A 56,604-nucleotide genomic window follows, 5' to 3' on the forward strand; every position below is an offset into this window, starting at 1 on the left:
CCCTCACCATCCACAACTCCTCAACCAGAGTTGCTTCCACCCCTTGACCCCGCCGTCGATTTCAGGGGCTTTTCGTCAGGGACTATCTGTGGATAAGTCAGGAGAAGAGGGTGTGGCCGACGAACTGGCCGGGGCCGACGCCGGGCGGGACGGCGAAGAGGGCGGAGCCGTTGACCTTCAGGTACTCCATCATCGCGTCGTTCTTCGACATCGCCGTCTGGATCGGGATGAAGCCGGTCCGCGGATCGCGGACGTAGGCGATGAAGAAGAGGCCGGCGTTGAGATGGCCGAGGTCGGTACTGCCGTCGACGAAGTTGTAGCCGCGGCGCAACATCCGGGCGCCGGAGTGGAAGTCGGGATGGACCACCCGGACATGGGAGTCGACCGGGATCGTCGGTGTCGCGCCGCCCGCTTGGAAGTCGAAGTCGGTGAACTCGCCGCCACCGCTCAGCGGCGCGCCGGACCCCTTGGTCCGGCCGATGATCTGCTCCTGGTCGTAGAGCGACTGCCGGTCCCAGGTCTCGATGACCATGCTCATCCGACGCGCGACCAGGTAGCTGCCACCGGCGAGCCAGTCGGCCCGCGGATCGTCGCCGGCCCCCACCCACAGGTGTTCGCGGGTGGCTGCCTTCTCCTCGGCCTTGAGGTTGGCGGTGCCGTCCTTGAAGCCGAACAGGTTCCGCGGGGTGGACTGCGCCGTCGAGGTGGTCGAGGTGCGGCCGAAGCCGAGCTGCGACCAGCGCACCGCTACCGTGCCCATCCCGATCCGGACCAGGTTGCGGACCGCGTGGACCGCCACCTGGGGGTTGTTCGCGCAGGCCTGGATGCAGAGGTCTCCGCCGGTCAGTTCGGGCTTGAGCATGTCGCCGGGGAAGTGCGGCAACGGTTGCAGTGCCTCGGGTTGGCGTGCCGCCAGGCCGAACCGGTCCTTGCCAGTGGCGTCACGGAAGAGCCCAGGACCGAATCCGAAGGTGATGGTCAGGCCTGAGGCCTCCAACTCGAGCGCCTCGCCGGTGTCCTCCGGCGGCAGCATCGGCGAACCGCCGAGCGCGCCGGCCGGGGTGGCGTCCTGGCCCTGGGTCATCCGCGCGGCGGCGGAGGTCCAGCGCATCAGCAGCGAGACCAGGTCGTCGCGCGACTCGGTGGTGATGTCGAAGGCGACGAAGTGCAGCCGATCCTGGGCCGGAGTCACGATGCCGGCCTGATGCGCCCCCTGGAACGGGTAGCGCAGCGGGCCGGACGCCGTCGAGCTGTTGTCACCGCCGCGTGCGGTGGCTGCCCCGACGACGCCGAGCGCGGCCACCCCGCCGCCGACGCTGCCGAGCAGCGCGCGGCGGGAGAGCCGGTTCTCGTGCGTGCTCAGGGTGCAACCACCCCAGCCAGGCGGGACAACGGCTCCGAGAGCGCGTTGACGGCGTCCGCGAGCTGCTTGACCGTGGCCTTGTCGAGCTCGCCGTACTGCTTGAAGCCCTCGCCGTCGCGCTGGGCGTCGAGCAGTTCCTGCAGCGCGTCGAACCGTGTGCTCAGAGTGCTGGCCAGCGCGGGGTCCTTGGTCTCCACGATCGGCTGAACGCCGGCGAAGGCGACCTTGGCGCCGTCGACGTTGGCCTGGAAGTCCCACAGGTCGGTCTCGGACCAGATCTCCTCCTCGCCGGTGACCTTGCCGGTGGCGACCTCTTCGAGCAGGCCGCTGGAACCGCGGGCGATGGCGTCGACCGGGTAGGTGAGCCCGGCGATCTTGCCGTCCAGGGTTGTGGTGTTGGCCAGCAGGTCGTCGGCGAAGGTGGCCCGCTCGGCGTCCGTCAACGCGGTGTACTTCTCCGCCTTCTGCGGCCAGAGGTCCTTCTCGATCCGGTGCCAGCCGGTCCACTTCTCGCCGGGCTGGAGGTCCGCCTCGCGAGCGTCCATCTTGGGATCGAGGGTGCCGAACGACTCGGCCACGGTCTCGATCCGCTCCCAGTGGGTGCGCGCCACCGGGTACAGCGCCCGGGCCTCGTCGTCCTTGCCGTCCTTGTAGAGCTGGACGAACTCGGTGGTCTTCTCCAACAGTTGGGCCGACTGGTCCTGCACATAGGCGGCGTAGTTCTTCTGGGCGGTGGAGATCAGCTCCTTCTCGTCAGCGGAGATCTCCACCTTCTCGTCGGACTCGGTCACCGTGAAGTCGCCGCGCAGGCCGGTGCCGACCATGCCGGGCTTGCAGGCCGTGAAGTAGCTGCCGGCAGGTGCGTTGACGACGAGTTGGCTGTTGGCGCCGGGGCCGATGTTCTCGACCTCGGCGACGATCTGCAGACCGTCCTCGCCGAGCAGGTAGAACTCGTTGACCTTGTTCCCGGCGTTGTGCACGTTGAAGCGCAGGGTCCCGGCCGGGGCCTCGACCTTGGAGACCTCGCACTTGTCGTCGCGGGCGGTCACGGTGAGGGTGCGCGCGTCGCCGTCGTCGCCGGACGCGACCTCGGTGCTCTCGGTGCCGCAGGCAGTGAGCGGCAGGGCGATGGCGAGGACTGCGAGCAGGCCGGCCGGGTGGATTCGCTTCACGACGTTCCTTTGCTTCAACGGTGGTTCCTGCTCAGACCGGTGTGGTCTGAGCGGGGGGAGCGGACGGCGTGCGGTGCTGGGCCCGCAGTCGCCGGATGAACAGGGGGAGGACGGTGACGACGTAGACCGCCCAGACGCCGGCTTCGGCCCAGGTGGTCTGCGGGGAGAAGTTGAAGACGCCCTTGAGCACGGTGCCGATCCACGAGGACGGATCGATGATGTGGGTTACGTCGAAGGCGAGGTTGTGCAGGCCGGGCAGGAAGTCGGCCTCCTGGAGATCGTGGACGCCGTAGGCGAGGACGCCGGCGGCCACGAAGATCAGGAAGATCCCGGTCCAGGTGAAGAACTTCGTCAGGTTGAGCTGGATCGCGCCCCGGTAGATGAGGTAGCCCAGGGCGACGGCGGTGGCCAGCCCGAGCAGGGCGCCGATCAGCGGCTCGTGCGACGTCGGGACCCCGTCGGGGAGGTCGCGTCCGGTCGCGGTGCGGGTGTTGGACCACAGGATCAGGGCGGTCTCCATTCCTTCCCGCCCGACGGCGAGGAAGGCGATCAGCGTCAGCGACCACCAGCGCCCGGCTGCGGCGTCGACCCGGCCGCGGAGGTCTCCGGCGATGTGCTTGGCGGCGGAGGCCATCCAGAAGATCATCCAGGTCACGAAACCGGCCGCGATGATGGAGAGGGTTCCGCCGAGAAGCTCTTGGGAGCGGAAGGTCAGTTGTCGTGACTGAAGGCCGAGGAAGAGGGTGAAGCCGATGCTGAGGCCGATGGCGGCAGCGACGCCGAGCCAGATCCAGGGCAGTTGGGAACGACGGTCCGACTTCACGAGGTAGGCGATCAGGATGCTGACGACCAGGGCTGCTTCCAGCCCTTCGCGAAGTCCGATCAGAAAGTTCCCTAGCACGTCCTGAGACGATACGCCTGGTTCTTAGGCTTGCCTACCCTGTCCTCCATATTGGGCTCTCTCACCCATGGTGATCTACGTCGCGCTATGCGTGATGTCCGTCTGGAATGGATCTGGACGCAGGCTGGTTCTAGACGGCGTGCGTATTGATGTGTGGTCTGACGTTGTCTGTCCCTGGTGCTACATCGGCAAGCGCCGCCTCGAGAAGGCCCTTGCCGAGTTCCCTCATGCCGATCAGGTCGAGGTTGTCTGGCACTCCTATCAGCTCGACCCCGGGGCCCCGGCCGAGGCGACCGAGCGGACCCGTGACGCGCTGGCGCGCCGGTACGGCGGTCCGGCGGCGGTCCAGCAGATGCTCGACCGGGTCGAGGCGACCGCTGCCGAGGAGGGACTGCTGTTCAAGCTGAGCGAGACCTTCCACGTCGGCACCCTGAACGCGCACCGGTTGCTGCACCTTGCCGCCGAGGTCGGTGGCCACGAGCTGCAGGCCCAGCTCAAGGAGGCCATGCTGGACGCCTACTTCGTGCAGGCCCGCAACATCGGCGACCAAGCCGTGTTGAGCGAGCTCGCCCTCGCCGTCGGCCTCGACGCCGACCGGGTGGCGGAGGTGCTCGCCGGCAACGAGTTCACCAACGAGGTGCACGCCGACATCGCGCAGGCCCAGGCCTTCGGTGCGACGGGTGTGCCGTTCTTCGTCGTCGACAACAAGTACGGCATCTCCGGTGCACAGCCGACCGAGCTCTTCTCCCAGGCCCTTGCTCAGGCCTGGAACGAGTCGCGTCCGCAGCTGACCACGCTGGGGGACGGCGAAGCCGCCGAGGCCTGTGGCCCCGACGGCTGCGCGATCTGACTTACCTGCTGACTGACGCTCCGGGGTGAAGCGCCCTACTTCACCTCGGAGCGCATCAGGAGACGCAGGCCGATCAGGGTGGGCAGCACCATCCAGATCAGCGTGGTGACGCCGAGCTGGGCCCACTCCTCACCGGTGAGAGACCCCTCGAAGAGGGCACTCTGGGCGTAGGAGAAGTCGACCCATCCCCAGATGTCGCGGAACCAGTCCTGAAGATTGGCCAGCGTCATCATCAAGGTCGGCAGCATGAAGTTGAAGACGAAGTAGCCCACGATCGCGCCGGCCGAGTTGCGGATCAGCACACCGAGCATGAAACCGATCAGCATGCCCAGTACGTTGGCGAGCACGATGAACGCGAACTCGGTGACGCTGACGTTCCAGATCGTCTCGGTGCCGGTGATCGCGGTACCGACCAGATTGCCGACGGCGCCGATCGCCAGCGCGACGAACATCGAGGCGGCACCGACCGCGATCGACAGGACGAACTTCGCGGCGATCACCCGCCGACGATCCGGGATCAGGGTGAAGGTGGTCAGGCCGGTGCGTTGACTCCACTCACCGGTCACCGAGAGCACCGAGACCATCGGCAGGATCACCGCGATCGGGAACCCGACGGCGGTCGCGAAGGTCTCGAAGGTGAGCGCGGAGTCGGGCGCGAAGATGATCGTCGCGCCGGTGGCGATCAGGGCGGTGATGCCGATGCTCGCCATCAGCCAGAAGCCGGAGCGCGTGTCGAACATCTTGCGGAGCTCGGTGGCGAGGATGCGGCCCATCGGGACCGGGCGGATCGGCGGCTTGGTGCGGCGCACGCCCGCCGGGGCTGTACTCACGGCTGTGGTGCTCATGCTGCTGCTCCTTCGGTGGCGTTGCCCTCCCGCTGCGAGGAGGCGGTGAGCTCGAGGAACATCTCCTCGAGACCGGCGCCCTCGGCGGGCCGTAGCTCGCTCAGGGCGATCTGAGCGGCGAGCGCGACCTCGCCGACGACGGCAGGGGCGGCGTCGGTGCGGACCGTGCCGTCGGAGTGCAAGGTGGCGTCGATCGAGGCCGCAGCCAGCGCGTCGCGCAGACCGTTGGGGGAGGCGCAGCGGACCAGGGTGCCGGCCGCGGCGAGTAGCTCGTCCTTGCTGCCCTGGGCCACGATCCGGCCGTTGCCGATCACCACGAGGTCGTCGGCGATCACCTCGATCTCATGCAGCAGGTGGCTGGAGAGCAGCACGGTGCCGCCGTCGTCGGCGAAGCCGCGCAGGAGGTCCCGCATCCAGCGGATCCCGGCAGGGTCGAGGCCGTTGGCGGGTTCGTCGAGGATCAACACTTCGGGGTCGCCGATCAGGGCGGTGGCGATGCCGAGTCGCTGGCGCATGCCGAGGGAGTAGTTCCGGACCCGACGGTCGGCCTCCTCGTCGGTCAGTGACACCTGGGCGAGCGTCTCGGCGACGCGGCTCTTGGGGAGCCCCATCGTGCACTGCGCGATGGTCAGGATCTCGCGGCCGGTGCGCCCGGCGTGCTGAGCGGAGGCGTCGAGCAGGACACCGACCTCGCGGCCGGGGTTGGGCAGATCGGCGAAGGCGCGCCCCAAGATGGTGGCGCTTCCGGAGGTGGCCGGGGTGAGGCCGACCATGATCCGCATGGTGGTGGACTTTCCGGCGCCGTTGGGGCCGAGAAATCCCGTCACCCGACCGGCACGAGCCGTGAAGGTGACGTCGTCAACGGCGGTGAAGCCGCCGTAGTTCCGGGTGAGGGAGTCGATAACGATCATGGCCCCGACTCTTCTCCGTCGGGGCCATGATCACATCGGGGAACCTGCTGGAGGCGACCCTGAGTTCGACCCTGAGGTCGCTCAGGGTCGAGGTGGGGGACTACTCCACGCTGGGCAGGTCGGAGAGCATCGACTCGAGCTCCTCCAAGCTGGACTCCCAGTCGCTGGGGTCGAAGCTGGGCAGGCGGCTCGGGTCGAGGCTCGGCAGGTCGCTCGGGTCGAACGAGGGCAGGTCGCTGGGGTCGATGCTCGGCAGGTCGCTGGGGTCGAAGCTGGGCGCCGTGGCCGACGGCATGTCGGAGGGGAGGTCGAGGTCGTAGCAGGCCTTGACCGCCCAGGTGACGAACGCTTCGAACGACTTCTTCTCGTCCTCGCTGAACTTCTCGTCGGCGTCATCGAGCTCCTCGGCGCTCGAGGCGTTCTTGAAGGTCCTGATCATCAGTTCGAGACCGTCGCGGGCGTCGTCGGAGATGTCCTCGGGGACGCCGGTCTCCTGCATGTCGTTGGCCCAGCCCCGAGCGGTGTCGATGTCGGTGTCGTCACCGAACTCCTCGGCCTTCTTGTAGACCTTGCAGAACTCCTCGGTGCTGACGGTCTTGTCGACCGAGCCGTCCTTGTCGTCGTCGCCGCTGACGACCAGTGCCACCGCGGTACCGATGCCGGCCAGCAGGATGATGACCAGGCCGACGATCAGCGCGATCTTGCCCTTGTTCCCGCCACCACCCGACGGGGGCTGCGCACCCCAGGGCTGACCGGGGCCACCGGGCGGCGGCGGGCCCCAGTTGCCGCCGGGCTGGACCGGCATCTGCTGGGTCGGCGTCGGGCCCTGGTTCCAGCCCGGCTGCTGAGCGGGCTGCTGCGGCGGCTGGCCGTACGGGCCGGGCGGCTGCTGACCCCAGGCGGGCTGCTGCGGTTGACCGGCGGGCGGTCCGGCCGGCTGACCTGTGGGCGGTGCCATCTGCGTCGGTGCGGCGTCGGGCGGGAAGGGAGTGCCGCAGCGGGTGCAGAACGCGGTACCGGCGGGATCGCGTGGGGCGCCGCAGTTTGCGCAGGTCTCAGTCATGGGAACACCCTGACATGTTTGGACTCTCGCGTGAACTCACCGCGGATTGCATGAGTATGCAGAGGCCTGTATATAGTTGTGGCGTGTCCAAGGTACTTACGTCTCTTCCGGTCGGCGAGCGCGTCGGCATCGCCTTCTCTGGTGGTCTCGACACCTCCGTGGCTGTCGCCTGGATGCGCCACAAGGGCGCCATCCCGTGCACCTACACCGCTGACATCGGTCAGTACGACGAGCCGGACATCTCCGGTGTGCCGGACCGCGCCAAGCTCTACGGTGCCGAGATCGCCCGCGCCGTCGACATCAAGCCCCAGCTGGTCGAGGAGGGCCTGGCCGCGCTCGCCTGCGGCGCCTTCCACATCCGCTCCGGCGGCCGCGCCTACTTCAACACCACGCCCCTGGGTCGCGCGGTCACCGGCACCCAGCTGGTCCGCGCGATGCTGGAGGACGGCGTCAACATCTGGGGCGACGGCTCCACCTACAAGGGCAACGACATCGAGCGGTTCTACCGCTACGGCCTGATGGCCAACCCGGCGCTGCAGATCTACAAGCCGTGGCTGGACGCCGACTTCGTCACCGAGCTCGGTGGTCGCGCCGAGATGAGCCAGTTCCTCGTCGAGCACAAGCTGCCCTACCGCGACTCGGTCGAGAAGGCCTACTCCACCGACGCCAACATCTGGGGTGCGACCCACGAGGCGAAGACCCTGGAGCACCTCGACGTCTCGCTGGAGACCGTCGAGCCGATCATGGGCGTGAAGTTCTGGGACCCGTCGGTCGTCATCGAGACCGAGGACGTCACCATCCGCTACGAGGCTGGTCGCCCGGTCGCGATCAACGGCCAGCGTTTCGACGACGCCGTCGCCCTGGTGCACGAGGCGAACACCATCGGTGGCCGTCACGGTCTGGGCATGAGCGACCAGATCGAGAACCGGATCATCGAGGCGAAGTCGCGTGGCATCTACGAGGCGCCGGGCATGGCGCTGCTCTGGATCGCCTACGAGCGCCTGATCAACGCGATCCACAACGAGGACACCGTCGCGCAGTACCACAACGAGGGTCGCAAGCTGGGCCGTCTCCTCTATGAGGGCCGCTGGCTCGACCCGCAGGCGCTGATGATCCGTGAGTCGATCCAGCGTTGGATCGCCTCGCTCGTCACCGGTGAGGTCACCCTGCGCCTGCGTCGTGGCGAGGACTACACGGTTCTGCGTACCGCCGGCGACAACTTCTCCTACCACCCGGAGAAGCTCTCGATGGAGCGCACCGAGAACGCTGCCTTCGGTCCGCTCGACCGGATCGGCCAGCTGACCATGCGCAACCTCGACATCGCCGACTCCCGCGCCAAGCTGGAGGCCTACGCCAACCAGCCGCTCGACCAGGGCCAGGTGCTCGTCGAGCACGGCACCCTCTTCGGTGAGCTGCCCGCAGGCGGTGCCGACGTGATCACCGCCAACCCCGAGGCAGAGGCCGAGGCCGACGTCGAGCTCTCCGGCGACTCCGTCGCGATGGAGTTCGGCGCCGACTGATCTCCACCGCTCAATGTGACCTGAGCGCGCGAAATCAGCGCTGGAATGAACTCTCAGGTCACATTGGGCTGCGAGTCTGCATCATGGATGCGGGGCATGGGGAAGTGAACCCACCCGATAGTCTGACCCCGAAACCGGGCACGTTTGTGCGCGACCCTGCCCAGAGCCCGTGTGCTCGCGGCAGCAAGATCCCACTTCGATCAAGGAATCAGCTGTGAGCAAGCCTGTCGTCCTGATTGCCGAAGAACTGAGCCCTGCCACCGTTGAGGCGCTCGGTCCCGACTTCGAGATCCGTAACTGCAACGGCGCCGACCGTGCCGAACTCCTGCCGGCGATCGCCGACGTCGACGCCATCCTGGTGCGTTCGGCGACGAAGGTCGACGCCGAGGCGCTGGCTGCGGCCCGCAACCTCAAGGTGATCGCCCGCGCCGGCGTCGGCCTCGACAACGTCGACGTCAAGGCCGCCACCCAGAGCGGTGTGATGGTCGTCAACGCGCCGACCTCCAACATCGTCTCGGCGGCCGAGTTGGCCGTCGCGCTGATGCTGTCGGCCGCGCGCCACGTGAGCCCCGCCCACGCGGCGCTCCGCAACGGCGAGTGGAAGCGCTCGAAGTACACCGGCATCGAGCTCTACGAGAAGACCGTCGGCATCGTCGGCCTGGGCCGGATCGGTGTCCTGGTCGCCCAGCGCCTCTCCGCCTTCGGCATGAAGGTCATCGCCTACGACCCCTACGTGCAGGCCGGCCGTGCCGCGCAGATGGGCGTCCGCCTGGTCGACCTCGACACCCTGATGGCTGAGGCTGACTTCATCAGCGTGCACCTGCCGAAGACCCCGGAGACGGTGGGCCTGATCGGTACCGAGCAGCTCGCCAAGGCCAAGTCCAGCCTGATCGTGGTGAACGCCGCTCGCGGTGGCATCGTCGACGAGGACGCGCTCTACGCCGCACTCAAGGAGGGCCGCATCGCCGGTGCCGGCCTGGACGTGTTCGCCAAGGAGCCCTGCACCGACAGCCCGCTCTTCGAGCTGGAGAACGTCGTCGCCACCCCGCACCTCGGTGCCTCGACCGACGAGGCCCAGGAGAAGGCCGGCATCGCCGTCGCCAAGTCCGTGCGCCTCGCCCTCTCGGGTGAGCTCGTGCCGGACGCCGTCAACGTTCAGGGCGGCGTGATCGCCGAGGACGTGCGTCCCGGTATCCCGCTGACCGAGAAGCTCGGCCGGGTCTTCACCGCGCTGGCCGGCGAGGTCGCGCAGAGCGTCGACGTCGAGGTCCGTGGCGAGATCACCGAGTACGACGTCAAGGTGCTCGAGCTGGCCGCTCTCAAGGGCGTCTTCTCCGACGTCGTCGAGGACCAGGTCTCCTACGTGAACGCTCCGCTGCTCGCCGCCGAGCGCGGCACCGCAGTGCGTCTGGTGGTGGCGGGCGAGAGCGCTGACCACCGCAACCTGATCACGCTGCGTGGCACGCTGGCCGACGGCACCCAGGTGTCGGTCTCCGGCACCCTTGTGGGCCTGAACCAGAAGGAGCGTCTGGTCGAGGTGAACGGCTTCGACGTGGACGTCGAGCTGACCGAGCACCTGGCCTTCCTGCGCTACGAGGACCGTCCCGGCATCGTCGGTGCGCTCGGTGGCATCCTCGGTGCCGCCGAGGTCAACATCGCCGGCATGCAGGTCGCGCGGGACGCCAAGGGTGGCCAGGCTCTGGTCGCGCTTGCCGTCGACTCGCCGATCCCGGCGGCGACGCTGGCCGAGATCCAGACCCAGATCAACGCAGAGAGCGTGGCTGCGGTCAACCTCGACTGACCCGTTCGTGTGAGGAGCACCCCGTTCGCACCTGCGAACGGGGTGCTTCGCAATTACCACGGCTACTGGCCGTTCGGCTGAATTGCCATAGTCCAGACGGGTCAAATCAGTCCTGAGTTGCGGCTTTCCCGCCCGCCGCTCGTACTCTGTTGGGGGAGGAGCCGCGGGGGGAGTCTGCGGCACGGGGGCCTCTCCTTGGTGGAGGAGAAAAATGGGAGCACGACGGAGTTACTGTGCTGCGCTGATCGCGGTGCTGGCTGCCTCGGCGGCCTGGTTGGGCGCAGGAGTGGGGGCAGCGTCGGCCGAGAGCCGCGTCGCCGGAGAGAAGACGGTCGCTGAGCGGACCGCCTCGGTGCAGGCCGTGGTCAAGGGGCGCAGCGTCAAGTTGCGTGGCACCACCCGGCAGCGCCGGGCGAAGGTGACGATCCACCGCTGGTCGAGCAACGCCAACCGATGGAAACGGGTCGCCCAGGTCCGGAGTCGCAACCACCGCTACCAGGCGACCGTGCGGCAGACGGACGCCGCCGCGCGCTACCGGTTCATCGCCCCGAAGCAGAGCACCCAGGTCAAGCAGGTCCGGCTGCCGAAGGTGAGTGACGCCTGCGGCCTCCGCCCGGCGAAGTCGGACGGCACCCTATGGGCCTGCAGTTTCGTCGACGAATTCAACGGCACCTCGTTGGACACCTCGAAGTGGATTCCGCAGGTTTACGGCTACGCGACCGGGTCGGAGCAGGCCTTCGCCTGCTACTCGGGGTCGCCGGAGAACGTTGCGGTCCGCAACGGCGCACTGCAGCTCACCCTGGTCAAGCGCGACGCTCCCGCACTCTGCTCGAACGGCGAGAGCGAGACCCGGTACTGGTCCGGCATGGTCTCCACCTATGAGCGGTTCTCCCAGACCTACGGTCGGTTCGAAGCGCGGATCAAGAGCCAGGCCAGCAAGGTGCCGGGCCTGCACGAGGCCTTCTGGCTCTACGTCGACCCGCGTTACACCAACGGCCTCGGTGGCGAGATCGACATCATGGAGACCTACTCCTCACACCCGAACCTGGCCATCCCGTACCTGCACTACGACAGCAACCCGGAGCAGGTGACCTCGGGCCCGAACCAGACCACCTCGTTCGGCTGTACCGCCTCGCGGGGCACCTTCCACACCTATCGGCTGGAGTGGACCGCGACGAAGATCCAGATCTTCGTCGACGACAGACTCTGCTTGACCAACACTTCGGGTGACGCCGCGTTCCGGCAGAACTTCATGGTCGCCTTCACCCAAGCGCTGGGCGGTCCTGGTAACGAGCCGACCTCCCAGACCCCGCTGCCGGCGACCATGTCGGTCGACTGGGTACGGGTCTGGAAGTAGCCGATCGGTCAGATCTGCTGGTCCACCGGGATCAATCTCTGGTCCAAGGCTCGCCAAGGCGCCCGTCGGCCCGATATCAATAGAGCCGACTTGGGAGGGTCGAAAGCGTTTCGGGAGCCTGGTCGAGTCGTGATGGAATCGGTCCTGCGGAGGGAGCAGGGCCGCATCCCGCGGCTCGCCAGGCTCCTGGAACTCTGAGAAGGCGGCGACCGTGTTGGTGGATCTCGGCCCGATCGCGCAGCTGCGCGCGGGGCGACTGGGACGTCGGCTGACCCAGCTCTTCGTCGGACTGGTCCTCTACGGTGCCTCGTTGGCGCTGATGGTGCGCAGCATGCTCGGCCTGGCGCCGTGGGACGTGCTGCACTCCGGACTGATCGAGCACATCGACATCACGCTGGGCCAGATGGTCGTCGCGATGAGCCTGGTCGTGCTGGTGCTCTGGATCCCGTTGCGGGAGAAGCCCGGCCTGGGCACGATCGCCAACGCCATCGTCGTCGGCTTCGCCGCGGACGCCGTGCTGGCGTTGCTCGACGAGCCGGACGCCTGGTGGCTGCGGGGCCTGTTGTTGGTCGCCGGCGTCTTCCTCAACGGACTGGCCACCGCCCTCTACATCGGCTCCCAGTTCGGTCGTGGGCCGCGCGACGGCCTGATGACAGGTCTGGCGCGCCGCACCGGCCGCTCCCTGGCGTTGGTGCGCACCGGGATCGAGATCACCGTGGTGGTGATCGGTCTGGTGCTCGGGGGAGTGGCCGGTGCGGGAACCGTGCTCTATGCGTTGGCGATCGGGCCGTTGGCCCAGCTGATGTTGCCCGGGTTGATCGTTCAACTCCCCGAGATGCCGACCGGCACGTCGCCGACCACCGAGATCCGCTCCATCACCCGTCGCGCCGGGAAGTAGTCGGACGACGCGTAGTGCTGGCAGGCGCGGTTGTCCCACATCGCCACCGTGTCCGGAGCCCAGTTCAGCCGGACCTGGAACTCGGGGCGCTGGACGTGCCGGAAGAGCAGCCCGAGCAGCTCGTCGGACTCCTCCTGGCTGACGCCCAGGATCCGGGTGGTGAAGACGAAGTTCACGAACAACACCCGACGTCCGGACTCGGGCAGCACCCGGACCACCGGGTGGGTGACCGGGCCGAACGCCTCGCGAAGTGAGTCGCGGGTGGCCTCGTCCATACCGGCGCCGAAGGCCTGGATCCAGTCGTGCTCGGCCTCGAGCCCGTCGATCCGCTCCTTGATCTCGTCGGGCAGTACGTCGTAGGCCAGGGCGGTGTCGCTCCAGAGGGTGTCGCCGCCGAGCTCGGGGATCTCGACGGCGCGGAGCACGGCGGCGTAGGACGGCGTCTCGTGCCAGGTGACGTCGTTGTGCCAGGTGTTCTCGACGCCGGTGGTCATCGCGTCCTTGGCCAAGGTGGCGACGTCGACGTCGCTCTGTCCGCCGAAGGTGTGCTTGAAGAAGGGGTGCTGTTCGAGCTCGCCCCACTGTGCGGCGAACGCCTTGTGCTGCTCGCGGGTGATCGCCTGGTCGCGGAAGAAGAGCACCTTGAACTCGGTCAGCGCGCGGCGCAGTTCGGCGAGCAGTTCCGGGCTCATCCCGCCGTCGAGGTGGATGCCGCTGACGAAGGCGCCGATGGTGGGGGAGGCCGGGCGGACCTCGAAGAGCTGGTAGGGCTGCTCCTCGACCCCTTCGGGGAGACGGCGCCCCACCAGGGGGCCGAAGTAGGCCAACGGGTCGGTGGCGGTGCGGCGGATCGTGGCGGTCATTGGGGTGCTCCGTTCGTCGGGGTGGCGTTGGTCGGGTGGTGTCGTCCGGCCTGGTTCGGCTAGGCGACGTCGGGGCCGGGCGTGGTGAGGATGGCGATGCAGACGGCGATCAGGTCGGCCCTCAAAGTCGCGGGATCCTGGAGGGGGCCGGAGTCGGCCTCCCAGCGGGCGAGGCTGTCGATCATCAGGCCCGCGGCGGCGGTGAACCGGAGCCGCAGCAGTTCGGGGGAGGCCGGGACGGCGGCGGTGATCCGCTGCTGGACCTCGCGCAGGCTGCTCGCCTCGCTGAGGTTCATCGTGGTCGGTCCGTAGATCGGGTGGAGTTGGATCTGGGCCAGGAAGCGGGCGTAGCGGCTTCCCGGCGTGGCCAGGGTGGCGTCGGCGAAGGGCTGGACCAGGGCCGCCACGAGGTCGGGCAGCGGGGCATCGGGCGGCAGTTCGTCGAGGAGCGCGGCACGGGCGGCGTTGATCGGCTCCATCCGGCGCGCGACGACGGCCGCAAGCAGTCCGTCCAGGGAGCCGAAGTGGTAGGCCGCGGCGCTCTTGTTGGACTGACCGGCGCGGCGCTGAACCGCAGTCAGGGTGATGGCGCCGAGGCCGACCTCGACGGCGATCTCCTCGGCCGCGTCGAGCATGCTCGTGCGGGCATCGGAAGGGGCACGCGTCATGACAGCATTTAAGGACTAGTCCTTAAATGCTGTCAAGGGTGCTTTCCGGTGGTGCCGGTTCGGATGCTGGCTCAGCGGCGGGTGGCCACCACGACCGAGGCGTCGGGCGCGATCATCACCTCGACGGCGGTGAACCGCTCGTCGCTCAACCAACCTTCGCGCAGGGTGTCGACCCGACCGGCGGTGATCGGCGGCCACATCTCGCACGGGACGAAATCGTCGAGGACCACGATGCCGCCGGGCTCGACCAGGTCGACGATCCTGTCCACCGTCACCTCCGACGGGATTCCGGAGTCGAGGAAGAGCAGCGAGAACGGACCGTGCTCGGCGAGGGTCGACCAGTCGGCGGCGAGAACCTCGACCTGCGGGTCGTCGGCGAAGATCTCGGCGGCGGCGCCGGCCAGCTTCGCGTTCAGTTCGGCGGTGAGGATCCGGGCGCCGTTGCGGATGCCGGAGCGGAGCCAGGCGGTGCCGACCCCACAGCCGGTGCCGAACTCGGCCAGGGTCCCGCCGCGAGTGGCGGCCAGTGCTGCCAACAGCCGGCCGGTCTCGTTGCGGCAGAAGGAGACGTACCCGGCTCGACGGGAGACGTCGAAGGCGCGGGAGACGATCTCGGGCAGCTCTGGCGGGGCACTCATGAAGGGAGTCTTTCATCCTCGATCCAGCGTTCCGCCATCTGGACAGATCGCGGAGGGGGTCTTACCGGCGCTGGCTACCGAGGAGTACAGTGACCGGACCATGCGGAGCCAGCTCGTATTCGACTGCCGCGGCGGGGCCTGATACGGAAGGCCACCTCGCCGCGGTGTTCGGCGTTGAGCGGCCTTCCTTTCCCTTCGATCATCGATCGGTTTCAGGAGTCAGCATGTACAGCAACTACCCCGACTGGGGTCCGGCCATCCACCACCCGGAGAACCCGCGCAGCCGTGAGGCGATTCAGCAGGTCATCGCCGCGCGCGACACCGAGGGCTTCGAGCCCGACGACAACTGACCACTCGGTGAGACACCGGTGTTCACCTGCTGGAGCCAGGCGCTCGCTCCCCGTCGCGATCCCATAATCTTGGCGCCATGAGCAACTCCATCAACTCCAGTCAGATCAAGCTTGCGGTCATCCCTGGTGACGGGATCGGGCAGGAGGTGACGGTTGAGGCGCTCAAGGTGCTCGACGTCGTCGCTGGCCAGGTCGGCGTGAAGTTCGACCAGACCCAGTACGACCTCGGTGCCGAGAACTACCTCCGGACCAAGGACGTGCTGCCCGCTTCGGTGCTCGCCGAGCTCAAGCAGCAGGACGCGATCCTGCTCGGTGCCGTCGGCGGCAAGCCCAACGACCCGAACCTGCCCCCCGGCATCCTGGAGCGCGGGCTGCTGCTCAAGATCCGCTTCGAGCTCGACCACTACGTGAACCTGCGCCCGTCGCGGATCTACCCCGGTTCGGTCTCGCCGCTGGCGAACCCGGGAGAGGTCGACTTCGTCGTCGTGCGTGAGGGCACCGAGGGTCCCTACACCGGCAACGGCGGTGCGCTCCGCGTCGGCACCCCGGCCGAGGTCGCCACCGAGGTCAGCGTCAACACCGCCTTCGGTGTCGAGCGCGTGATCCGCGACGCCTTCGCCCGCGCCCAGCGTCGTACCCGCAAGCACCTCACCCTGGTCCACAAGACCAACGTGCTGGTCAACGCCGGCTCCGTGTGGTGGCGTCTTTTCGAGACCGTCGCCGCCGAGTACCCGGAGGTGACCACCGACTACATGCACATCGACGCCGCGATGATCCACATGACCGTGAACCCCTCGCGCTTCGACGTGATCGTCACCGACAACCTGTTCGGCGACATCATCACCGACCTCGCCGCCGCCATCAGCGGTGGTATCGGCCTGGCGGCCTCGGGCAACATCAACCCCGACCGCACCGCGCCGTCCATGTTCGAGCCGGTCCACGGTTCGGCTCCGGACATCGCCGGTCAGCAGATCGCTGACCCCACCGCCGCGATCCTCTCCGTCGCCCTGATGCTCGACCACCTCGGTCACAGCGACGCCGCTGCTGCGGTCGACGCTGCCGTGTTGGCCGACCTCGAGGACCGCACTCCTGACACCAAGCGCAGCACCGCTCAGGTCGGCGACGCCATCGCCGCCCGCCTGGCTGGCTGAGGCGCGACCACGTCCTGTCGAAAGGTCGGATAGTTTTATGTCCATGGAAATCAGCACCACCCTGAGCGAGAACCCCACCGCTGACGCCGCCCTCGCCGAGGTGCTGGCCGACCCGGGGTTCGGAGTGCACTTCACCGACCACATGTTCACCGTGGAGTGGACGCCGGCGAAGGGGTGGCACGCGGCCCGGATCACGCCGTACGGCCCGCTGATGCTGGACCCTGCGACGGCAGTTCTGCACTACGCGCAGGAGACCTTCGAGGGGATGAAGGCCTACCGGCATGAGGACGGTTCGATCTGGACCTTCCGGCCGGAGGCGAACGCCGAGCGGATGGCGCGTTCCAGCGAGCGCCTCGCCCTGCCGGTGCTGCCGATCGAGGACTTCGTCGACGCCGTCGACGCGTTGATCAAGGTCGACAGCCGGTGGGTGCCGGACAGTGAGGGCGAGAAGAGCCTCTATGTCCGGCCGTTCATGATCGCCACCGAGAGCTTCCTCGGCGTGCGGCCCAGCCAACACGTCACCTTCATGGTGATCGCCTCGCCGGCCGGTTCGTACTTCAAGGGCGGCGTCAAGCCGGTCAGCCTGTGGCTGACCGAGGAGTACACCCGGGCAGGTCGAGGTGGCATGGGTGCCGCCAAGACCGGTGGCAACTACGCCAGCTCCCTGGTCGCGCAGCAGGAGGCGACCGCCAACGGCTGCGACCAGGTCGTCTTCCTCGACGCCCAGGAGGGCACCTACGTCGAGGAGCTCGGCGGGATGAACATGTACTTCGTCTACGAGGACGGTCGGATCGCCACGCCGGCGACCGGCACCATCCTGGAGGGCATCACCCGCGCAAGCATCATCAAGATCGCCGAGCAGCTCGGCTACACCGTCGAGGAGCGTCAGCTCTCGATCGACGAGTGGCGCGACGGTGTCACCAGCGGTGCGATCAAGGAGATCTTCGCCTGCGGTACCGCAGCGGTGGTCACCCCGGTCGGTGCGCTCAAGTGGGACGGCGGCGAGGTCCCGCAGGCCGGTGACGGCAGCAGTGAGCTGACCAACAAGATCCGCAGTGCGCTGGTCGACATCCAGTTCGGCCGGGCCGAGGACACCTTCGGCTGGATGCACAAGGTCTGCTGAGGCCTTCACAGCAAGGAGTACGCGATGGCGCACCCGATCATGTTCGACGACGACGATCCTGATCTGGTGCGCCTTCGTGCTGTCGCCCTGGCGTTCCCCGGAGCCGAGGAGTACGTCTCGCACGGGCGTCCGAACTTCAAGGTCGGCAAGAACTTCGCCATCTTCGGTGGCTCCGAGCGGCTCGGCCCCGGCGACCACCGGCAGATCCCCGCAGCCTTGATGGTCAAGATCGACCCCGCGGAGCTGCCGGGCGTCGACGAGGACCCGCGCTTCTTCCTACCGGCCTACGTGGGCCCGTACGGATGGCGCGGCGTCGACCTGGCTGCGGGCGAGATGGAGTGGGACGAGGTCGTCGAACTGATCGACGCCTCCTATCGGCTGGTGGCCCCGAAGCGGCGGATCGCCGAGCTGGAGGCTCGCTGATGCGCCGATCGGCTCCGGGCGCCCGGTAGATTTGCTGGGTGCCTGAAGCAACCAGCGTGAACTCACCTCCCGGAGAACTGCATGTCGGTCCCTACCGACTGCTCGCCCGGATCGGTGAGGGCGGAATGGGCGTGGTCCACCTCGGCCAGAAGCCGGGTGGCCAGCGGCTGGCGATCAAGGTGCTGCGTCCGCATGTGGTCAGTGACGACGAAGCGCGCGCCCGGTTGGCCCGTGAGGTCAACTCGCTGAGCCTGGTCCGTTCGCCTCGCGTCGCCGAGATCGTGGACGCCGATCCCTGGGGTCCGATCCCGTACGTCGCGACCCGGTATGTGCCCGGCCTCTCGCTACATGACCACGTCCGTGAAGAGGGCGCGATCACCGGCGTCGATCTGCGCCACTTCGCCTTCGGGCTCGCCGAAGCGCTGACCGCCGTCCACGCGGTCGGCGTGCTGCACCGCGACATCAAGCCCTCCAACGTCTTGATGGAGGGCCGGAACCCGGTCCTGATCGACTTCGGCCTGGCCCGACTGGACGACGACGCGCAGGTGACCCGGACCGGGTACCTGCTCGGCACCCCTGGTTACATCGCGCCCGAGGTCTTGGCCGGTGAACAGCCGACGATGGCCAGCGACGTGCACTCGTGGGCGGCCACGGTCGCCTTCGCCGGGCTCGGTCGACCGCCATTCGGGAGCGGTCACACGATGGCGGTGATGGACCGGGTACGCCGCGGTGACCACGACCTGGCCGGGCTGGATGCCGAGATCGGGCCGCTGCTGCTGGCCGCCTTGGACCCGGAGCCGATGCGGCGCCCGACCTTGAAGCAGGTCCGGGACGCGTTGAGTGGCGCACCTCGTGGTGGCGCCAGCGCTGCCCCGACGCCGACCACCGTCGCCGAACCGTTGATGACGATGCCGTTCGCGGCGTCACCCGACTTCGTGCCGACCGATGTCCAGCGTCCCGTCGCGGCGGCTGCTGCGGCCCAGGCGGAGCCGGTCACCACGCCGTTGACCGATCGGCTCCAGGACCAGTCTCCGACGCGGGCGCAGCCGGAGCCGGCGTTGCCGCCGACGCTGGTCCAGCCGCAACCGGCGCGCCCCTACCCAGGACAGTTCACCCCGCAGAACAGTCAGCCGTACCAGACCCCGCCCCAACCGCGACGGGCTACGGCACCGTGGCCGGAGCGGCTGAGGCGATGGACGATCGGTGGCGGTGCGGTCGGTCTGCTCGCCGGCGCGACCGCTCTGGCACCGTGGGTCACCGCTGCGCTGGTGGTTGTCGGGGTGACGCTGATCCGCTCCGGCTCGTTGACCAACTCGACGCTCCTCGCCAAGCGGACCGCCCGCGGACGTAAGTGGCACGACGTCCCGACCGCGGTCATCGCTGCGCCCTGGCACCTGATCGTCTCGTCGTTCGCTTCGCTGGCACTGTTGGCCTGGGCGGCGATGCTGGGCGCCTGCATGCTGTTGGTCGCGCTGGTGGCCGGTGCCGGCGACGACGTGGCGCTCGCGTTGACCGGCGTGGTCAGCGCAGCCGCGTTGTGGACCGGCCCGGGCGCGTCCCGGCTCCGGTCTCCGCTGACCAGCACCGCAACCTCGCTGGCGGCGCGGCAGGTGCCCTGGTTGGTCGCCTCCTTGGCGATCTGGGCCGGTGCGCTCCTGCTGCTGCTCACCGCGAGCGTGGAGGGCCCGGTCTGGGACCCGGCGTTGGGCGCCCCATGGCGTGATGGCACCTGGCTCGGCCGGATCCTGTAACTCCGGTCAGGCCGGGCTCCCGATCAGGACCGGCTCTCGGTGAACCACCCGTCGACGGCGTCAGCGAACGCCGAGGCCGTCAACTCTCCGGCGCCGTCGGGGATCCGCGCCAGCACCGGCACCCCGGTGCCTCGGGGCAGGTCGAGCAGGTTGCACTTCTCGGCGAGTCCGGGGTCGCTCGGCCAGGCGCCGATCAGCAGGCCCCGTGGCTCGAGTCCGCGGGTGCGGAGCGCATTGACGGTCAACTCGGTGTGGTTGAGGGTGCCGAGCCCGGGGGAGACCACGACCAGCACGTCGACCTCGTGGGTGGCGGAGAGTTCGGCGCTCAGGTCGAGCAGGGTTCCGCCATCGTGGTCGAGCCGGACCAGCAGTCCGCCCGAACCTTCGACGATCACCTGCTGCTCGAACTCTGCCAGCACCCGGATCCGGTCTGCGTACTCGCTCACAGGTGGCAGGTCGAGGCCGAGCAGGCGGGCGGCGGTGTCGGGTGCCAACGGGTCCGGCAGGCAGGTGTACTCCTGGGTGGCGCACTCGGCCAGGGCATGGACGACGTCGACGTCGGCGCGCTCGTCGGGATGCCCGGGTCCGATCCCGGTCTGCACGGGTTTCACCACGGTGACACTGCCGTGACGGCGGGCGCGGACGGCGAGCGCTGCGGTCGCGATGGTCTTGCCCACCCCGGTGCCGGTTCCGGTAACCACCGTGATCCGGGCGGTCATCGGAACCGCCCGGCGATCTCGGCGAGCGCGGTGACGGCGTGCTCCCACGTCGCGTCATCGAGGCCGGCGTTCACGGTGATCCGGAGCCTGCTGACGCCGTCCGGTACCGAGGGCGGGCGGAAGCAGGCCACCCGGATCCCCTCGGCGCCGATCGCCGCCTGGGCGGCCAGGGCGGCCTGCGGCGACGGCATCGGCACGCTGAGTACAGCACCGTCCGGGGCCGCGACGTCGAGACGCCGGGCCAGTTCACGGGTTCGGCGACGGATGGTCGCTGGGCGCTCCGGCTCGGCGCGCAGCAGGCGGAGCGCGGCCTGGGCTCCCGCGCAGGCGGCGGGTGCCAGGCCGGTGTCGAAGATGAAGGGGCGGGCCACGTTGACCAGATGGTCGAGGATCGGGAGTGGGGCCAGCACGGCGCCGCCCTGGGCGGCGAAGGATTTGCTGAGGGTGGCGGTGAGCACCAGATTCGGATGGCCGTTCAGGCCGAGTTCGTGGACCAAGCCGCGGCCCCCGGGCCCGCGGACGCCGATCGCGTGCGCCTCGTCGACGACGAGCAGGGCGTCGTGCTCGACGGCCAGCGTGGCGAGTTCGCGCAACGGGGCGGCGTCGCCGAGGACCGAGTAGATCGACTCGACGAGGATCAGGGTCCGTTCGTCAGTGCTGGCGGCCAGGGCGTCGGCCACCGCGTCTACGTCGTTGTGGGCGGTCACCTGCACGGTGGCGCGGGCGAGTCGGCAGCCGTCGATCAGTGAGGCGTGGACGTGGGCGTCCGAGATCACCCGGCCGCGTGATGCCAGCGCGGTGACGACGGCGAGGTTGGCGTGGTACCCGGTGGAGAGGACCAGCGCGGCGGGCTGGTCGAGGAATACGGCGAGTTCGTCCTCCAACTCCTGGTGGAGTGCCAGGGTGCCGGTGACCAGTCGGGAGGCACGAGCGCCGGCGCCCCAGCGCCGGGCGGCGTCGGCTGCCGCCTCGGTGACGGCAGGGTGTCGGGAGAGGCCGAGGTAGTCGTTCCCGGCGAGGTCGATGTCGGAGTCCTCGGCACCCAGCGGACGCAGAGCACGTTGCAGACCGGCCAGCTCGCGGCGGCGGCGTTCCTCAAGGAGCCAGTCGTGCCAGGTAGCGGTGAGGGTGGTCATCGGGCAACCTCCGTTGCGGCGCCGATCGCGGCGCAGATCTGGTCGAGCTCCGGCGTGCCGGTGATGTACGGCGGCATCGTGTAGATCAGGTCCCGGAAGGGGCGGATCCAGACTCCCTCGGCGAGTGCCGCGTCGGTGGCCGCGGCGATGTCGACCGGGTGGTCGAGTTGGACGACGCCGACCGCGCCGAGGGTCCGCACGTCGACAACGCCGGGCAGGGTCCGGAGCGGCTCCAGGCCGCTACGCAGCCCGTGGTTGATCCGGGCGACGTCGAGCCGCCAGTCGCGTTCGATGAGGAGGTCGATCGAGGCGATCGCAACGGCGCAGGCAAGGGGGTTCGCCATGAAGGTGGGGCCGTGCATCAGCACCCCGGATTCGCTGGCGGCGAGGCCGTGCGCGACCTCGCTGGTACAGAGCACGGCGGCCAGGGTGAGGTACCCGCCCGACAACGCCTTGCCGACACACATCAGGTCGGGCTCGACGTGGGCGGCGTCCGCGGCGAAGAGCGTGCCGGTGCGGCCGAAGCCGGTCGCGATCTCGTCGAAGATCAGCAGCAGTCCGAGGTCGTCGGCCACCTCTCGCATCACCCTCAAGCAGGCGGCGGGGTAGGTGTGCATCCCGCCGGCTCCCTGGAGCAGCGGTTCCACGACGATCGCGGCGAGCTCGTCGCGGTGCTCTCCGGCGAGGCGACGGAAGCCTTCGCTCCAACCCTCGACCTGCTCGGCGGAGGCGTCGGCGGGCGGTGGCCGGTCGGCGAAGAGTTGCGCCGCCAGGACGTCGCTGAACATCGCGTGCATCCCGGCGACCGGGTCGCAGACGCTCATCGCACCGAAGGTGTCGCCGTGGTAGCCGCCCCGGAGAGCGAGGATCCGTGTGCGTCGGGGGCGCCCGCGCCCGCGCTGGTACTGCAGGGCCATCTTGAGAGCTACCTCGATGCTGACCGAGCCGGAGTCGGCGAGGAAGACGTGGTCCAGGCCGTCGGGGGAGAGCGCCACCAGCCGTTCGGCCAACTCGATCGCCGGGGCGTGGGTGAGGCCGCCGAACATGGTGTGCGCGTCGCGGCCGAGTTGGTCGGTGATCGCTTGGTTGAGCCGTGGATGGTTGTGCCCGTGAACGGTCGCCCACCACGACGACATCGCGTCGATCGCCCGGCCGCCGTCGGCCAACTCCAGGTGGACGCCGTCGGCCCCGGTGACCAGACGGACCTCACCGGGTTCGGTCAGTGACGCGTAGGGATGCCAGAGGAGTTCGCGGTCGCGGAGCAGGAGGCGGGCGGAGTCGCTGTGCATGATGAAGGGAGCCTAGGCCGCAAACGCCGATCACCTGAACGATGTTCAGTTTTTCTCGAAATGCGGATACTGTGCCGCCCGTGACTGACATTCTTGAGCGCGCCCGCCAGCAGGTCCTCCGTGACGGGATCGGGTTGGAACTGCCTGATCTGATCGCGGTGCTCCGCCTCGACGACGATCGGATCGGAGACCTTCTGCAGCTGGCCCACGAGGTGCGGATGGCGCACTGCGGCCCCGAGGTCGAGGTCGAGGGGATCATCTCGCTGAAGACCGGCGGCTGCCCCGAGGACTGTCACTTCTGCTCGCAGTCGGGACAGTTCACCTCGCCGGTCCGGGCGGTCTGGCTCGACATCGACCAGCTGGTCAAGGCGGCCCAGGAGACGGCCGCCACCGGGGCGACCGAGTTCTGCATCGTGGCCGCCGTGCGTGGCCCCGACGAGCGGTTGATGGCCCAGGTGCGCGACGGCGTCAAGGCGATCCAGGAGGCCGTGGAGATCAACGTCGCCTGCTCGCTCGGCATGCTCACCCCGGAGCAGGTCGCCGAGCTCCGGGCGATCGGGGTGCACCGGTACAACCACAACCTGGAGGCGGCCCGCTCCTACTTCCCGAAGGTGGTCACCACGCACAGTTGGCAGGAGCGGTGGGACACCTGCCAGATGGTCCGCGACTCCGGGATGGAGCTCTGCTGCGGCGGCCTGGTCGGGATGGGTGAGAGTCTGGAGCAGCGCGCCGAGCTCGCCTCGGAACTCGCTGCACTGGACCCGCACGAGGTGCCGTTGAACTTCCTCAACCCGCGACCCGGGACGCCGTTCGGTGACCAGCCGTTGATGTCGTCGCAGGATGCGCTGCGGACGATCGCGGCGTTCCGGTTGGCGATGCCGCGCACGATCCTGCGTTACGCCGGTGGCCGCGAGCTGACGCTCGGAGACCTGGGTACCCGCGAGGGTCTACTCGGCGGGGTCAACGCCGTCATCGTCGGCAACTACCTGACCACGCTGGGCCGGAAGCCGGACGCCGACCTCGATCTGTTGGCCGAGCTGAGGATGCCGATCAAGGAACTGGCGAAGACGCTATGAACCAGTCGGCCGACCGCTTCTGCGCACACTGCGGTGAAGCGGTCGGTGGCCCCGCCGCCGTTGGGGGTGCAGCCCACCGAGCGTGTGAGCGAGCCTTGGAGTTGGAGCCCCCGCGGTACTGCCGACACTGTGCCCGGCGGATGAAAGTGCAGGTCACCCCGCGCGATTGGACCGCGATCTGTGTCGAACACGGGGCGAGTTGAGACGGATCTGACCAGGCTTTGAACCAGCCCGCGGCAGACAGCGCCGCCGTCACGTGGCAGACTCGCCCTGTGGCCAGCATCGAAATCATTATCGGCTAGCGCATCCGGCACCCGCCTGATGCGCAGACCTCTCGTACCCCGAGAGGTTTTTTTGTTGGCTGACGTGAGCACCCGAGAGCGAAACGAGACCCATCGATGGATCTGCAAGGTTCCTTCCACGTCTACGACACCACCCTGCGTGACGGCGCGCAGCAGGAGGGCCTGAACCTCTCCGTCGCCGACAAGTTGAACATCGCGCGGCACCTGGACGGTCTCGGTGTCGGGTTCATCGAGGGTGGCTGGCCGGGCGCGAACCCGAAGGACACCGAGTTCTTCCGCCGTGCCGCGCTCGAACTCGACCTCAAGCACGCCAGGCTGACCGCCTTCGGTGCGACCCGCAAGGCCGGTCTGCTGGCCGCGGACGACCCGCAGGTCGCCGGGCTGCGCGACAGCGGGGCCAGCGTGGTCACCCTCGTCGCCAAGTCACACGTCGGCCACGTGGAGAAGGCGCTGCGGACCACGCTCGCGGAGAACCTCGCGATGATCCGCGACACCGTCAGCCACCTCCGCGGCGAGGGGCAGCAGGTCTTCCTGGACGCCGAGCACTTCTTCGACGGCTACCGGACGGACCGCGCCTACGCGCTCGAGGTGCTGCGCACCGCCTACGACGCCGGGGCCGAGGTGATCGCACTCTGTGACACCAACGGCGGCATGCTGCCGGGTTGGGTCGCCGACGTCGTCCACGACGTGATCGACAGCACCGGGGTCCGGATCGGTATCCACTGCCACAACGACACCGGCCTCGCCGTGGCCAACACCTTGGCGGCCGTCGACGCCGGCGCGACCCACGTCCAGGGCTGCGTCAACGGCTATGGCGAGCGCACCGGCAACGCGGACCTGGTCAACGTGGTCGCCAACCTGGAGCTCAAGCTCGACCGGCAGGTGCTGCCGCAGGGCCTGCTGCGTGAGGCGACCCGGATCGCGCACGCCGTCGCCGAGGTGACCAACGTGCCGCCGTCGGCCCGCCAGCCCTACGTCGGCACCTCGGCCTTCGCGCACAAGGCCGGGCTGCACGCCAGCGCGATCAAGGTGGACCCCGACCTCTATCAGCACATGGACCCGGCCGACGTCGGCAACGGCATGCGGCTGCTGGTCTCGGACATGGCCGGCCGTGCCACCATCGAGCTCAAGGGCAAGGAGCTCGGCTTCGACCTCTCGGACGCTCCCGAGTTGGTCACCACGATCACCAACCGGGTCAAGGAGTTGGAGTCGCAGGGCTACACCTTCGAGGCCGCGGACGCCTCCTTCGAGCTGCTCCTCGCCGAAGAGGTCGAGGGGGCCCGCCCGAGCTACTTCGAGATCGAGTCGTGGCGGGTGATCACCGAGACGGTCAAGGGTGCCCAGGCGGGGACCGAGGCGCTCTCGGAGGCGACCGTGAAGCTGCGCGCCGGCGACGCCCGGGTGGTCAGCACCGGTGAGGGCAACGGCCCGGTCAACGCGCTCGACCACGCGCTCCGTCAGGCGATCGGTCAGGCGTACCCGGAGGTGGCGCGGTTCGAGCTGATCGACTACAAGGTGCGGATCCTGGACCAGGGCCACGGCACGGACGCGATCACCCGGGTACTGATCGAGACCAGCGACGGCGTCACCTCATGGGTCACCGTCGGGGTCGGGCACAACGTGATCGAGGCGTCGTGGGGCGCATTGATCGACGGCGTCACCTTCGGGCTGCGTCGCCACCACGCAGGCTGAGCGGGTCACGCGCCGACGACGCGTCGCGCCAGGTCCTGCCAGGCTGCGACGATCCGGGGCAGTGGCAGCTTCTCGATCCGGACCTGCTGACTGAGGATCGGCATCTCCATCGGGGCCAGCAGGGCTGCCGCGAGTAGCGGGATGTCGCCGGTCACGTCCAGTTCGCGGAGTAGGTGCTGGACGTGCAGCGAGGTGAACGACCAGACCGGGTAGGAACGGGTATGCCCGGTACTGGCCGCCCCGAAGAGCTCGGCGTGGCTCAGGGTGCGCGAGATCCGGGAGTCGCCGAAGGCGAGGAGCCGGTCCAGTGCTAGAGCGCCGGGGCCGAGCGGCGGCTCCCCGGTCATCACCGACTCCTGCCAGCGCGCCTCGGAGTGGTCGAGGACCGCGGCGAAGAGGCCGCTGCGGTTCTCGAACCGGCGGAAGACGGTGCCCTTGCCGACACCGGCGGCTTCGGCCACCGACTCCATCGTCACGGCGGCGACCCCGTGCTCGTCGACGAGTCGCAGTGCCGCGGCCAGGACGGCGTCGCGGTTGCGCGCGGCGTCGCTGCGTTCGCGCGGCGCGGCGTCGGCGAGGGGGAGGAGCGGGCGATCGGTCATCGGCGCCCACCTTAGTGGGCCGAGGTTGTGGGGAGCGTCACGGAATGAATCCGGACCGCGGTCCGTTTGAACTCTCCGAAGCGTCAATTCCGCCCCACGAGGAGAACTCATGTCCGACATTCGTGTCGCCGCTATCGTCGGCAGCCTGCGCGCCGACTCCCTGAACCGCAAGATCGCGGAGGCCCTGCGCGAGCAGGCGCCCGCCGGCGTCACCGTTGACATCGTCGAGGGTCTGGCCGACGTTCCGTTCTACAACGAGGACCTCGACAACGAAGCCGGCGCCCCGGCTGCCGCCGCCGCGCTGCGCGCCCAGGTCGCCGACGCCGACCGCGTGCTCGTGGTCACCCCCGAGTACAACGGCACCATGCCGGCCGTGCTCAACAACGCCATCGACTGGCTGTCGCGGCCCTACGGTGCCGGTGCCCTGGTGGGCAAGCCGTTCGCCGTGATCGGTGCCACCCCGACCCCGTACGGCGGCAAGTGGGCCCACGACGACACCCGTCGCTCGGCGGGCATCGCCGGTGCGAACGTCGTCGCCGACATCGAGCTTTCGCAGTCCGCCCTGGAGGCCGACATCCTGGCCGACGAGCAGGTGCTCGGCCGGCTCAAGGGTGCAGTCGAGGCGCTGGTCGCGCACAACGAGGCCTGAGCAACTCGGTAACAAGAGAGCAGGGCCGCGGTGTGATCCACCGCGGCCCTGCTGCTTCCCTGCCTGGGCTCAGAACTGGGTGAAGAGCAACGCGTTCGAGTAGTCGGTGTTCGCCCAGCGCATGTAGCGGCTGATCAGGTCTTCCTTGACGCCCGCGGGGGCGCTGGCCACCGTGAAGACGACCGCGGACCGGGACTGGTCGGCGATCCACGCGCCCGTCTTGTAGTCGTCGTACAGGGCGTCCGCGGCGAAGTTGAACATCTTGTCGCTGAGCACCTTCTCCTTGGCGGCTGCCTTCGCCTTCTGCTCACTGGGGAAGACCAGGAAGTAGTGGGTGATCTTCACCTTGTCGCGGGTGTTGATGAAGGTGGCGCTGACCGCGTACTCGCAGCCCAGCTTGGTGAGCGCGCCGTCCTTCTCGACGCCGGCGCAGGTGTCGTAGTCGCGGGAGACGACCTGGCTCGCCTTGTAGACGTGCTCCTGGTACCGGAAGTCCCAGTCGTCCTCGTAGTCCGACGCCCGGATCGCGCGAGGTGCCTCGACCGGGTTGTCGGGGTCGACGGTGGTCTCGGTGGCGCCGGGCACCTGCGGGGCGTTGGGGCTCGGTGACGTGCTCGTCGACGGCGATGCGCCCTCGGTGGGCGACGGGTTCTGCGACGACGGGCTCTGCGACGACGAGGTGGTGGCGTTCGGTTCGGTGGCCGTGCTGCCCTTGTCGTCGTCGCTGCGGACCGCGAAGGCGATCGCGGCACCGCCGCCACCGACCAGGAGCAGCACTGCCAGCACGGTCAGGATGACCGGCATCTTCGACTTCTGTGGCGGGGGAGGGCCGGGGTACTGCGGCGCCCCGTAGGGTCCCGGGGGCTGCGGGTGCGTCGTGTACGGGTTCGTGCCGCTCGGTGCCGGTGTCGCCCAGGGCTGCTGGTACGGCGGCTGGCCGGGCTGCGCCGGCGGGCCCCACTGGGGTGGCTGCTGGGGCGGCGGTCCCCACTGCTGAGGGGGCTGGTTCGGCGGGCCGGCGGGCGGCTCGTTGTGCGACATCGTGTCTCCCTGGTGCGAACGGACAGTGGGCTCCTACCCAGGAAGTGGACGGCTCAACCCTGACCGTGGGCGCAGCATGTGGCGCGATGGCCTAGGCTCATGAACGCCGGTGAGCCTACCGGCGTCGCCTGTTCGAGGAGGTCCGATGGCTTACCGCGCCCACGATGTCGTGACGCGAGCGCTCGACGTCCTCGACGCGCACGGTCTGGCCGACCTCACCATGCGGCGGCTGGGCAAGGAGCTCGGCGTCCAGCCCAGCGCGCTCTACCACCACTTCGCCAACAAGCAGTCGTTGTTGGCCGCCGTCGCCGACGAGATCCTGACGCGTGGCGCGCGCCCGGTCACGGCTGAGCGGTGGCAGGAGCAGGTGTTCGCGATCTGCACCACCTTGCGAGACTCGCTCCTCGCGTATCGCGACGGCGCCGAAGTCGTCGCCACCGTGCATGCCTTCGGGCTGGGGGCCACCCAGCCGCGGGACGCGCTCAGTGCTGCGCTCGGCCAGGCGAACCTGAAGGCTGACGACGTCTCGATCGCCACGCGGACGCTGCTGCACTTCGTCTACGGGCACACCATCGACGAGCAGACCCACCTTCAGGCCGACAGCGCGGGTGCGCTCGGCGATGAGGCAACGGTTGGTGGCACCGACCGCGACTTCGCGAGCGGTCTGGAGCTGATCCTCGACGGCATCACCCAGCGCAGTGCGAGCGAACTTCACGCCTGAGCGGCAGCGCCCTGCTGGGCTCGGGTGAGCCGGTTCCGTGAGCTCCACGAGACGACCACGGCGAGGAACGTCGCGGCGACGGTGACGGCGTAGGCCCAGGTGTGGCCGCCGCGGTCGGCGAGCTGGCCTGCGACCGCCGCACCGAGTGCGTAGCCGAGCACGGTGGCAGCGGCGAGCTGGGTCATCACGGTGCCGAGCCGCCACGGTGGCGTGATCCGTTCGCCCATCGTGAAGGTGGTGATCATGTAGGGGGCGATGCTGATGCCGAAGATCAGCAGGACCGGGATCAGCGCGGCCAACGAGTCGACCAGGAGCAGCGGGAGCGCGAATACGGCGAGTCCGACCGCGAACCAGCGCAGTCGGTCGGGGAGCCCGAACCGGTCGGGGAGTCCGGCGACCGCCAGTCCGGCGATCACGCTGCCGACGCCGAGCAGCGCGTGCAGGTAGCCCGCCCAGCCGGGGTGTCCGGCGTCGGTGGCGAGGACGGTAGTGCCGGTCTGGATGGAGCCGAAGGTGGTGCCGATGATCAGTTGGCTGGCGCAGAGTGCGATGAGCTCGGGGGAGAAGCGGCTACCGGTGGTGGCGGCGTCCGCGGTCCGCGGGTGGGCCGGGACGGCGAACGGGTGCAACGCGAACCAGGTGCCGAAGGTCGCCAGCAGGACGGCCGCACCGATGATCGCCGCGGTCGGGCTGGCGATCGAGACGGCGACACCGACCAGGGCCGGGCCGATCACGAAGGCGCCTTCGTCCGCGGCACCTTCGAAGGAGAACGCCGTCTGGACGAGCCGTTCCTGGCTGGGCTGTTTCTTGGTGAGCGGGCGCCAGCGGACCCGGGACATCGGGCCGACCTGGGGCAACATCACACCGGTAAGGGCGGCCACCACCGCGATCCAGCCCCAGTGCAGATCGGTCTGGGCGATGGCCAGGATGCCGAGGAAGCCGATAGCGCCACCGATCGATTGCGCGGCGAGGACCGGCCGTTGGCCGATCCGGTCGGCGAGGGCTCCCCAGCTCGGGGCGAGCAGACCGTTGGAGACCGCGATCGCGCCGGCGCTGGCGCCGCCTGCGCCGTAGCTGCCGGTCAGGTCGCTGACCAGAAGCAGGACGCCGAGTTGGCTCATCGCCAACGGGAGGCGGGCCAGGAAGGAGCCGACGACGTAGCCGCCGCCGCTCAAGCTGAACAGGGTGCGATAACTCGAGACAGGTGACACAGATCCTCCGGGTAGCGCGGCGCGGTGCGTGCCTACCCACCCATCAGACAGCGCAACAATCCCTGTGCTCCTGCCAATCTACCGACGCCCGTGTGGTTCGGGCGATTCGCCGGCGCCGTTCTGCCAGCGGAAAGACCTGGCACCGGGTGATGGGCCCGTCGTCGGTACGGGAATTGGGAACCGGGGGCCGGCGCGTCGAAGGGGCCGGTTAAGGTTTCGTTTTAAACTGCAACCATTTTTGGCCCCACCCCAAGTTGACTATCGCAGCTCCGCTTCGGCCCCATCTGACGCGGAACTGCACGACGCGCGCCCGGGATTCTCGGCCCATTGCGGCCGCCGCCACGTCAACGGCAATGCTTGAGAGGACCCCTGCGCATCATGACTGCCGGTATCCCCGGACGATGCGGCGCGCCCGCACGGACCAGAACCCTGGCCCGTGCACTGACGCTGCTACTGATCTCTGCCCTTACCTTCATCGGACTGACGGGCGCGGCAACGCCGGCGTCAGCCGAGCTGGCCGCTCCGGGCGTCACCGCCTCGGTCAGTTTCCCCGGGTCGTACGACGGCACCGGCATGTTGACCGAGGACGGTGCGGAGGGGGAGCTCTCCCTTTCCTACAAGGGATCTGAGGTCGTCCCCGGGTCGACCATCGAGATCAAGCTGCCGAGTCGGGTGCTGCCGACCAACCTGGTGGTGCCGCCGGGCAACACGGCCGTCACCTCGATCACCCACGTCGACGGGGTGATCCGAGTGACGTTCGCGGATCCGTTCCCGGGCAACGTCAATCAGGGCCAGCTGGACCTGAAGTTCAAGCTCGACTCGATCGAGAACTCCGAGAAGACCACCTTCGAATGGTCCCTCAACGGCGCCACTGAGACCGTGCCGGTGATCTACCGGGAGAAGAACGACACGTTCCAGGACTGGACGCAGAACAGCGCCGGCAAGCAGGGTGGCGGCAACTTGCCGGGTGTTTCGATCAACGGCGACCAGGTCGTGATCGCCCCGGCCGCGGCCAACCACATGTTCGACTTCACCCTGGTCGGTACCACCAAGACCGCGGTGGCGAACTACGCGATCACCGACCAGCTTCCTGCAGGCATGGTCTACAGCTCCAGCAGTTTCAGCGCGGTCGTCGAGACGTGGGACGCCGACGGCCTCAACAAGACCACGACCACGGTGACGCCGTTCGCTCCGACCGTCTCCGGATCGGCTGCGGCCGGCCAGTCCTTCGCCACCTCGCTCAACGTGCCTGCCAACTCGCGAGTCACGGTGAAGTACCAGGCCTCCTTCGACGCCAGCGTCCTGGCTGGGCTCCGCGACGGCCTGCAGGACCTGTTCCCGGAGGACCCCGACGGTCAGTGGATCTCGCTGGCTTTCCAGAACACGGCCACGCTCAACGGCAGCGCGGACCAGACCGCTGACGTCGTTGTCGGTGTCAACGTGCCCACGATCCGCAAGCCCGGCGTCGGTACCGGCACGTTCAACAAGACCCGCGACTGGAACCGACAGAACATCGAGCCCCAGGCCGATGGCAGCTTGGTGCCGCCGATCCCCGTCACCTGGACGATCAAGGCTGATCTGACGAGCTTCGTCCCGCCGGCCGGCGCCACGGCAACGGAGGTCAAGTACGCCACCCTGACCGAGAACGTGGTCATCAAGGACGCGCTGCCCGCGCAAGCGCGCTGGGTCGACGTGGCTGCAGTGTTCGCCGCTCAAGGGTTCAACCAGGTGGGAACGTGCTCTGCGGCAACGACCCCCGCCAGCTTCGCGACAACCGCTGCTAAGTCTTACTGCCTCAGCGGCAACACCCTGTGGATCAACGTCGGCAAGGACAACACCAAGAGCTACACGTTCGCGCTGAACGCAGAGATCACCACGGTCACCGGGCTCACGAAGACCGCCAGCGGTACCGTTCAGGGCGCGTTCAACTACCCGCTGACGAACCGCGCTGAGTTCACCGCCGTCACCGAGGGCAAGACCTACACCCCGGGTGTCAACGCCACGGTCACCATGGTCGACCGCCCCGACGACACCGGCGACAGCTTCAACGACACCGACACCTTCAAGAAGGAGGGCCCGAGCCAGCGGATCACGCTGGAGCCCGGGACCACCACGAAGGTGGGCTATACCTTCACGGTCAACGGCAACAACAGCGCCGACCTGCACCCCGAGGTCGACGCCAAGGACGTCAAGATCGTCGACGTCGTCGACCACGAGGTCTTCGACATCTCCGACCTGGCCGGGATCAAGGCCGACCTGACCGGCTCCTACAACGGTACCTCGCTCACGCCCGCCGACTTCGTGGTGAGCACCAACGTCGACAACGAACTCGTCATCGAGCTCAGCGCCGCGGGCAAGTTGAAGGCCGTTCCGGCGAACAAGACCTGGACGGTGCTGCTCAAGCTGCCGACCAAGAAGGTCACCGGACAGCAGACGATCGACATCTCCAACACGGCAGAGCTCACCGGTCAGAACGACAAGGTGCTCTTCTGGTCCGAGGACGTCTCGACCATGACCAGCTTCGGCAGCGAGGCGGAGGTCCGCAAGTTCGTTCGCGATCCCGCGGCCAAGGAGTGGACCAAGAGCCTGCGTGCAGCGGTCGACGGCAGTGGGAACCTGATCCAGGATACGTACGTGTTCCAGGTCGAGTTCATCGCCCACGGCACGTTCAAGGGCAAGATCTTCGACGTCGACGACCTTATGCCGGCAGGCACCACCTTCCTCGGCTTCGTGGATGCGGCCAACGTCGACACCGGTAGCGGGGCCTCGACCGCGTCGCGCAACATCGGAGCCAACATCACCGCGTCGTACAACGCGGCGAGCCGCACGATGACGCTGAGTTCGGCCAATGTGCCGACGGCTGCTCGCGCGAGCGCCTACTTCGCGGTGCGGATCGACTCGGCCATCGAAGACGTCCCGGTGATGAACCGGATCGGCACGGTCAGCGCGACGATCACGCCTACCAACGACTACCCGCTCTCGGTGGCGAAGAGCAATGCCACCAACGCCAACGCCGCGATCAACGACGACAACGCGCGTTTCGAGCTGTGGAACGCCGATGGCGACGTCGTGGTGCGGGACATCTTCGTCCGCGACAACCAGCTGCGGGTCAAGGAGAACGACATCGTGAAGGCCGTCGTGGTCAGCGACCCCGGCACCTACACGTTGCACGAGATCGTGCCGCCTACCGGCTACGTACGCTCCACCGAGCCGTTGACGATCGAGGTCGTCGCCGGCAAGACGCCCAAGGCCGCCACCTTCTACAACACGCCGAACCCGGCGAGCGTCACCGTCGGCGACTATGTGTGGATCGACCGGAACCACGACGGTCTGCAGGACGCCTCCGACCGGCCGGTGCCTACCGACCGCCCGGTGCCCGGCGTGGAGCTCAAGATCCAGAAGATCGCCGCCGACGGCACCACCAAGACCGACGTCACCGGCGTCAACAACATGCCGGTGCAGAACGTCACCACCGCCGCCAACGGTAAGTACCTCTTCGAGTTGCTTCCGGTGCTCGCCGCGGGGGAGAAGTACGAGGTCACCATCGTCTCCAAGCCGGCCACGCTGGACGGCTACCTGCCGACCACGCCGGGCACGAGCAACGGCACGGGCGCGAACGACTCGTCCACCGCATCCGCAGTCACGGTCCTTGACCTGACTTCTGGTGGCAAGCAGGATCTGACCCTCGACTTCGGCTTCGCGAAGCCCTACGTCTCCGTTGGTGACTACGTGTGGATCGACGTCGACCGCGACGGCATCCAGGATGCCGGTGAACCTGGTATCGAGGATGTCCTGCTCGAGGTCTACGGTCCGGACGGTCAGAAGGTCACCACGGACGTCTACGGCGACCCCCTTCCGGTGGTGCGCACGAACGCCTCCGGCAAATACCTGTTCGACAACCTGCCGCCGCTGACGGGCAACGAGACGTACACGGTGAAGATCGTCAAGACTGACGCCGACACCATCGCCGCGCTGGCCGGTCTGAAGCCGACGGACCCCGAAGAGGGCATCGACCCGGCCGTTGACTCGTCGACGTGGGAGGCGACGTCCACCCCCGGTCTGCTGGTCACGCACGAGGCCCACGACCCGAAGCTGGACTTCGGCTTCATCCGTGAGGCGGTCAGCGTCGGTGACTACGTCTGGGAGGACGTCGACCGCGACGGCATCCAGGATGCTGGCGAACCCGGCATCGAGGGAGTGCTGCTCGAGCTCTTCCGGTCCGACGGCAACGGCGGCCTGGTCAAGGTGACCCGCGACGTCAACGGCGCCCTGCTGCCCGTGGTGCGTACCGACGAAGACGGTGCCTACCTCTTCACCGGCCTGCCGATCCTTCCGGTCGGTGAGTCCTACACGGTGCGGATCAACAAGACCGACGCCGACACGGTGACGGCGCTCGCGCCGTTCGTGCCGACGACCGAGGGCGACAACGGTGGCGACGGCGCTGACGACTCGTCGACCGACTCGTCGGCGTCCACCGCGGACCTGTCGGTGGACGGTTCTACCGACCGCACGCTGGACTTCGGCTTCGTCAAGACTTACGTCACCGTCGGTGACTACGTCTGGATCGACCTTGACCGTGACGGTGTCCAGGACGCCGGGGAGCAGGCCGTTGAAGGTGTGGTGCTGAGCCTGGTCAAGGTGCTGGCGGACGACACGACCCAGGCCGTTGTCGACGTCAAGGGCCAGCCGGTGGGCAACGCCACCACGAACGCGTCGGGTCTCTACGAGTTCGATCTGCTCCCGGTGCTGGGCGCGGGCGAGCAGTACCGCGTCGAGATTGACGCTGACCAGCTGCCGAGCAGCCTGGACAACTTCATCCCGACCCTGCCGAAGGAAGGTGCCGACACCGACGTCGACTCCGAGACCTGGACCGCGGACAGCGTGAAGACGCTGGACGGTTCGGTCGTCCCGGCGCAGCCGAAGGACTCCGCGCACGTCGGCATCGACCCCAGCCTCGACTTCGGTTTCGTGCAGAAGGCTGTCTCGGTCGGCAACAAGGTCTGGTTCGACGCCGACGAGAACGGCCAGCGGGACCCGTCCGAGGACCCGATCGAGGGCGTCACGCTCGTCCTCACCGGTCCGGATGGCAACCCGGTCACCGACGTGTACGGCGACCCCGTGCTGCCGACCGTGACAGGCCCGAACGGCGAGTACACCTTCAACAACCTGCCGGCTCTGCCCTCGGGCGAGCACTACATGGTGACGATCGACTACCCGAACTCGCCGATCCTGGAGCAGATGGACCTGGTGCCGACCAACCCGGGCGACCGTGGCGGCGACACCGATCCGAACAACGACTACTCGCACACCGACTCCGCCACCAGCGGTGACCTCACCGACGACGGCGACCGCGATCCGACCCTGGACTTCGGTTTCCGCAAGGCCAAGGTCAGCGTCGGCGACTACGTCTGGATCGACACGAACCTGGACGGTCTGCAGGACCGCACCGACGTCGCGATCCCCGGTGTCGTTCTGGTGCTGACCGACCCCGACGGCAACCCGGTCGTCGACGTCTTCGGTAACCCGGTCGGGCCGCAGACCACCGACGCCAAGGGGTTCTACGAGTTCCTCGACCTGCCGACGCTTCCGGCGGGCAAGTCCTACACGGTGACCATCGACATGGGCGCTTCGGAGCAGGCGCTCAAGGGCCTGCTCCCGACGGCGGCCGGCGTGGGTAGTGACCGTGCGAAGGACTCGTCGACGAGCAGCGCAGCCAGCATCGCGGTCCTGTCGACCGATGGTGTCCACGACCCGACGCTCGACTTCGGGTTCATCCCGGCGACGCTCAGCGTGATCACCACCGCGCCGAAGTCGGTGTCGGCAAAGGTCCGTGCCGACGGCGAGATGCGTCCGGTCACGTTGCGCGACAGCGTCACCATCGAGGGGATGGCTGGTCGAGGCACGGGCGAGGCCATGCTGTACGGCCCGGCCCCGAAGCGGACCACCACGATGTGCCAGCCGGGCAACCTGGTCGGCACGGTGAAGTTCACCGCGCGTGAAGGGAAGATCACGACCCCGGGAATCAAGGTGACGGAGCCGGGTATCTACACCTGGGTCGTCAGCGTCAAGGGTGACAACGGTCAGACCGGTTCGCATGGTTGTGGCCTCGCTGCTGAGACCACGAAGGTGCAGCGTGCGGCCTATGGGCCGATCGCGATCGAGACCGGCAAGCGGAAGGACCCCGGTGTGGCGGCCCGCAAGGCTCGCCGGACCACCCTCGCGGCGCCGTCGATCGGCCTGAAGGGCGCACCGGTTCGCACGGTGGGCATCCGCAAGGGCGAGATGGTGATTCCGGAAGGTGCCGCAGACATCGGCTGGTTGAACCGTTCGGCGAAGTTCGGCGATCTGATCGGCACCTCCGTGGTCGCCGCCCACGTCTCCGACACCCGCGACCAGCCGATGGCCTTCAGCAAGCTCACCAAGCTGCGCAAGGGCAAGATCGTCACCGTCACCCAGGGCGGTAAGACCTACCGCTACAAGGTCACCACCCACAAGCGGTACTCGCGTGACCGTGGTCCGGGCATCCCGAAGCGGTTCTTCCGGACGGACGGCGCGCACCGCCTGGTGCTGGTCACCTGCACGGACAAGGTGCGGACCCCGACCGGCGGCTTCCACTACAGCAACAACCTCGTAGTGATCGCCGAGCAGATCAAGTAGTTCAGCTCGAGTGACAGAGCCCGCGGGCGGAGACGGCGTATCAGCCGCTCCGCCCGCGGTTCTCATTTCGGGGGCTGTGGGTCGGGTTCGACGCCTTGCGCAGTTGTGTCGGACCTCACTCGTAGCGTGTTTCGTACCCGAGGAAGCCGCTTCGGGGCACCGCCCGCTCGGAGGCATCCATGCCACGCATCACTCCACCACCTGATCCGCCCGCCCCTCCCGGTCCGTTCAGAACGACCACGAATGCGATCTGCCAAGCCACGTTGGCGATTGAGGCAGCGCTCGACTCGTGTTGCGACGCCAACGCGATCTATCTGTCCACTGCAGAGAAGCGCGATCTCCTGTTGCGAATGCCTCTGCTGCAGGCCCGCTTCGCGGAGCTGAACTACCGCGTGCTGGCGTGCGCTGAGGACGTCGCAGACGCGCATGGTGCCCGGGATGTCGGTGACTACGTCGCCCACGAAACCCGGCAGGCGCACGGCACGTTGGCCCGGGAGCTGAGGGCCGCGCGTGAACTCGACACCCGATGGCGTGTCCTTCAGGAGGCGCTGCGCGGCGGCAGGGTCAACCTTGCCCAATCCGTTGAGATCACGCGGGCGTTGAATGCGCTCCCGGCGGATCTGGACGCCAAGGTGTTGGCCGATGCCGAGCGGGTGTTGGTCGAGCACGCGGAACGGTTCACTCCACACGAGCTGCGCCGATTGGGCAAGCGGATCGTCGACGTCGTAGCGCCTGAGATCGCCGAAGCCCTTGAAGGTGAGCGGCTGGCCGACGAGGAGCGCTCCGCTCGGGAACGCCAGCAGTTGTCGTTGAAGCCCCAGGGTGACGGCACGACCCGGATCACCGGGCTACTCACCGATGGGTGCGCGAACCGGCTCGCCACCGCGTTGAACGCGATCACCAACCCCAGACGTGACCACCTCAGCGGCGGCCACTTTGATCCCGCGCCGTGTGGCTGCCAGCCGGACGGGGCTGGCAAGTACGGCGAATCGTGTGGCGACCTGGACTGCCCCGGCCACGATCCGCACGAACCGCTTGCCGGGAAGGCCAAACCGCTGCGGAAGCTTTCGACGCCGCACCGTAACGCGAGAGCCCTCAACACGCTGTTGGAGTCGTTGGATCCGAAGCGGCTCCCGCTGCATGGCGGTGATGCGACCACCGTGGTCGTGACGATCAGCCTCGACGCCCTGCGAACCGAGATAGGTACCGCCAGTATCTCCAGCCAGCGCGATGCCTGGGACGACCGCATCTCCGCCGGCGAAGCCAGGCGTTTGGCCTGCAACGCCGGGATCATCCCCGTCGTCCTGGGCGGCAAGTCCCAACCGCTCGATCTCGGCCGCACCCGACGCCTCTACAGCCCCGCCCAACACAAGGCGCTGGCGATCAAGCATCCGTACTGCCAGGCCGAGGGCTGTCGGATCCCCGCGACCTGGTGCGAGGCCCACCACCGAAATCCGTGGCAGTTCGGCGGCAACACCGACCTCGACGACGGCGAACTGCTCTGCGGCCGACATCACCATTACATCCACGACCCTGGCTACACGGTGGAACGCATGCCCTATGGCGGAATCCGCTTCACCCGCCGCATATAGGAGAAGGCTTCGCGAATGTGGGCCATGATGACCTCGTGGACCCTCGCCAGAAGAGCGCCTAGGGACGTCTGTTCCGCAAGATCGGTCTCTTCTTCCTCATCGGAGTCGCCCTCGGCATCGGGTGGATGCTGGTGGCGTTGGCCGCGCTCCTTCATCGGCTGATGACCGGCCCAACGAAGCCGGGCAAGCGGGCCAGCTTCTAGCCTCAGTCAGTGGTGCGGCCGAAGATGCCGAAGGGCCCGCGGGGGCGGGTTCGGTCAGGTACGTAGGTGAACCCCAGTCGCTGAAGTATCCGGAGGAACGGACCGGGATTCTCGATGCGCTTCCAATCTTCCTCGGAGATGTACGGCGCCCGGCCGAATACGAGTCGTCCGTCCCGGCGGTATGCGCCCATGTGGTCGGCGAAGCTGCGGCGACGATGGGTCATGGGGTGAGTCTAGAAGGCGTCGACCTGCCCGAGGAGGGTTTCGCACCGCTGAAGCAGCTCAGCGCGGATCGGCGCTGCCCGTTCCGCGAACTCACGCTGCGCCACGGCGTACGCCCGCTTGCCCTCAGGGGTCTCGATCTTCACGGGTGCCCAGTTCTCACCTTCGGACTCCACCAGCCCGGAGAGGTCGTAGGGCGAAGCACGCATGTCCAGGGCACGGATGTCCCAGGCCAGTTCGAAGGCCTGCACCAACAAGGACGACGGCAGCAGCGGCATCAGCCGGAAGGTGTGCTTGTAGAGGTCCATTCCGGCGTGCAGGCAGGCCGGCTGTTCGAACTCGGGGCGATCGAGCGGCCCTGGGGAGAGCGTGTTCAGTCCGACCGCCGGGGGAGTGAAGAACCGGTAGGCGTCGAAGTGGGAGCAGGCGATCCGGTGCGAGTCGACGACCTCGTCGGTGCCGGCTCCGCCGAGGCGCAGCGGCCAGGCCGCGTGTCGGGTCTCCTCCTCCGACTGCTGATAGACCATCGCCCACTCATGCAGGCCGAAGCAGCCGAAGTTGGGTGCCCGGTCCGCCGTCGCGCGCAACAGGTTCCGTAGACCCCGCAGGTTCCGTGCCTGCTTCTCGACGAACGCCGGTGAGACCGAGGCGACGCCGTCGACCACCCCATAGCCCTTGAAGTCGCCGTATGAGGAAGCGTCCGCCAGCCCGACGCCGAAGCCGGGATGCCAGCGGCGCAACTGCGCCGGTCGATACGAGTAATAGGTGAAGAGGAAGTCATGCACCGGGTGCTTCACGCCGCTCTGGCGCCGATCCAGGTGCGGCTCCAGCCAGGTGTCCACCCGCTGCGCGTGCGCCTGAGCAAGGGCACGCCACTTGCTCGCGGGCAGGACGTCGTTCACCCGCCAAGGGTAGTTGCAGGTGTCGGAAGTCGTTGGACGGCCTGCGCACTCGGTGCATCTGCCTACCGGGAGAAGGACCGCGGCTTCGTGGCTGCGCTGCTCCACGCCCACCGGTAGCGAGCACCGTGCTCGGAGACCGGCTGAACGCGGTGCCGGCGAGGTACGCGCCCCCCGGTGGAGCGCGCCCTCGCCTGGCGGTCGGGTGTCAGCGGCCCAGGGTGACCTGGTCGCCCTCCAGCGCCGTCACCGGCTTCGCGGCGAGTTCGGTGCTGCCGTCGGTGGCGACCCGGACCACGTACCAGGTGACGTCCAGGGTGCCGGCCCGCTGCTCGGAGACGAGGACCAAGGCATGCTCGTCGTCCTCCCAGACGGAGTTGCGGAAGAGCGGTGCCGGTCCGGCGGCGGAGCCCGGGTTGCTGAAAGCGGCCAGCGGTTGGGACCAGTCGGCCCCGAGGATGCCGAACTGGGTGTCACCTTCACCGCTGCGATAGGCCGGCACATAGGTGACGGCCGTACCGTCGGGGGAGAACTGCGCCGGGCCGACGTCACAGGTCCGCGCCTGCTGGGTGCCGTTCGGGGCGAAGACCGCCGTGCACTCACCGTCCACCGTGCTCTTCACGATCCGGGTGGTGAAACCCTGACCGTTGACGGCGTCGAGCGGCTCCATGGCGCGCGGGGTGGGGTCGGTGATCTCGCCGTCACGCCAGACCCTGCCGTCGCGCTCGTAGGTGGTGGGGTCGACCTCGTTGAAGTAGACCGCCCCAGCGTCGTCGATGCCGACCGGGATCGTCATCGGATTCAGCCCCCGGGCCACCACGGTGACCTCGCCGTTGGCCTCCAGGATCCGGAGCTCCTCGCCGGCCATCAGCAGCAGTTGGCTGCCGTCGCTGGACGACACCACGAAGCCGTTGGTCTCGAACGGTTCGCCCACGCTCCGTCCGTCGGCGTCCAGCATCAGCGCGGTGGCGGAGCTCTCTCCGCCGGCGTGGTTGATCGCCAGCCAGCCGTCGTGCCAGCGGTGCACCTCGCTGTACCCCTCGGGTAGCGCCAGGGCGCGTCCGTCAGCAGTGTGCAGGGTGCCGTCGTAGACCAGGTCGGCGTCGGCGTCCGCGCCCTTCTCCAAGGTGCCGGGCTCCAAGGTGGACGGCGGCGCAGCGGTTCCGCTGCCGGCGCTGAAGGTCGGTGCCGCGGCGACGTAGGTCGGGTCCGATCCGGCGTCACCGCCCAACGTGGAGACGGCGATGGTGGCAGGGATCCCGACGACGCCGACGGTGGTCACCACGGCGGCTGCGATCCGGCGACGGCGGATCCGCCCCGCCGTGCTGCGAACCGTGTCGAAGGTGACCGGGTTGGTGTCGGCGTGATCGGCGCGGGTGCGGAGCATCGCGCCCAGTTGGTCCTGGAAGTGGTCGTTCATCGCTCCTCCTCCCCGAGGGCTTCGGTGGTCTTCTGGGTGGGTGCGGACGGCGCCGCGGCCGTCCGTTCTCGCAAGGTGGCCAGGGCGCGACTCGCCTGCGACTTGACCGTGCCCGGGCTGATCGAGAGCAGGTCCGCGATCTCGGCCTCGCTGAGTTGTTCGTAATAGCGCAACACGATCACCGCGCGCTGGCGACGGGGCAGGGTCTGCAGCAGTTGCCACATCTCGTCCTGGGCACCCTCGTCGTAGGAGTCGGTGACGCCGTTGTGCTCCGGCAGCCGTTCGGCGGGCACCTCACGACGCTTGAACGCCCGGCGCCACAGCGTGTTGTGCTCGTTGACCATGATCCGGCGCGCATAGCCGTCGAGCGACTCGCGCTGGTTGATCTTGTGCCAGCTCAGGTACACCTTCGAGAGGGTCGTCGCGACCAGGTCCTCGGCGGTGTGGTGGTCGCCCGAGATCAAGTACGCGGTGCGCTGCAGGCTCGGCTGCCGCGCGGCCATCCACGCGCTGAACTCTGCATCTCGTGAAGCGTCACGAGAAGGCGTCATCGGCTCTCCCGCAATCGTTGTTTGCACCGTCATCACCATCCTTTCGCAGCCAAGACGCCATCGACACGGATTCGGTTGCAAAACGTGTGCGGAAATTTCCCGAAACCGATGAGTCGGCGTTGCCCCACCGCTGGATAGGGTTGGCAGTCAGGCTCGTTAACGATGGAGGCAGAGCGTGCAGCAGGTACAAGCAGTCGTCGCGTTGGGCAAGGGTCAGCCGGTCACGTTGACCACGATCAACATTCCCGACCCGGGACCGGGCGAGGCTGTGGTGAAGATCCAGGCGTGCGGGGTATGCCACACCGATCTGCACTACCGCGAGGGTGGGATCAATGATGATTTCCCGTTCTTGTTGGGGCATGAGGCGGCCGGTGTGGTGGAGTCGGTCGGTGCCGGCGTCACCGATGTGGCGCCGGGCGATTTCGTGGTGCTGAACTGGCGCGCGGTCTGTGGTGAGTGTCGGGCCTGCAAGCGGGGTGAGGCGCAGTACTGCTTCAACACCCACAATGCGACGCAGAAGATGACGCTGGCTGAAGACGGCCGCGAACTCTCGCCCGCGCTGGGGATCGGTGCGTTCGCCGAGAAGACGCTGGTCGCAGCCGGTCAGTGCACCAAGGTTGACCCTGAAGCACGGGCGGCCGCGGTCGGCCTGCTGGGCTGCGGCGTGATGGCCGGCATCGGTGCGGCGATCAACACCGGTGCGGTGACCCGTGGCAAGTCGGTCGCGGTGATCGGCTGCGGTGGCGTCGGGGTGGCCGCGATCGCGGGGGCGGCGCTGGCGGGTGCCAGCCCGATCATCGCGGTCGATATCGACCCGAAGAAGTTGGCGAAGGCGAAGGAGATGGGCGCGACCCACACGGTGGACTCCTCCCAGGTGGACCCGGTGGAGGAGATCAAGCGGATCAGCGCCGAGACCTACGAGGGTGCCGATGGCGCGGACGTGGTGATCGAGGCGGTGGGTCGACCCGAGACCTGGAAGCAGGCCTTCTACGCCCGCGACCTGGCCGGCACCGTGGTCCTGGTCGGTGTGCCCACCCCGGAGATGAGCATTCCGGAGATCCCGCTGATCGACGTCTTCGGGCGCGGCGGTGCACTCAAGTCCAGCTGGTACGGCGACTGCCTGCCGTCGCGGGACTTCCCGATGCTGGTCGACCTTTACCAGCAGGGTCGGCTGGACCTCGACGCCTTCGTCACCGAGGAGATCGGGATCGGCGACATCGAGGCCGCCTTCGAGAAGATGCACCACGGCGACGTGCTGCGCTCGGTGGTGGTCTTCTGATGGCGGCACGTGTTGACCACGCCGTCGTCGCTGGCACCTTCTCCCTGGACGGGGAGACGTTCGACGTCGACAACAACATCTGGGTGATCGGCGACGACGCCGAGTGCGTGGTGATCGATGCCCCGCACGACGTCGACGCGATCTTGGCCGTGGTGGGGGAGCGGACCGTCCGCGCGATTATCTGCACCCACGCCCACGACGACCACGTCCGGGTCGCCCCGGCGTTGCGTGAAGCAGTGGTGGCGCCGATCCTGTTGCACCCGGACGACAAGCCGGTCTGGGAGCTGACCCACCCCGACGAACTGTGGGACGTGGATCTGGCCGACGGCCAGACGATCACGGTTGCCGGGATCGAGCTGAAGGTGCTGCACACGCCGGGCCACGCCCCGGGCGCCGTCTGCCTCTACGCGCCCGAGCTCGGGTGCGTCTTCACCGGCGACACCCTCTTCAATGGTGGCCCCGGCGCGACCGGTCGCTCGTTCAGCGACCGGCCGACCATCGAGGCGTCGATCCGGGAGAAGCTCTTCGCGCTTCCCGGCGAGACCGTGGTCCACACCGGCCACGGCGACGACACCACCATCGCCGCGGAGGCGGCCCTGCTCGGCTGAACCGTTCGAGGTCTGGCGCTGGTCCGTTACTTGCGGGCCAGCGCCAGTCCGATTCCGAGGGCGATCATCGAGCTGCCGCCGGCGACGCCCAAGGTCTCGGAACGGCGCGGGGAGCGGGCGAACCAGTCGCGGAGTTGGGCGGCGACCACGGCCCAGACCGAGTCGGAGACCAGCCCCAACAGGACGGCGACGGAGCCTAGGACCAACATCTGCAGGGTGCTGGAACCGCCGCTGGTGTTCAAGAACTGCGGCAGCAATGCGGCGAAGATGAGGAAGGACTTGGGGTTGCTGACGCCGACGATGAACCCCTGCCGGATGGCGGTCCGGGTACTGATCGCTGGGCCGTCGGCGCCGGCCTGCTCGGGGTGGAACTCCTTGCGGTGCATGATCGCCTGGATCCCGAGCCAGATCAGATAGGCGGCACCGACCACCTTCAATACCGTGAAGGCCATCGCCGAGGTGGTGACCACCGCGCCGAGCCCGGCGGCCACCAGGATCAGGACGAGACCCAACCCGAGCGTGTTGCCGACGACAGTGGCCAACGCCACCGCCCGGCCGTGTGCGAGCGCGCGGCTGATCGTGAAGACCACACTCGGGCCCGGAATCACGATCACCACGAACGCCGTGGCTGTGAAGCCGACGAGCTGCTCCCAGGTCAGGTTCATGCCGAGCACACTAGGCCCATCGAGGCCCAGAGTGCTCGGCATTTGTCGGACGCCGTCAGATCAGGCTCGGCGGCCTCGGCCGGCTGCCAGCAGAGCGACCCCGCCGCACAGGATGAGGACGCCGAGCAGCGCGCCGCCCATGAGCCAGGTCGGAGCACCGGTCTGGGGCAGCGACCCTGAGGTCGTCGACGCGCCCAGTACGCCGGAGGCCGGCGTGGTGGGGGACTCCGACGGCGACGGTGAGTTCGACGGGCTGGGCGACTCCGAGACCGACGGCGACTCGGACGGCGTCTCCGAGGGAGTCTCGGTCGGCGTTGTGAAGACGTTGGTTGCCGTCACCTCGATCGTGCTGGGGCTCTGAGCGGTGACCTCGACGACGTTGCCCGGCGTGAACCGCACCTCGGAAGCTCCGCCGTCCTCGGTCTCGGTCAGGGTGCAGCTGGCGCCTACCGGCAACCCGCCGGTGGTGCTCGGCTCCTGCTCAGTCACGGTCACCGTTTTCGGGAACCCGGCCAGCGGGCTGCCTTCGCGCAGACAGGCGACCTCGAACTCGAAGGAGGTGGCGGTGGTCTGGCCGTCGATCGCCTTGACCAGACGCAAGGAACGCAAGCGGGTCCCTTCGCCGCTCCCGCTCCCGCCGTAGAGCGTCACGGTCTCCTCGGCGGACCAGCCGGTGGAGCCGACGACGTCATTGCTGAACCGGTCGCCGCTCTTCGCGTCGGCCGGCAGGTTGAGCCGGTAGGAGATCACGTACAGGTTCTCGGTGCGGTCCGGGAGTTGACCGAAGACGACGGTGATCGTGTGGCTGGCGGCGTCGCTGGTCACCGTGTACTGGGACGCCGGCACTGGTGTGTGGCCGGACGCCCAGTTCTGCGGGTCCCAAGCGCTCTTGGCGATCTGGCGCACCTGCACGGCGCCGGCCAGGCTCATCCGGGCGTCGAACGTGTCCACGATCTCGGTGCGCGTCGCGTCCAGATCCTCGCCGGGCACGACGACATAGAAGGTGGCCACGGTGCCCTCGGCGTTGGTCCAGCCGAATTTCTCCGGCTTGGTGGGCGCGGGGGTGCCGCCCTCGGGGACCACGCCGCCACCGGGGATCGGCGTCTGGATCTCGACGCCCGTCCCGGTCTCGAAGAGGAAGTCGTCGGCGTCGGTGGTCTGGTTGGCCTGTGCCCAGAAGCTGAGCGCGCCGTGGACGCCGTCATGGGTGGCCACATAGTCCGACAGCGTGCAGGTGATCGCCTTGGGACTCATCACGCAGGTGCCGACCACGCTGTCGTCGTCGGCGAGCAGGTCGAAGGTGCCCGCGAAGATGGTGAGGTCGCCGGGGGTGCCCGGCGGGATGGCCAGCGAGAACGTGTCTCCGGGTTCGGCGCTGTCCGGCACCTGCCAGGTGGCCTCCATCGCGAGGCGTTCGTAGCGGTTCACCTCATCGGTCTGTGTGGTGATGGTGACTGCGGTGATCGCATCGAGCTCGTCTGCGCTGGCCGACGGTGCGGCTGCCAGCACCGCGACCATCGGGACCAGCAGCATCACGAATGCCGCCCCCCAGCGGCTCCAACGCGGTGTGGTGTTGATCGACATCTCTCTCCCCCTGAGTCGTCGCGATCCGGACTCGGACCCTTCGGGAACAGGACGGTGGGTCGGTGCCTGCGTGATGGCAGAAGAGCGCAGCAGGGTGCGAGATACCCCAAATTGGGGATGAACGAGGTCGCCGCCGTTCGTTGGTTCGGGCAAATTGACACTAGAACCGTGACAGTTTCACTGGCATGGTTAGCGCATGTACCCGGGAACGTGGGCAGAGAAGACACCTGACAAGCCGGCACTGATCATGGCGGGCAGCGGACGAACGCTGACCTACGCCGAGCTCGATGAGCGCAGCATCCGCCTCTCGCGCCACCTCTACGAAGCCGGTCTGCGGCCCGGTGACGTGGTGGCGTTGCTCTCCGACAACACACCGGAGACCTACGAGGTCTACTGGGCAGCGCTCCGCTCCGGGCTCTACATCACGGCGGTCAACCACAATCTCGCAGCCGACGAGGCTGCCTACATCGTCGGCGACTGCGGCGCTAAGGCGCTCGTCGTCTCGGCCGCCAAGCGTGACCTGGTGACCGAGATGGACCCGCAGCTCGACGTCGCCGAACGGCTGGCCTACGGCGGTGAGGTCCCTGGGTTCGCGGACTACGAGACGGCGTTGGCGGCGGCGTCCGCCGAGCCGCTGCCCGAACAGCCCCACGGCGACGACCTGCTCTACTCCTCGGGGACCACCGGGCGCCCCAAGGGGATCAAACTCCCGTTGCCCACCTACTCCGTCGACGAGCCGGGCTACCAGTACGTGGCGATCTTCGGCACCATCTACCAGTTCGACGAGAACACCGTCTATCTCTCACCGGCCCCCGTCTACCACGCGGCTCCGCTGCGCTTCGGCGGCGTCGTCCATGCCTTGGGCGGCACCCTGGTGATGATGGAGAAGTTCGACCCCGAGGCCACCCTCGCCGCCATCGACACGTTCCAGGTCACCCACACCCAGATGGTGCCGACCATGTTCGTCCGCATGCTCAAGCTGGACGACGACGTCCGCGGGCGCTACGACACCTCGTCGCTGCGCTACGTGGTGCACGCGGCTGCGCCGTGCCCGGTCGAGGTCAAGCAGCGGATGATCGACTGGCTCGGCGAGATCATCTACGAGTACTACGCCTCCACCGAGGCCAACGGCGCCACGATGATCGACTCCGCGCAGTGGCTTGCGCACCCGGGGTCGGTCGGCGTCCCGCTGCTGGGGGTCGCCCACATCTGTGACGACGACGGCAAGGAACTGCCGACCGGCGCCGTCGGCACCATCTACTTCGAGCGTGACGGGGTGCCGTTCAGCTACCACAACGACCCCGTCAAGACCGCCAGCACGCAACACCCGCAACACCCGAACTGGACCACGGTCGGTGACCTCGGCTACCTCGACGACGAGGGTTACCTCTACCTGACCGACCGCAAGGCGTTCATGATCATCTCCGGGGGCGTGAACATCTATCCCCAGGAGATCGAGGACCTCTTCACCCTGCACCCGAGCGTGCTGGACATCGCGGTGATCGGCGTGCCCGACGAGGAGATGGGCGAGCGCGTGGTCGGCTTCGTCGAGGTCGCTCCCGGCATCGAGGCCTCACCGGAGCTCGCCGACCAGCTCACCAGCTACGCCCGCGACCGGCTCGCCCACTTCAAGGTGCCGCGCGAACTGCACTTCCTCGACGAACTGCCCCGAACGCCCACCGGGAAGATGGTCAAGGGCAAGCTCCGTGACCTCTACGGAAGGCTCTGAGATGGCGCGCAACGACGGCTACTTCCCACCCGGCTCGCTGCTCCGCCACGTGCAGCAGCACCGCGCGGTGGGCCAGACCTACGGTCAACGGGCGTTGATCATCGGCGCAACCCATCCGGTGCCCTACGTCGGCACCAGTTCGTCGACCAACGCCAAGGAACGACCCTTCATGCGGCTCTCGGCCACCGCTGAGGCGTTCGAGTCGGTCTTCTTCGGCGACCGTACCGAGGCCGATAAGACCCTGGCGATGGTGCACAACATGCACACCAAGGTGCGCGGCACGCTGGCTCAGGACGAGGGGATCCACACCGCCGGAACTCCGTACGACGCCTTCGACCCGGAGCTGATGCTCTGGACGATGGGTGTGCTCGCCGACTCCTCGCGAGTCTGCTTCGAGGCGTTGGTCCGCCCGCTGACACCGTCCGAGCGTGAAGAGCTGTGGCAGGACTGGATCCGGTTCGGCGAGCTCTTCGGGATGCCCCGATCGGTCGCACCGCCGACCGCGCGCGAGTTCCACGCCTGGCTCTACGGACATCTCGACGGCCCTGCCTTCCACGTCACCGAGGAGGCTCGGGTGGTCGGCCGGGCGATCGCCTACGACATGCCGGTCCCGCTCGGCATGCGCGCCGGCGTCAGCGGCACCAACCATGTCGTGGTGGGCCTGCTGCCCCAGCGCGTGCGTGAGGCGTTCGGGATGAGCTGGTCGCCGGTCCACGAGGCCGCGTTCCGGGGGATCGCGGCCGGCGTCCGGGCGTCACACAAGGTGGTTCCGGACCGGCTGCGGCTCGGGCGCAACACCGAACTGTTCCGGATCGTCAGCTCGACCGAGCGGAAGATCATCGCCGCCGGTGGCCGGTCGATGGTGCTGCCCGGAGCCGCGTAGCCCTTGGCAGATGTGATCGCGGGGCTACTGTGGCGAGCATGGAATTTCGATACCTCGGTAACAGTGGCTTGAAGATCTCGGAGATCACCTACGGCAACTGGTTGACCCACGGGTCGCAGGTCGAGAACGAGACGGCCAACGCCTGCGTGAAGGCAGCTCTCGACGCCGGCATCTCCACCTTCGACACCGCGGACGTCTACGCGAACACGGCGGCAGAGACGGTGCTGGGCAACGCGTTGGCGGGCGAGCGCCGCGAGTCGCTGGAGATCTTCACCAAGGTCTACTGGCCGACCGGGCCGGGCGGTAAGAACGACACCGGCCTCTCCCGCAAGCACATTATGGAGTCGATCAACGGTTCGTTGACCCGGCTGAAGACCGACTACGTCGACCTCTACCAGGCGCACCGTTACGACGTGGAGACGCCGCTCGAGGAGACGATGCAGGCGTTCGCCGACGTCGTCCGGCAGGGCAAGGCGCTCTACATCGGCGTCAGCGAGTGGACCGCCGACCAGATCCGGGCGGGTGCCGGACTGGCCAAGGAGCTGGGCTTCCAGTTGATCTCCAGCCAGCCGCAGTATTCGATGCTGTGGCGGGTGATCGAGCCCGAGGTGGTACCCACCAGCGAGGAGCTCGGCCTCTCCCAGATCGTCTGGAGCCCGATGGCGCAGGGCGTGCTTAGCGGCAAGTACCTGCCGGGGCAGCCGCCGCCTGCCGGGTCGCGCGCCACCGACGAGAAGGGCGGTGCCGACATGATCTCCCGGTTCATGAAGGACGACGTCCTGGCCGCGGTGCAGAACCTGCGCCCGATCGCCGACGACGCTGGTCTGACGATGGCGCAGTTGGCGGTGGCCTGGGTGTTGCAGAACCCCAACGTCGCCTCGGCCCTGGTCGGTGCCTCGCGCCCCGAGCAGGTCCACGACAACGTCAAGGCAGCCGGGGTGAAGCTGGACGCCGAGATCATGCAACGCATCGATGCCGCGCTGGGTGACCTCGTGGAGCGCGACCCGCGCAAGACCGACGCGCAGGTACCCGCCACCCGCGTCGTCTAGCCCTCGGCGGCTGTAGCTGCGCCCTCGGGCTAGAAGGGGGCGACGAGGAGGGCGACGCCGGCACCGTTGAGGCGGGTAAGGACCAGCGTGCCCTCCTCGTCCCCACGCAGGGCGAGCCGCTTGCGGAGCTGTTCGGGGACGATCTCGACGCCCCGCTTCTTGATCGCCAACTTCCCGATCCCGCGTTCGCGGAGCGCTGCCTTGAGCTGCTTCTCGCGGTAGGGGAGTTGCTCCAGCACCCGGTAGCTCTTGGCGTACGGGGTGGTGAACGCGGCGTCGCTGGTCACCCAGGCGATGTGCTCGTCGATCAGCCCGCCGTTCACCCCGGCCGCCACTGCCGTGACCAGCCCGGCGCGGATCACCGCACTGTCCGGTTCGTAGACGAACTCACCCAGGTCGCGCACCGGCCGCGGCTCACCCTGGAACGGGTCGTCGTCCTCGGTGAGCGTGGCCAGGCCGCTCGCGGTGATCACCGTGGCCCGACGCCGGGCGCTGGCGAACCGGCCCGACCACAGCGCCGCCTCCTTCAGCTCGCCGTTGTCGCTGACCCACTCCGCCTCGACGTCCTCGGGGATCAGGTCGTGGTCGATCCCCGGGGCCACCTTCACCACCCCGTCGCGGGTGAGCAGGGTCTGCACGAAGCTCCAGGACGGCGTCCACCCTTCGACGTCGAAGACCCGGCCCCGGTCGCTGCGTCGCGCCGGGTCGGCGAAGGTCGCCCCGAACGGCGACAGATCCAGAGTGGTGCCGTCGGCCACCGCGACCGCGCCACCGAGATCGAGCGCCGCCAGGTTGGCGCGGGCGATCTCCACCCGTACCGGGTCGAGGTCGACACCGGCGACGGTCAGTCCGGCCCGGGCGAACGCGATCAGGTCGCCGCCGATCCCGCAGCCGAGGTCGATCACGCTACTGGGGCCGGCCATCGCCAGCCGGGTTGCGCGGTGGGTGGCCACACGAAGACGGGTGGACTGCTCCAACGCGTCCGGGGTGAAGTAGAGCTGCACCGCGTCGGCGCCGAACTTGGGCACCGCAGCGACCCGCAGCCGGACCTGGGTGAGTGCCGCGGCGGCTCGGTCGGCGTCGGGCTCCTGCTTGCGGACGGCGGCCGCCGTCCGGATCGGGTCACCCTGGTGGTCGGCGTAGGCATCGGCCGCCACGGTCAGCAACTGTTGGCCCGCATCGGTGAGCAGCCAAGCGAAGGTGGTGACGTCCATGGTCCCGATTCTCGCAGGGTTGAAACCGCGCATTCGGGGCAGGATGCGCTCATGCCTGACACCGCCGACCCCCAGCCCGCACCGCCGCCCGCTCGCCGAAGCGCGATGCTGGTCGCGATCGTCCTGGTGGCGGCCCTCGTCGGTGCCGGGATCTGGATCAAGCAGCGTCCTGAAGCCGCCGAGCCGGGGACCCTGATCCCGGCGGCCAACGCGGCGCGGCCCGCCACAGCCGCTCGGTTCAGCACTCCTGGCGGCGCCGTCAGTGTGTTGGTGACGCCCCCGCGTCGCCAGGTCGAGGCAGCGGACTACGGCTCCCAGCAGCCGCGGATCGCCCGGGGAGACCGGTTCATCGGCATCGACGTCCGGGCTTCGGAGGCGGTGCGACCGCTCCTGGAGGCGTCGCTGATCGCAGATGGCCGCTCCTACCCGCTCGACGCGCTCAAGGACGAGGAGTATTGGGTGGTGGTGGAGGGGACCGGAGGGAAGTTGGCCGTCGAGCTGAGCTACGACGGCGATCGTCAGCGCGTGGACCTGGCCACGGGCAAGCGCGAGCGTGGACTCGCAGTGGGGCTCGACCAGCGGTACCAGGTCACCTCCTGTTCGGTGACCGCCCGGGACCCGAGCGGCGTCTCCCGGCCGGTCCATCAGAACTGCCCGGAGTTGATCCTCAATGTCTCCACCTGGGACACCACCCGGGGCTGGGTGAGTGATCCCGGTGAACGGTGGGTCAGCGTCGCGCCGGCGCCGTACGGAGTGGTGCAACGGATCGGCAGCTGGCGGAGTCTGGACATCACCAGCGGCGGCGCGTTGACGGTGAACGGCGAGGTGGCACAGCCCGGCGAACGGGGTGAGGTGGCTCGGGTCACCGGCGACCCGAAGATCGTGGAGGTCCGATATCGGGCCAGCCCCTATGACGGGGGCGTCTGGCGCGTCGTGGTCCGCGCCGAGATCGAGAAGGTGGCCCGATGAGGCGCCGTCGTCTGATCGCTGTCCTGGTCGTGCTGGTGATGGTGGCGACCGGGCTCGGGCTGTGGTGGTGGAACCGCGACGACGACCCGCGCGTCGAGGTCGGCGACGTCCTGGTCGGCGCCCAGATCGACGACGTCGCGTTCGACCAGCAGGTTCGGTTGCCTTGGGCGCAGGCCGTGGTCCGGGTCGGGGATCCCGTCGACGCCGTGGGCCTGCTCGATGCGCGGGTCCGGGCTCCGCGTGACGGCTCCCTGGTGGCGGTCTCGGTGGAGTTCGGGGACGCCTTGGCGCGACCGCTCCGTCCCGGGGTGGCGCTCACCCCACCGCAGTTCACGCTGCTCGCCGACGGTCGGGAGTATCCGCTGCCGGACCTGGTCGAGGACGCGATGCTCAGCGGTGGGTCCTATCTGATGGCCGACTTCGCGAGGTTGGTCGCGGTGGAAGGCAGCGATCCCGAGCTGGCCGTGCGGATCAGCTTGGCGGGCGAGTCGATGGAGGTGAGCGGATCCGGGACCGCACCAGGACGGTTCGCCGAATTCGACGCCCTCGGTCCGCTCGGCTCGGAACGCTCTGAGTCGCTCGACTGTGGTCAGCCGACCCTGGAGCGCGGCAGCCGGGTGGTGGGGGAGAAGGAGTGGATGCGTGGGAGCTGCGAGCGGCGCGGGCAGCTGCGTACGCCGTTCATCGACGGCCTGGGCTGGGCGGAGCCGGACCACGAGTGGGCGGTCCTCGAGGTCACGGCAGGTACGCCTCAGCGGCTGGCCCGCGACGGCGTGGTGCTGCGTCCGGAACGGGACACCCGCGACGCGATCACGCTGCGTGCTACCGGTGCGGGCGACGTCCGGTATCGGGTGGAGGCACTGCGCCCGGGGCCATGGCAGGACGGGCGGCAGTACTTCTTCGCGGTCGAGGTGCCGCGTGGCGAGTCGGCGCAACTGCGGGTGCAGGTGCGGACCGCGGCGAGCAGTGCCGAGGAGAGCTACCGCGACCTCGGCGGGTCCGTCTTCACCTGGCGGTTCGAACTGCCGATCTGACGCCACCCTGGCACTCGCTGGCCCTGAGTGCTAACGTCTGTTCTGGCACTCTCCCCGTGAGGGTGCCAGTGCTTGCGAAGTGTGCGACCCCCGCGACGGCGTACTCCCAGCAAGCTCAGACGTCGGCGGGCAGACCCGCCATTTCAGGTTCACCCGAACAAGAAAGTGGAGGTTGACTGTGTCGGTCAACATCAAGCCTCTCGAAGACCGCATCGTCGTCAAGCCCCTCGAGGCTGAGCAGACCACGGCCTCCGGCCTGGTCATCCCGGACACCGCGAAGGAGAAGCCCCAGGAGGGCGAGGTCATCGCCACGGGTCCCGGTCGCATCGACGACAACGGCAACCGCGTTCCCCTCGACGTTGCCGTGGGTGACAAGGTCATCTACAGCAAGTACGGCGGCACCGAGGTCAAGTACGCCGGTACCGAGTTCCTGATCCTCTCGGCTCGCGACGTTCTCGCTGTCGTTTCCTGATTCTCTGATCGTCCCTGACGAATTGGCTACCAACCACGTGTTGCAGCCGGTTCGTTAGGGACGATCGCTTTATCCCCAAGGAGAAGCAATGCCGAAGATCCTGAAGTTCGACGAGCAGGCTCGTCGTTCACTGGAGCGGGGTGTCGACGCACTCGCCAACGCGGTCAAGGTGACCCTCGGTCCCAAGGGCCGCTACGTCGTCCTGGACAAGAAGTGGGGCGCGCCAACCATCACCAACGACGGTGTCACCGTCGCGCGTGAGGTGGAGCTGGACGACCCGTTCGAGAACCTCGGTGCGCAGCTGACCAAGGAAGTCGCCACCAAGACCAACGATGTTGCCGGTGACGGCACCACCACTGCCACCGTGTTGGCACAGGCGATGGTGCACGAGGGTCTGCGCGCGGTTGCGGCCGGCGCCAACCCGATGGGCATCAAGCGCGGCATGGACGCGGCGGCCCAGGCCGTCAGCGACGCTCTGCTCACCGCCGCCCGCGAGGTGGAGTCCAAGGACGACATGGCCAACGTGGCCACCATCTCCAGCCGCGACGCCCACATCGGCGCCCTGCTGGCTGAGGCGTTCGACAAGGTCGGCAAGGACGGTGTGATCACCGTCGAAGAGTCCAACACCATGGGCACCGAGCTCGAGTTCACCGAGGGCATGCAGTTCGACAAGGGCTACAACTCGGCGTACTTCGTCACCGACCAGGAGCGTATGGAGGCCGTCCTCGACGACCCGTACATCCTGCTCGTGCAGGGCAAGATCTCGGCTGTCGCCGAGGTCCTCCCGGTGCTCGAGAAGGTCATGCAGAGCGGCAAGCCGCTCTTCATCCTGGCCGAGGACGTCGAGGGCGAAGCGCTCTCCACCCTCGTGGTCAACAAGATCCGTGGCACCTTCACCTCGGTCGCCGTCAAGGCTCCCGCGTTCGGTGACCGCCGCAAGGCGATCATGCAGGACATCGCGATCCTGACCGGCGGACAGGTGATCGCCGCTGAGATCGGTCTCAAGCTGGACCAGGTCGGCCTCGAGGTGCTGGGCCGTGCCCGCCGCGTCGTGGTCACCAAGGACAACACCACCATCGTCGACGGTGCCGGCGACGCCGCGCAGGTCGAGGGTCGGGTTGCCCAGATCAAGGCGGAGATCGAGAACACCGACTCCGACTGGGACCGCGAGAAGCTGCAGGAGCGCCTGGCCAAGCTGGCCGGTGGCGTCTGCGTGATCAAGGTCGGCGCTGCCACCGAGGTCGAGCTCAAGGAGAAGAAGCACCGCATCGAGGACGCCGTCTCCGCGACGCGCGCCGCGATCGAAGAGGGCATCGTCCCCGGCGGTGGTTCGGCTCTGATCCACGCCGTCTCGGTGCTCGAGGGTGACCTCGGCCTGAGCGGCGACGAAGCGGTCGGCGTCCGGGTGGTCCGTAAGGCCGCCGACGAGCCGCTGCGCTGGATCGCCGAGAACGGTGGCGAGAACGGCTACGTCATCACCACCAAGGTGCGCGAGCTCGGTGTCGGCGGTGGCTACAACGCTGCCACCGGCGAGTACGGCGACCTGGTCGCCCAGGGCGTCCTGGACCCGGTCAAGGTGACCCGTTCGGCACTGATCAACGCGACCTCGATCGCGGGCATGCTGCTCACCACCGAGACCCTCGTGGTGGACAAGCCGGAAGAGGAAGAACCCGAGGCCGCCGGCCACGGCCACGGTCACGGACACGGACACTGAGCCCCGTTCCGTCACCAGCACCCGACCCGTCTGGGGCCCTGCGCCCCAGGCGGGTCGGCCTGTTTCTCGTGCTGGTGGCCAGTCTCAGCATGCTGGGGCCGTTCAGTATCGACACGGCGTTCCCGGCGTTCGCGCAGATGCGCGGCGACTTCGAGGTCGGTACCGCCGAGATGCAGTGGGTGGTCAGCGCCTACCTGCTCGCCTTCGCGGCGATGAGCCCCTTCCACGGTCCGCTCTCGGATGCGGTCGGGCGCAAGCCGGTGATGGTCTGGGGCGTGGGCATCTATGCGCTCGCCTCGGTCGGCTGCGCGCTCTCGGTCTCCTTGGAGATGCTGCTGGTCTTCCGGGTGCTGCAGGGGTTGGCGGCCGGTGGTGGCGTGATCGTCTCGCGCACCTTGATCCGCGACGTCTTCGACGGCGCGGAGGCCCAGCGACTGATGAGCATCACCGTGATGATCTTCGGCGTCGCCCCGGCGGTGGCGCCGATCGTCGGCGGTTGGTTGCTGCAGTTGGGGGCCTGGCCAGTGGTCTTCTGGTTCCTGGCCGTGGTCGGACTGTCGCTGAGCGCGAGTGTGGCGCTCTGGCTGCCGGAGACCCACCCGCCGCACCGACGGATCCCGTTCCGGTTCGTGGCGATGCTGCGTGGCCTGACGATTCCGGCGCGTGACCTCACCTTCCACCGCGTGGTCTGGTCGGCAGCGCTCTCGTTCGGCGGTCAGTTCCTCTACATCGGCGCGGCCGCGATCTTCGTCGTCGACCTGCTGGGCAAGGGCGAGCTCGACTTCTGGATCTTCTTCGTACCGATGATCGGCGGCATGGTGCTCGGCTCGTTGCTGAGCACGCGCGCCGCAGGCCGGGTCAGCGGACGCCGACTGATCACGATCGGTCTGATCGCGGCAGCGGTCGGTTCCGTGCTCAACGTGGCACTGGCGATCGGACCGACCGAGGCGGTGCTCCCGTGGGCGGTACTGGGCCCGGCGGTCATCGCCTTCGGCTCGGGGACCGCTTACCCGTCGCAGCAGCTCGCCGTCCTGGACCTCTTCCCACAGGTCCGGGGGAGCGCGGTCTCGTTGTTCAGCTTCTGCACGCTGGTGCTCAACGCCGTCACCACCGCCCTGCTCGCGCCGCATGTCACCGACTCGGTGCTCCATCTCGCGTTGGCCGCCGCGGTGATGGTTTTCGCCGGGCTCGCGCTCTGGCTGTGGCACCTGCGTTCGGTGCCTGCGTCTGTGGCAACCTCTGCCTAGACCCGACGTGTGGCGAGGCCGGTCTCAGCTGAGGCCGGCCTCGTTCAACACGGCCTGGGCGGTCTGGCTGTCCAGGGTGATCGTGGCGAAGAGCCGGGCGCTCCGTTCGGTCATCTCGAGCGCGCTCACCTCCGGGTGGTCGAGCCACCAGACCACGAGGGTGTCGAAGACCGAGGCCCAGACGGCGGCCAGCGCGTCGGCGTCCAGCGGATCGGCGTTGCCGGCCGCGGCGAGCATCTCGGCGATCCCTTCGGCGCCGCGCTCGGTCAGCCGTGCGGTGTACCGGCTGACGGTGGCGTCGAGCTCGGCGCTCGGCGGCCGGGTGGCGTCGAAGAAGAGGCGCCAGATCCAGCGCCGGTCCTCCAGGAGTTCGAAGACTCCTTCCAGGGTGACCAGGGCGCGGGCCAAGCCGACCTGCCCGGCTTCGGCGGTGCGGTCGATGTCGTCGGCGATCAGATCGCCCGCGTAGCGAAGGCAGGCGCCGAAGAGCCCTTCCTTGGAGCCGAAGTAGTTGTAGATCAGCGGCT

At 68.3% G+C, this 56,604-nt stretch carries 49 protein-coding genes (1 of these 49 only partly in view); 26 read left to right on the forward strand and 23 right to left on the reverse strand.

Going from position 1 to position 56,604, the window contains the following annotated elements; all coding sequences use genetic code 11:
- Positions 1–97: 97 nt before the first annotated feature.
- The 3 genes from efeB to efeU are packed head-to-tail and all read right to left on the reverse strand — an operon-like array spanning position 98 to position 3,436.
- On the reverse strand, positions 98–1,363 hold the full coding sequence (gene efeB, locus ACLM5J_RS16905; protein WP_413657741.1) for an iron uptake transporter deferrochelatase/peroxidase subunit: 1,266 nt from the start codon (positions 1,361–1,363) through the stop codon (positions 98–100).
- Positions 1,360–2,535 (reverse strand): iron uptake system protein EfeO, encoded by a 1,176-nt coding sequence (gene efeO, locus ACLM5J_RS16910; RefSeq protein ID WP_413657653.1) that lies wholly within the window; start codon positions 2,533–2,535, stop codon positions 1,360–1,362. The genes efeB and efeO overlap by 4 nt, the downstream gene beginning before the upstream one ends.
- A gap of 31 nt (positions 2,536–2,566) precedes the next feature.
- The gene (gene efeU, locus ACLM5J_RS16915) at positions 2,567–3,436 is read right to left on the reverse strand and encodes an iron uptake transporter permease EfeU (RefSeq protein WP_413657654.1); all 870 of its coding nucleotides are present in this window, start codon (positions 3,434–3,436) and stop codon (positions 2,567–2,569) included.
- A 151-nt stretch (positions 3,437–3,587) separates the two neighbouring features.
- On the opposite strand from efeU, the gene ACLM5J_RS16920 reads away from it, so the two are divergent.
- On the forward strand, positions 3,588–4,286 hold the full coding sequence (locus ACLM5J_RS16920; RefSeq protein WP_413657655.1) for a DsbA family oxidoreductase: 699 nt from the start codon (positions 3,588–3,590) through the stop codon (positions 4,284–4,286).
- A gap of 35 nt (positions 4,287–4,321) precedes the next feature.
- Here the strand turns inward: ACLM5J_RS16920 and ACLM5J_RS16925 are convergent, their stop codons facing one another.
- From ACLM5J_RS16925 to ACLM5J_RS16935, 3 genes are all read right to left on the reverse strand, one after another.
- Positions 4,322–5,131 (reverse strand): ABC transporter permease, encoded by an 810-nt coding sequence (locus ACLM5J_RS16925; protein WP_413657656.1) that lies wholly within the window; start codon positions 5,129–5,131, stop codon positions 4,322–4,324.
- Complete coding sequence (locus ACLM5J_RS16930) at positions 5,128–6,042, reverse strand: ABC transporter ATP-binding protein (protein WP_413657657.1); 915 nt, start codon at positions 6,040–6,042, stop codon at positions 5,128–5,130. The genes ACLM5J_RS16925 and ACLM5J_RS16930 overlap by 4 nt, the downstream gene beginning before the upstream one ends.
- A gap of 100 nt (positions 6,043–6,142) precedes the next feature.
- A complete protein-coding gene (locus tag ACLM5J_RS16935) occupies positions 6,143–7,105 on the reverse strand; it encodes a hypothetical protein (RefSeq protein WP_413657658.1) in 963 nt (320 codons plus the stop codon).
- A gap of 83 nt (positions 7,106–7,188) precedes the next feature.
- On the opposite strand from ACLM5J_RS16935, the gene argG reads away from it, so the two are divergent.
- From argG to ACLM5J_RS16955, 4 genes are all read left to right on the forward strand, one after another.
- On the forward strand, positions 7,189–8,625 hold the full coding sequence (argG, locus tag ACLM5J_RS16940) for an argininosuccinate synthase (RefSeq protein ID WP_413657659.1): 1,437 nt from the start codon (positions 7,189–7,191) through the stop codon (positions 8,623–8,625).
- 214 nt (positions 8,626–8,839) lie between these two features.
- The gene (gene serA, locus ACLM5J_RS16945; RefSeq protein WP_413657660.1) at positions 8,840–10,426 is read left to right on the forward strand and encodes a phosphoglycerate dehydrogenase; all 1,587 of its coding nucleotides are present in this window, start codon (positions 8,840–8,842) and stop codon (positions 10,424–10,426) included.
- Between the two features lie 211 nt (positions 10,427–10,637).
- Entirely contained in the window at positions 10,638–11,783 is a 1,146-nt protein-coding gene (locus ACLM5J_RS16950; protein ID WP_413657661.1) for a family 16 glycosylhydrolase, read from the forward strand.
- A 211-nt stretch (positions 11,784–11,994) separates the two neighbouring features.
- Complete coding sequence (locus ACLM5J_RS16955) at positions 11,995–12,681, forward strand: YczE/YyaS/YitT family protein (RefSeq protein ID WP_413657662.1); 687 nt, start codon at positions 11,995–11,997, stop codon at positions 12,679–12,681.
- On the opposite strand, the gene ACLM5J_RS16960 is transcribed toward ACLM5J_RS16955, so the two are convergent.
- From ACLM5J_RS16960 to ACLM5J_RS16970, 3 genes are all read right to left on the reverse strand, one after another.
- Entirely contained in the window at positions 12,606–13,544 is a 939-nt protein-coding gene (locus ACLM5J_RS16960) for a TauD/TfdA dioxygenase family protein (RefSeq protein ID WP_413657663.1), read from the reverse strand. The genes ACLM5J_RS16955 and ACLM5J_RS16960 overlap by 76 nt on opposite strands.
- 59 nt (positions 13,545–13,603) lie before the next feature.
- A complete protein-coding gene (locus ACLM5J_RS16965) occupies positions 13,604–14,212 on the reverse strand; it encodes a hypothetical protein (RefSeq protein WP_413657664.1) in 609 nt (202 codons plus the stop codon).
- Positions 14,213–14,283: 71 nt separating this feature from the next.
- Positions 14,284–14,850: an O-methyltransferase gene (locus ACLM5J_RS16970; protein WP_413657665.1), complete on the reverse strand. Its 567-nt coding sequence runs from the start codon at positions 14,848–14,850 to the stop codon at positions 14,284–14,286.
- A gap of 224 nt (positions 14,851–15,074) precedes the next feature.
- On the opposite strand from ACLM5J_RS16970, the gene ACLM5J_RS16975 reads away from it, so the two are divergent.
- The 5 genes from ACLM5J_RS16975 to ACLM5J_RS16995 all read left to right on the forward strand — a co-directional run bounded on the left by ACLM5J_RS16975 (position 15,075) and on the right by ACLM5J_RS16995 (position 19,648).
- Positions 15,075–15,200: a hypothetical protein gene (locus ACLM5J_RS16975; RefSeq protein ID WP_413657666.1), complete on the forward strand. Its 126-nt coding sequence runs from the start codon at positions 15,075–15,077 to the stop codon at positions 15,198–15,200.
- Between the two features lie 77 nt (positions 15,201–15,277).
- Positions 15,278–16,351, forward strand: coding sequence for a 3-isopropylmalate dehydrogenase (locus ACLM5J_RS16980; RefSeq protein ID WP_413657667.1), 1,074 nt, complete (start codon positions 15,278–15,280; stop codon positions 16,349–16,351).
- Positions 16,352–16,388: 37 nt separating this feature from the next.
- Positions 16,389–17,474 (forward strand): branched-chain amino acid aminotransferase, encoded by a 1,086-nt coding sequence (locus ACLM5J_RS16985; RefSeq protein ID WP_413657668.1) that lies wholly within the window; start codon positions 16,389–16,391, stop codon positions 17,472–17,474.
- A 24-nt stretch (positions 17,475–17,498) separates the two neighbouring features.
- On the forward strand, positions 17,499–17,897 hold the full coding sequence (locus ACLM5J_RS16990; RefSeq protein WP_413657669.1) for an MmcQ/YjbR family DNA-binding protein: 399 nt from the start codon (positions 17,499–17,501) through the stop codon (positions 17,895–17,897).
- Positions 17,898–17,935: 38 nt separating this feature from the next.
- Entirely contained in the window at positions 17,936–19,648 is a 1,713-nt protein-coding gene (locus ACLM5J_RS16995) for a protein kinase domain-containing protein (protein WP_413657670.1), read from the forward strand.
- Positions 19,649–19,671: 23 nt separating this feature from the next.
- On the opposite strand, the gene bioD is transcribed toward ACLM5J_RS16995, so the two are convergent.
- From bioD to ACLM5J_RS17010, 3 genes are read right to left on the reverse strand one after another with little or no spacing between them, the layout of a single operon-like run.
- A complete protein-coding gene (bioD, locus tag ACLM5J_RS17000; protein WP_413657671.1) occupies positions 19,672–20,367 on the reverse strand; it encodes a dethiobiotin synthase in 696 nt (231 codons plus the stop codon).
- A complete protein-coding gene (locus ACLM5J_RS17005; protein WP_413657672.1) occupies positions 20,364–21,503 on the reverse strand; it encodes an 8-amino-7-oxononanoate synthase in 1,140 nt (379 codons plus the stop codon). The genes bioD and ACLM5J_RS17005 overlap by 4 nt, the downstream gene beginning before the upstream one ends.
- The gene (locus ACLM5J_RS17010; protein ID WP_413657673.1) at positions 21,500–22,792 is read right to left on the reverse strand and encodes an adenosylmethionine--8-amino-7-oxononanoate transaminase; all 1,293 of its coding nucleotides are present in this window, start codon (positions 22,790–22,792) and stop codon (positions 21,500–21,502) included. Before ACLM5J_RS17010 ends, ACLM5J_RS17005 begins: the two co-directional genes overlap by 4 nt.
- Before the next feature lie 80 nt (positions 22,793–22,872).
- On the opposite strand from ACLM5J_RS17010, the gene bioB reads away from it, so the two are divergent.
- Positions 22,873–23,868, forward strand: coding sequence for a biotin synthase BioB (gene bioB, locus ACLM5J_RS17015; RefSeq protein ID WP_413657674.1), 996 nt, complete (start codon positions 22,873–22,875; stop codon positions 23,866–23,868).
- Between the two features lie 398 nt (positions 23,869–24,266).
- The gene (gene cimA / locus ACLM5J_RS17020; protein WP_413657675.1) at positions 24,267–25,862 is read left to right on the forward strand and encodes a citramalate synthase; all 1,596 of its coding nucleotides are present in this window, start codon (positions 24,267–24,269) and stop codon (positions 25,860–25,862) included.
- Positions 25,863–25,867: 5 nt separating this feature from the next.
- Here the strand turns inward: cimA and ACLM5J_RS17025 are convergent, their stop codons facing one another.
- Entirely contained in the window at positions 25,868–26,464 is a 597-nt protein-coding gene (locus ACLM5J_RS17025) for a TetR/AcrR family transcriptional regulator (protein ID WP_413657676.1), read from the reverse strand.
- Positions 26,465–26,573: 109 nt separating this feature from the next.
- Here ACLM5J_RS17025 and ACLM5J_RS17030 point away from each other — a divergent pair, with 109 nt between their 5' ends.
- Positions 26,574–27,113, forward strand: coding sequence for an NAD(P)H-dependent oxidoreductase (locus tag ACLM5J_RS17030; protein ID WP_413657677.1), 540 nt, complete (start codon positions 26,574–26,576; stop codon positions 27,111–27,113).
- 69 nt (positions 27,114–27,182) lie between these two features.
- Here the strand turns inward: ACLM5J_RS17030 and ACLM5J_RS17035 are convergent, their stop codons facing one another.
- Positions 27,183–28,154 carry a hypothetical protein gene (locus ACLM5J_RS17035; RefSeq protein WP_413657678.1) on the reverse strand — a complete coding sequence of 324 codons (972 nt, stop codon included), beginning with the start codon at positions 28,152–28,154 and terminating at the stop codon, positions 27,183–27,185.
- Between the two features lie 145 nt (positions 28,155–28,299).
- Here ACLM5J_RS17035 and ACLM5J_RS17040 point away from each other — a divergent pair, with 145 nt between their 5' ends.
- Complete coding sequence (locus ACLM5J_RS17040) at positions 28,300–28,875, forward strand: TetR/AcrR family transcriptional regulator C-terminal domain-containing protein (protein WP_413657679.1); 576 nt, start codon at positions 28,300–28,302, stop codon at positions 28,873–28,875.
- Here the strand turns inward: ACLM5J_RS17040 and ACLM5J_RS17045 are convergent.
- Entirely contained in the window at positions 28,866–30,050 is a 1,185-nt protein-coding gene (locus ACLM5J_RS17045; protein WP_413657680.1) for an MFS transporter, read from the reverse strand. The two genes, ACLM5J_RS17040 and ACLM5J_RS17045, sit on opposite strands and share 10 nt — an antisense overlap.
- Positions 30,051–30,464: 414 nt before the next feature.
- Between ACLM5J_RS17045 and ACLM5J_RS17050 the strand changes: the two genes are divergently transcribed.
- Together ACLM5J_RS17050 and ACLM5J_RS17055 are read left to right on the forward strand one after the other, a co-directional pair.
- Entirely contained in the window at positions 30,465–36,743 is a 6,279-nt protein-coding gene (locus tag ACLM5J_RS17050; protein ID WP_413657681.1) for an SdrD B-like domain-containing protein, read from the forward strand.
- 350 nt (positions 36,744–37,093) lie between these two features.
- Positions 37,094–38,335 carry a DUF222 domain-containing protein gene (locus tag ACLM5J_RS17055; RefSeq protein WP_413657682.1) on the forward strand — a complete coding sequence of 414 codons (1,242 nt, stop codon included), beginning with the start codon at positions 37,094–37,096 and terminating at the stop codon, positions 38,333–38,335.
- Between the two features lie 205 nt (positions 38,336–38,540).
- Here ACLM5J_RS17055 and ACLM5J_RS17060 read toward each other — a convergent pair whose 3' ends face one another.
- The 4 genes from ACLM5J_RS17060 to ACLM5J_RS17075 all read right to left on the reverse strand — a co-directional run bounded on the left by ACLM5J_RS17060 (position 38,541) and on the right by ACLM5J_RS17075 (position 41,663).
- Positions 38,541–38,762 carry a hypothetical protein gene (locus tag ACLM5J_RS17060; RefSeq protein ID WP_413657683.1) on the reverse strand — a complete coding sequence of 74 codons (222 nt, stop codon included), beginning with the start codon at positions 38,760–38,762 and terminating at the stop codon, positions 38,541–38,543.
- A 9-nt stretch (positions 38,763–38,771) separates the two neighbouring features.
- Positions 38,772–39,662 (reverse strand): 3-methyladenine DNA glycosylase, encoded by an 891-nt coding sequence (locus ACLM5J_RS17065; RefSeq protein WP_413657684.1) that lies wholly within the window; start codon positions 39,660–39,662, stop codon positions 38,772–38,774.
- Positions 39,663–39,867: 205 nt separating this feature from the next.
- On the reverse strand, positions 39,868–41,079 hold the full coding sequence (locus ACLM5J_RS17070; RefSeq protein ID WP_413657685.1) for a hypothetical protein: 1,212 nt from the start codon (positions 41,077–41,079) through the stop codon (positions 39,868–39,870).
- Complete coding sequence (locus tag ACLM5J_RS17075) at positions 41,076–41,663, reverse strand: SigE family RNA polymerase sigma factor (protein ID WP_413657686.1); 588 nt, start codon at positions 41,661–41,663, stop codon at positions 41,076–41,078. Before ACLM5J_RS17075 ends, ACLM5J_RS17070 begins: the two co-directional genes overlap by 4 nt.
- A 142-nt stretch (positions 41,664–41,805) precedes the next feature.
- Between ACLM5J_RS17075 and ACLM5J_RS17080 the strand changes: the two genes are divergently transcribed.
- Positions 41,806–42,909 carry an S-(hydroxymethyl)mycothiol dehydrogenase gene (locus tag ACLM5J_RS17080; protein ID WP_413657687.1) on the forward strand — a complete coding sequence of 368 codons (1,104 nt, stop codon included), beginning with the start codon at positions 41,806–41,808 and terminating at the stop codon, positions 42,907–42,909.
- Complete coding sequence (locus ACLM5J_RS17085) at positions 42,909–43,517, forward strand: MBL fold metallo-hydrolase (protein WP_413657688.1); 609 nt, start codon at positions 42,909–42,911, stop codon at positions 43,515–43,517. The genes ACLM5J_RS17080 and ACLM5J_RS17085 overlap by 1 nt, the downstream gene beginning before the upstream one ends.
- Before the next feature lie 26 nt (positions 43,518–43,543).
- Here ACLM5J_RS17085 and ACLM5J_RS17090 read toward each other — a convergent pair whose 3' ends face one another.
- Entirely contained in the window at positions 43,544–44,182 is a 639-nt protein-coding gene (locus tag ACLM5J_RS17090; protein ID WP_413657689.1) for a LysE family translocator, read from the reverse strand.
- Positions 44,183–44,242: 60 nt separating this feature from the next.
- Positions 44,243–45,766 (reverse strand): Ig-like domain-containing protein, encoded by a 1,524-nt coding sequence (locus ACLM5J_RS17095; RefSeq protein WP_413657690.1) that lies wholly within the window; start codon positions 45,764–45,766, stop codon positions 44,243–44,245.
- A 196-nt stretch (positions 45,767–45,962) separates the two neighbouring features.
- Here ACLM5J_RS17095 and ACLM5J_RS17100 point away from each other — a divergent pair, with 196 nt between their 5' ends.
- Genes ACLM5J_RS17100 through ACLM5J_RS17110 form a run of 3 tightly spaced genes read left to right on the forward strand, consistent with a single transcriptional unit; the run spans position 45,963 to position 49,427 of the window.
- Positions 45,963–47,495 carry an acyl-CoA synthetase gene (locus ACLM5J_RS17100; RefSeq protein WP_413657691.1) on the forward strand — a complete coding sequence of 511 codons (1,533 nt, stop codon included), beginning with the start codon at positions 45,963–45,965 and terminating at the stop codon, positions 47,493–47,495.
- A gap of 1 nt (position 47,496) precedes the next feature.
- Positions 47,497–48,378 carry an oxygenase MpaB family protein gene (locus tag ACLM5J_RS17105; protein ID WP_413657692.1) on the forward strand — a complete coding sequence of 294 codons (882 nt, stop codon included), beginning with the start codon at positions 47,497–47,499 and terminating at the stop codon, positions 48,376–48,378.
- A gap of 38 nt (positions 48,379–48,416) precedes the next feature.
- Positions 48,417–49,427: an aldo/keto reductase family protein gene (locus ACLM5J_RS17110; RefSeq protein ID WP_413657693.1), complete on the forward strand. Its 1,011-nt coding sequence runs from the start codon at positions 48,417–48,419 to the stop codon at positions 49,425–49,427.
- Positions 49,428–49,456: 29 nt separating this feature from the next.
- On the opposite strand, the gene ACLM5J_RS17115 is transcribed toward ACLM5J_RS17110, so the two are convergent.
- Positions 49,457–50,641 (reverse strand): THUMP-like domain-containing protein, encoded by a 1,185-nt coding sequence (locus tag ACLM5J_RS17115; protein ID WP_413657694.1) that lies wholly within the window; start codon positions 50,639–50,641, stop codon positions 49,457–49,459.
- Between the two features lie 51 nt (positions 50,642–50,692).
- Here ACLM5J_RS17115 and ACLM5J_RS17120 point away from each other — a divergent pair, with 51 nt between their 5' ends.
- The 5 genes from ACLM5J_RS17120 to ACLM5J_RS17140 all read left to right on the forward strand — a co-directional run bounded on the left by ACLM5J_RS17120 (position 50,693) and on the right by ACLM5J_RS17140 (position 56,077).
- A complete protein-coding gene (locus ACLM5J_RS17120) occupies positions 50,693–51,610 on the forward strand; it encodes a hypothetical protein (protein WP_413657695.1) in 918 nt (305 codons plus the stop codon).
- Positions 51,607–52,644 carry a hypothetical protein gene (locus ACLM5J_RS17125; protein WP_413657696.1) on the forward strand — a complete coding sequence of 346 codons (1,038 nt, stop codon included), beginning with the start codon at positions 51,607–51,609 and terminating at the stop codon, positions 52,642–52,644. Before ACLM5J_RS17120 ends, ACLM5J_RS17125 begins: the two co-directional genes overlap by 4 nt.
- Before the next feature lie 178 nt (positions 52,645–52,822).
- Positions 52,823–53,116 carry a co-chaperone GroES gene (gene groES / locus ACLM5J_RS17130; protein WP_413657697.1) on the forward strand — a complete coding sequence of 98 codons (294 nt, stop codon included), beginning with the start codon at positions 52,823–52,825 and terminating at the stop codon, positions 53,114–53,116.
- A gap of 88 nt (positions 53,117–53,204) precedes the next feature.
- The gene (groL, locus tag ACLM5J_RS17135) at positions 53,205–54,830 is read left to right on the forward strand and encodes a chaperonin GroEL (protein ID WP_413657698.1); all 1,626 of its coding nucleotides are present in this window, start codon (positions 53,205–53,207) and stop codon (positions 54,828–54,830) included.
- Between the two features lie 74 nt (positions 54,831–54,904).
- Positions 54,905–56,077, forward strand: a complete 1,173-nt coding sequence (locus tag ACLM5J_RS17140; protein ID WP_413657700.1) for a multidrug effflux MFS transporter — start codon at positions 54,905–54,907, stop codon at positions 56,075–56,077.
- Positions 56,078–56,101: 24 nt separating this feature from the next.
- Here the strand turns inward: ACLM5J_RS17140 and ACLM5J_RS17145 are convergent, their stop codons facing one another.
- On the reverse strand, positions 56,102–56,604 hold the 3' portion of the coding sequence (locus ACLM5J_RS17145; RefSeq protein ID WP_413657701.1) for a TetR/AcrR family transcriptional regulator. It continues 151 nt past the right edge of the window; 503 of the gene's 654 nt are visible here — the last part of the coding sequence; the start codon falls outside the window, past its right edge; it ends in the stop codon at positions 56,102–56,104.

Source organism: Nocardioides sp. Bht2, from assembly GCF_047308515.1.
GTDB lineage: Bacteria > Actinomycetota > Actinomycetes > Propionibacteriales > Nocardioidaceae > Nocardioides.

What these genes read in the sequence shown, in the direction of transcription:
- ACLM5J_RS16925 (WP_413657656.1), bottom strand. Translation starts at nt 5,131, where the DNA reads ATGAGCACCACAGCCGTGAGTACAGCCCCGGCGGGCGTGCGCCGCACC.
- ACLM5J_RS16930 (WP_413657657.1), bottom strand. Translation starts at nt 6,042, where the DNA reads ATGATCGTTATCGACTCCCTCACCCGGAACTACGGCGGCTTCACCGCC.
- ACLM5J_RS16935 (WP_413657658.1), bottom strand. Translation starts at nt 7,105, where the DNA reads ATGACTGAGACCTGCGCAAACTGCGGCGCCCCACGCGATCCCGCCGGT.
- ACLM5J_RS16950 (WP_413657661.1), top strand. Translation starts at nt 10,638, where the DNA reads ATGGGAGCACGACGGAGTTACTGTGCTGCGCTGATCGCGGTGCTGGCT.
- ACLM5J_RS16960 (WP_413657663.1), bottom strand. Translation starts at nt 13,544, where the DNA reads ATGACCGCCACGATCCGCCGCACCGCCACCGACCCGTTGGCCTACTTC.
- ACLM5J_RS16965 (WP_413657664.1), bottom strand. Translation starts at nt 14,212, where the DNA reads ATGACGCGTGCCCCTTCCGATGCCCGCACGAGCATGCTCGACGCGGCC.
- ACLM5J_RS16970 (WP_413657665.1), bottom strand. Translation starts at nt 14,850, where the DNA reads ATGAGTGCCCCGCCAGAGCTGCCCGAGATCGTCTCCCGCGCCTTCGAC.
- ACLM5J_RS16975 (WP_413657666.1), top strand. Translation starts at nt 15,075, where the DNA reads ATGTACAGCAACTACCCCGACTGGGGTCCGGCCATCCACCACCCGGAG.
- ACLM5J_RS16980 (WP_413657667.1), top strand. Translation starts at nt 15,278, where the DNA reads ATGAGCAACTCCATCAACTCCAGTCAGATCAAGCTTGCGGTCATCCCT.
- ACLM5J_RS16985 (WP_413657668.1), top strand. Translation starts at nt 16,389, where the DNA reads ATGTCCATGGAAATCAGCACCACCCTGAGCGAGAACCCCACCGCTGAC.
- ACLM5J_RS16990 (WP_413657669.1), top strand. Translation starts at nt 17,499, where the DNA reads ATGGCGCACCCGATCATGTTCGACGACGACGATCCTGATCTGGTGCGC.
- bioD (WP_413657671.1), bottom strand. Translation starts at nt 20,367, where the DNA reads ATGACCGCCCGGATCACGGTGGTTACCGGAACCGGCACCGGGGTGGGC.
- ACLM5J_RS17005 (WP_413657672.1), bottom strand. Translation starts at nt 21,503, where the DNA reads ATGACCACCCTCACCGCTACCTGGCACGACTGGCTCCTTGAGGAACGC.
- ACLM5J_RS17010 (WP_413657673.1), bottom strand. Translation starts at nt 22,792, where the DNA reads ATGCACAGCGACTCCGCCCGCCTCCTGCTCCGCGACCGCGAACTCCTC.
- cimA (WP_413657675.1), top strand. Translation starts at nt 24,267, where the DNA reads ATGGATCTGCAAGGTTCCTTCCACGTCTACGACACCACCCTGCGTGAC.
- ACLM5J_RS17025 (WP_413657676.1), bottom strand. Translation starts at nt 26,464, where the DNA reads ATGACCGATCGCCCGCTCCTCCCCCTCGCCGACGCCGCGCCGCGCGAA.
- ACLM5J_RS17030 (WP_413657677.1), top strand. Translation starts at nt 26,574, where the DNA reads ATGTCCGACATTCGTGTCGCCGCTATCGTCGGCAGCCTGCGCGCCGAC.
- ACLM5J_RS17035 (WP_413657678.1), bottom strand. Translation starts at nt 28,154, where the DNA reads ATGTCGCACAACGAGCCGCCCGCCGGCCCGCCGAACCAGCCCCCTCAG.
- ACLM5J_RS17040 (WP_413657679.1), top strand. Translation starts at nt 28,300, where the DNA reads ATGGCTTACCGCGCCCACGATGTCGTGACGCGAGCGCTCGACGTCCTC.
- ACLM5J_RS17050 (WP_413657681.1), top strand. Translation starts at nt 30,465, where the DNA reads ATGACTGCCGGTATCCCCGGACGATGCGGCGCGCCCGCACGGACCAGA.
- ACLM5J_RS17055 (WP_413657682.1), top strand. Translation starts at nt 37,094, where the DNA reads ATGCCTCTGCTGCAGGCCCGCTTCGCGGAGCTGAACTACCGCGTGCTG.
- ACLM5J_RS17060 (WP_413657683.1), bottom strand. Translation starts at nt 38,762, where the DNA reads ATGACCCATCGTCGCCGCAGCTTCGCCGACCACATGGGCGCATACCGC.
- ACLM5J_RS17070 (WP_413657685.1), bottom strand. Translation starts at nt 41,079, where the DNA reads ATGAACGACCACTTCCAGGACCAACTGGGCGCGATGCTCCGCACCCGC.
- ACLM5J_RS17075 (WP_413657686.1), bottom strand. Translation starts at nt 41,663, where the DNA reads ATGACGGTGCAAACAACGATTGCGGGAGAGCCGATGACGCCTTCTCGT.
- ACLM5J_RS17085 (WP_413657688.1), top strand. Translation starts at nt 42,909, where the DNA reads ATGGCGGCACGTGTTGACCACGCCGTCGTCGCTGGCACCTTCTCCCTG.
- ACLM5J_RS17090 (WP_413657689.1), bottom strand. Translation starts at nt 44,182, where the DNA reads ATGAACCTGACCTGGGAGCAGCTCGTCGGCTTCACAGCCACGGCGTTC.
- ACLM5J_RS17095 (WP_413657690.1), bottom strand. Translation starts at nt 45,766, where the DNA reads ATGTCGATCAACACCACACCGCGTTGGAGCCGCTGGGGGGCGGCATTC.
- ACLM5J_RS17100 (WP_413657691.1), top strand. Translation starts at nt 45,963, where the DNA reads ATGTACCCGGGAACGTGGGCAGAGAAGACACCTGACAAGCCGGCACTG.
- ACLM5J_RS17105 (WP_413657692.1), top strand. Translation starts at nt 47,497, where the DNA reads ATGGCGCGCAACGACGGCTACTTCCCACCCGGCTCGCTGCTCCGCCAC.
- ACLM5J_RS17110 (WP_413657693.1), top strand. Translation starts at nt 48,417, where the DNA reads ATGGAATTTCGATACCTCGGTAACAGTGGCTTGAAGATCTCGGAGATC.
- ACLM5J_RS17115 (WP_413657694.1), bottom strand. Translation starts at nt 50,641, where the DNA reads ATGGACGTCACCACCTTCGCTTGGCTGCTCACCGATGCGGGCCAACAG.
- ACLM5J_RS17120 (WP_413657695.1), top strand. Translation starts at nt 50,693, where the DNA reads ATGCCTGACACCGCCGACCCCCAGCCCGCACCGCCGCCCGCTCGCCGA.
- ACLM5J_RS17125 (WP_413657696.1), top strand. Translation starts at nt 51,607, where the DNA reads ATGAGGCGCCGTCGTCTGATCGCTGTCCTGGTCGTGCTGGTGATGGTG.
- groL (WP_413657698.1), top strand. Translation starts at nt 53,205, where the DNA reads ATGCCGAAGATCCTGAAGTTCGACGAGCAGGCTCGTCGTTCACTGGAG.